The organism is Blastopirellula marina DSM 3645 (assembly GCF_000153105.1).
GTDB classification, from domain to species: domain Bacteria; phylum Planctomycetota; class Planctomycetia; order Pirellulales; family Pirellulaceae; genus Blastopirellula; species Blastopirellula marina.
Map to the genome: position 1 here is coordinate 1,330,076 of NZ_CH672377.1, position 57,671 is coordinate 1,387,746.

A 57,671-nucleotide genomic window follows, 5' to 3' on the forward strand; every position below is an offset into this window, starting at 1 on the left:
GAACGCGCTAGATAGGCGGCGCCGACCAGCACGACCAACAAGTGGACCGAAACAATTTCAAACGGAAGCAAATAGCCTGAATAGCCGAGCGAATCGAGTTCTGGCTTGTCGACGCGAACCCCGACCAATCCTAAACCAACTTGCGAGGTCAACTCGGGCTGGCCATATTTCACTTTCGCCAGCAGCGGTCGCAGCTTCGCCGCCTCCGCCGCGGTCAACTCGGTTCGGTTGTCGGCCGCCATCGCGGCGATGATCTCTTCTTCCGCCGCGGTCACTTCGGCTTGCAGGCGGGCCTGATAATCGCTGGAACGCCAGGCCGGGACGCTAAATGCAATCTGCGTCAGCAGGGCCAACAGCGAACCGCCGACAATCAACGCCAAGATCCAATCGCCCGCTTTGGTCTTCATGCTGATAAAAGCTTGTTGCGCCGTCAGCATCACGCCAAAGATCAGCAGCACCACCGTGCCGCCAACGTAAATCATTAACTGCATCGCGCCGACAAAATGAGCGCCGGTCAAAAAGATCAACCCGCTGGTCGCCGCTAGGCTGAGAACCAAAAAGAAGGCCATCCGCACAACGTTGCTCGAGACCACCATCGCTAGCGCAAATCCGCAGGCAATGAATGACGTGAGATAAAAGAAGACGGTGTGCCAATTAATTTCGGCCGCGAGCAATAAGGGGAAGTTGGTCATCGAGCGCCCTCCGGTTGCGGCGTCGGAATCAGGGCGACTCGATCGGCGGCGTCTTCCTCAAGCGAAGTTTGCGCCTCTTGCTGAGGGCCCCCTTCGACCGCCGAATTGAGCTCGTAAGCTTCGGTCGCCAATCGTTTCTCTAACTGCTGCATCTCGTTGTCGATGTCTTGCACCCAGCCTTCGCGAACATCGCCGCGTGCCTGCATCGGCATGACGTCATTCAAAAAGGGAAGATGGAGCGCCGTCCACAAGACCGAACCGAGAAAGCAAAACGCGGCGATCGGCACGCAATACTTCAAACACATCGAAATCACTTGGTCGATCCGCAAGCGGGGCAGCGTCCAGCGAACCCACATCATCACCACGACCCCCAGGACCGCCTTCAAGAGAAAGTTGCCCAGTCCGACCAGATTGGCGAGTGTTTCTAGCGTAAAATTTCCTTCCGGGACCCAGAAGAAAATCGGGATCGGCCCGTTCCAGCCGCCAAAGAACAAAATCGCCGCCAAACCGCTGACCAAAAACATGGAGCCATATTCGGCCATGAAAAAGAGGCTCCAGCGAATGCCGGAATATTCGGTCAAAAATCCCGAAACCAATTCGCTTTCGGCTTCGGCCAGGTCAAATGGGGCGCGATTCACGCTGGCGATTCCGCAGGTGAAATAAACCCAAAACAGCAGCATGCAAAAGGGATCGTGAAAGAAGAGCCAATTACTGAAGAGTCCTGATTGCTGATCGGCGATCGTCACCAGGTCCATCGTGCCGCTGATCAAGACCGGCACGACCACGCAAATGCCGAGCGGGACTTCGTAGCTGACAACCTGAGCCGCTTGCCGCATGCCGCCGAACAGCGACCATTTCGAGCCAGATCCATATCCGGCCAAGATCACGCCAAACACTTCTAAACCCAACACGGCGATCACAAAGAACAACGCGATGTTCAGTCGTACTCCCACCCAGCCGCTGGCGAACGGCAAGGCCAGAAACGCCGTGAAACTAGCGGCCAACGAGATATAGGGAGCCAGCTTGAAGAGCAGGGGATCGGCGTCCCTGGGCATCAAGTCTTCTTTGCTTAGCAACTTGATGCCGTCGGCCAGCGTTTGCAGCCAACCAAATTTGCCGCCGGTGCGCGTCGGTCCAAGCCGGTCTTGGATGCGACCGGCGATCTTGCGCTCCATCCAGATAAAGACGACGGCGCCCACGGCGATCACATGCAGCAACAAAACGGCCTGGATGATCGCCGCCAACAACCAGCCGAGCCAATCCCAACCTTCTGGAAACCAGGTTGAAAAATAGTCGGCCATTCGTTCGCGATCCTTACGCTATGCCGTGGTGATTGGAGTAAATCTCGGCGATGTTTGATGCGGATATCATAACGCTCGAGGCCGGTGATCGAAACTACTTAGAGCCTGAAAATAATCATCTATAGGCTAGCCAGCGGCTAGCGATCAATCTCTCCCATCACAATATCGAGCGAGCCGATGATCGCCGGAACGTCGGCAATCAAACAATCGCGACAAAGTTCTGGCGCTACCGACAAATTGCAGAAGCAGCTGCTGCGTGCTCGCGCTCGCAGCGGAATGGATCCGCTGCCGTCGCTCACGATATAGAAACCCATTTGCCCGCGTGGGCACTCGGTCTCTAAATAAGCCTCTCCCTTGGGCAACTTGGTCGCCAACTTGATCGGCGTCCCCCAGTCTCCCGTTGCTTGGCTATATTTTTCGATCCCTTGTCGCAGCAGGTCGATCGCCTGGATCACTTCAAGCATTCGCACATAAAAACGGTGCCAGCAATCGCCCAACACCGCATCCGACGGAACCGGCGGATACTCGTGATCGCGGGGATAGCTGCCGTTCTTCTCAACGATCACTTCAAACGCATACCCGGCGTACAGCGACGTATATCGCTCTTCACCGTCACGACGCAGATCATAATCGACGCCCGATCCGCGTAAAACGGGGCCTGAACACCCATAGTCGATCGCCATCTCGGCAGACATCACGCCGATATTCGCGGTTCGCTTGATGAAAATCGCATTGTTGGTCAGCAGCGCGTGATAGTCCAAAATCACCGGCTCAAACTGATCGAGAAACCCCGTCAGCTTTTGCAGCCAGCCCGGCGGTAAATCGGCGGTCGCACCTCCCGGCGTGAGATAGCTGTAGGTCAATCGAGCGCCGCACGCATCTTCTAGCAGATCGAGAATGCGCTCTCGCTCGCGAAACGCATACAGAAAAGGACTGAACGAACCAAGATCGAGACCGTACGTGCCCATCCCGACCAAATGACTCGCGATCCGATTCAGTTCGGCAATGATGACGCGCAGATGCCGCGCCTTCTCTGGCAGGTCGTAATCGATCAGTTTTTCGACCGCCAAGGCCCAACCGAGATTCATATTCATACCGGCCAGATAGTCCATCCGGTCGGTATACGGAATCCATTGCCGCGGCGTCAGATTTTCGCCGATTTTTTCGGCGCAGCGATGCAAATAGCCAATATGCGGCGTCGCTTCTGAAACAACTTCGCCATCGGTTCGCAGCACCAACCGCAGTACGCCGTGCGTGCTGGGATGCTGCGGGCCCATGTTGACCAGCATTTCATCGGTTCGGACGTCGATCTCCACGATGCCGGAAGTAGGCGCCATCTCCATAACCGCTTCGTTTCGCTGATGCCAACAAGGGTGTTTAAAACTGACCGTCAAACTCTTCGCCGCGACTAACGTCCGCGAATGCCGTGATATTCCAACGGCATTTCATAATCTTTCCGCAAGGGATAGCCGACCCAATCCTCGGGACACAAGATCCGCTGCAGATTGGGATGCCCGGTGAACCAGACGCCTGACAGGTCGTACGCTTCTCGTTCGTGCCAGTCGGCGGTGCTCCAGATGCCGGAGACACTGGGAACTTCGGGCAATTGCCCCGGTACGCCGTCCTTCCAACGAGGCAGCATCACCTTGACGACCAACGTCGTTTTGTACTGAATGCTGGAAAGGTGATAGACCACTTCCAGATGCGGGCTCCAAGCAGTCTTGGCCGCTTTCTTTGCGTCGGGTTCAAAATAGTCGACGACGCAAATCGAATTGCAGTAGTTGAACCGCAAGTCTTCGGCGTCGCGCAGATAGCGGCACAACTCGACCACTCCGCCGGGCTCGACTTCGATCCAAGGATCGATCGCTTCCAGCTCGACGCGCGCCACCAAATCGCCGAATCGCTTTTCGAGTCGCTCGATGAATTGCTTTCCGCTCATGTCGTTCGCCGCTCGCGTTGTGGTCTCAAAGTTGAATCAATCCGTCTAGCGCGTCTCGGCCATCTGCTGGGGTCGAGCAGGCGTCGTATGCACCGACATGCTGGGTCCAGCCCGCGCTTCGCGTGTGATCGCGCGCACCCAATCCAGATCGCCGCGTTTCCAAACATAAGCGAAGCCGACAAGCAGCACCGCAAAGAAAACGCCGATGTCGGCAATGCAAGTCCAAAGCAGCGAACCTGCGCCGCTACGAACTTGATCGGGAGTCACCGCGCCTGACAGGATCTCTTCGTTTAACGTTTCCGGCAAACCGAATTCGCGATGCAGTCCCGCGACCGCCGGCGACAGCGTGACGGTTCCTTCGACGCTCTCATAAACGACCGGCGCCCCCGGGTCGGACAATTGCGCCGACTTGCCAAACACGACCGCCCACGGAAAGAAGAACGCAACTTCGACGTCAAAGATGATAAACAGCAGCGCGACGACGTAAAAGCGAAGATCGAACTGCACAAAGCTAGAGCCGATCGTTGGTTCGCCGCATTCGTAGATCTCCAGCTTTTCTTCGCTGGGATTGTTCGGCCGCAGGAACATGCCCAACAAAATATTGAAGAACACGAACGCCATACCGACTCCGCCGAACAGCAATAGATAGCCGACGATCGTCGTAGAAAGTGTCATAGCGATCCCTGCGATGGCGATGGGAAAACCTTGCCTTGCCCGCGGATCGATCGCTGATAAAAATCACCGACTAGATCCTTGGAGCGATAGAAGCAATTAACCCCGGATTGTAGAACTACGGGGAATCAATGCAACTAGCTGCCGGTCAAGGAGAAGAAATTTCCCGCAACTGTTGAATTAATTCTGAAAGATGGTGTCCGACGTGATCGGCTGACGACCGGCGAAACCGGCGTCCATTTCATGCCAATGCGTCACGACCGGCTCTCCCAATTTCCAACAGAGATAGACCGTCTTGCCGTTGATGATGGCCGGAAAATCAACCAGCCCTTCGGGACCGCTTTTCGGCTCGACGCCCAGTTCACGCAGTTCTTCGACATAGTTTTGCAGACGCTGCGAATCGTTCTGCAATTCATCTTTCACCAATCGCAGTTCTTCAGCATAGACGCGCGGCGCGCTGTCGTAGTTGGCGCGGCGTTCGAGATCGACAAGACGTTCGCGGCGAGAAATCACATCACGCGAAAGCTCCACGATGTCAGCCACGATTGCCGAGACGAGCGGCAACATCGCGTTGGCTTGGGCGACCGTAAATATGCGAACCGACTGTGCGGAAGATGAAGTCATCGATTAACCTGCATCGCTTTTCAAGACAAGACTTACTCAATCAAGTCTAAGCCTGACTAACCTAATTGAAAAGCGACCCGCCGCGGTTTCTTGCGATGAGAGCCCAACCTGGCGGTTTTACTGATTGGGGCCGCCGTGAACCGGCTCGGCAATCACCTTCGATTCGGCGACGGCAGTTGGATTCAGCGAGCTCCGCCCCCACGCGATATCGACCGGCAAGCGAGAGAAGTCGACAATCGCTCCATCGCGACTATAGCTGCTCAGATCGAGCGTCCCCCCCATGAAAATACAGTCGACCGGGCACGGCTCGACACAGAGCGCACAGAACATGCACTTCGTGTAATCGATGGTGAATCCGGTGACGGCGAAACCTTTCGCCCCTTCGACCCGCTCTTTGCCGATATAGATGCAATCCACGGGGCACGCTTTAGCGCACTGATCACATGCAATGCAGGTAGTCAGATCGTAGCGATGAAATCCACGATAGCGCGGCGAGACCTGCACCGGCAGCTCGGGGTACTCGTAGTGCTCGGCAAAAGCCTTACGATCTTTATCGTAAGTGCTGAACCAGTAACGAATTGTGATCGAGAGCCCTTCGGCTACCGTTACAACCGCCGAGTAGACGTTTCGTATCCAAGTCAACATTGCGGATGCACCTTCCTTCCCTAACTGGCTGCGTGCGTGCGCCCAAGATATCCCGATTTTGGCCGACTGTCACGCGTGGAACGGAGAAAAGCAGCAGAATAACCAAGCTCCACTTATTCGCATGCAAATTGCATTTGAATACGGCGAATCGATTCGCAAGGTCGTTTACAGCAATGACTTAGTACTTTGCGGCCTAGGAAAACCCGAGAGGCTAGCGAAACACGGCAACTTGTGCCAAATGTGCTTTTTCCCTGAAAAAGAATCCAGGTTTTCCTCAAGTTGGGTGAGAGTCGTCGCTTGACGACGCACTTTTAGCACGTAGAGTGAAGGGGAAGCGTGTATGCGCACAGGCCGTGCGACGCCTGAGATGATCCGCTAGGGCCCTTTGAATTTGCTGCTCGCCTGAGCGAATTCCTCAAAGGGACTCAGAACGATCCAGGTAATTTAACGCAGTTGGGATTGCCCATCAAGCGCCCGACGAAACCCAGTCGCCAAAAAGTTCGCTCCCCGGTGTATCAAGCGGCGACAGTGGAGAAGTAGGAAATGCTGGTTCTCTCAAGGAAAAAGAACGAGAGTATTGTCATCAACAATGACATTACGATCGTGGTCGTGGAAATTCGCGGCGACAAGGTACGCTTGGGCGTGGAAGCTCCCAAAGAAGTCCCTGTGCATCGCCGCGAGGTTTATGATGCGATTTTGCGCAACGAGTCTCAGGAAAAAGCGGGCGCCGACACGCCCAGCGCCGAAGGCTAGTTGGATGATGTTCGCGTTGTATATTTCCGCCGCGAAACTGCACATCGTGCCGTGTTTTTCCTGTTTCTTGCCCGAACCCATCTCTTTTTTTCCTCTCCAATGCGGATGAGGCCGTGTCCCGCCTTCACATAGTCGGGTCACGACGTTATTTTAGTGTTTTCGACCTAGGGCCCCATCGTCTAGTGGCCTAGGACTCCGGCCTTTCACGCCGGCAACACGGGTTCGAACCCCGTTGGGGTCACTTCGATATAGCCCTTCTCCATGAGAGGGGCTATTTTTTTGCGCCGAGCGGCTACAACTCTATTTTTCGAGGCCAGTTTTTTCGTAGCCCCCTGAAACACCCATGAAATACGACGCACTTCTCGTTCAGTCGTTTGGCGGCCCGGAAGGACCCGATGACGTCATTCCGTTTCTGGAAAATGTCCTCCGCGGAAAAAATGTTCCCCGCGAGCGGCTACTGGAAGTCGCTGAGCATTACCAGCACTTCGGCGGCGTCAGCCCAATCAATCAGCAAAACCGCGATCTCATCGCCGCGCTGCGAGTCGAACTCGCCGCCCACGGCATTGATCTCCCTATTTACTGGGGCAATCGCAACTGGGCGCCCTACCTGGTCGACGCGATGACTCAGATGAAAAACGACGGCGTCGAATCGGCGCTCGTCTTCGTCACCTCCGTCTTCAGTTCCTACTCTGGTTGTCGCCAATATCGGGAAGATCTGACCAAAGCCCAGGTCGAAGTCGGCGATCAGGCTCCTCGCTGCGATAAAATCCGCACCTACTACAATCATCCCGGCTTTATCGAGACGATGTCGTCCTGTGTGCGCGAATCGCTCGATCAGATTCCGTCAGAGCGGCGTCAGCGTGCGGAGTTGATCTTTACAGCACACAGCATTCCGCTCGGGATGTCCGACAACTGCAATTACGTGAAGCAGCTTCAAGAAAGCTGCCGCCTGGTGAGCGAAGCGACGCAGCACGCCAATTGGCGGCTTGTTTATCAAAGCCGCAGCGGCCCGCCGACGCAGCCCTGGCTAGAGCCTGACGTTTGCGACGTGATCCGCGACCTGGGCGCCTCCGGCGCAACGGATGTGATCGTCTCGCCGATCGGATTCGTCTCGGATCATATGGAAGTCCTTTTCGATCTCGACACCGAAGCCAAAGAGGCCGCCGCCGAGGTCGGACTGAACTTCATTCGCAGCGGCACGGCCGGCGTCCGTCCACGATTCATCGAGATGATCCGCCAGCTGATCGAAGAGCGCCTGGATCCCGACATGCCCAAACAAGCGCTCGGGCCGCTGGGACCATCCCACGATTTTTGTCCTGTCGACTGTTGCCTTTACACGCCGCAGCGACCCCGACCTGGTTAAGCGCTGATGGAACGCCGACAAATCGCCAACACGGCGCTGCACGTTTCGCCGGTCGCACTCGGCTGCTGGCCGCTGTCCGGAATGACCAGCCCCGGCGTCACCGAAGCCGACAGTCGCGCAACGGTCGCCGCCGCACTCGACCTGGGGATCAACTTTTTTGACACGGCGTTCGCCTATGGCGCCGCCGGCGAGAGCGAACGTTACATCGCCGAAGTCCTTGCCGAACATCGGGACGAATACGTCGTCGCCACCAAGGCCGGTCTGCATTGGGAAAATGGGACGCAACATCGCGACGCGCGCCCCGATACGATCCGCCGCGAAGTCGCCGAAAGTTTGCGCCGCTTAAATACCGATCGCGTTGACGTTCTCTATCTGCATGCTCCCGATCGCCGCACGCCGATCGCCGAAACGGCCGCCGCGTTTCGCCAATTGCAGCAATCAGGCGCCGCGATCGCGATCGGCGTTTCAAACCTGACGCTGAGCGAAACGATCGAGTTTCACCAGGTCTGCCCAATCCAAATCATTCAGCCCCCGTACAACATGCTTTTTCGGGGAGCCGAAGTCGATCTCGTCCCCTGGTGCCGCGAGCAGAACATCGCCGTCGCTTGCTACTGGCCGCTGATGAAGGGGCTGCTAGCAGGCAAGATGTCGCTCGACCAAAAGTTTGAGCCGCACGACAGCCGCCCGAAGTATCCCTGTTTTCGCGGCGAAGAGTACGCCAAAAATCTTGAGCTCGTCGAAAAATTACGCGCCATGGCCACGCGAATGGGATGCACCGTCTCGCAACTGGTCATTCGCTGGACGATCGATCAGCCTGGCGTTACCGCGGCGCTTTGCGGAGCCAAGCGAGTCGATCAGCTGACCGACAACGCCGGCGCCCTTGGCTGGGAATTGACGCTAGGCGAGCAAGCCGAGATCGCCTTGTTGCTGCGCGATCGCGGCGTTCCTTATGTCGTCGCCACCGAATAACTGGCCAAGCTGATGAAACGCATCCTGGTTACCGGCTTTGAGCCGTTTGGCGAACTCCCGGACAACTGCACCGAACTTGCACTGCGTGAGTTGCCGCTGGCCAACTTGGCGCCGGACTTTCTGGTCGAACAGCTCATCTTGCCGGTCGACTACACCGCAGCTCAGGCACAGCTGGGCGATCTCTATCGTGACAAATCGTACGCCGCGACGCTCCACTTCGGCCAATCGGGCGCCGCGCGGGCTGCCGCCTTCGAGATGTTCGCGATCAACTGGAAACAGACCGGCGCCGCGGATCCTGGTCCGCTTGCCGCCGCTGGCCCGCAAGCGTATCGCACCAACTTGGATCACCAAAGTTGGCTCACCGCGATGCAGTCAGTCGACATCGACAGCGAAGTCAGTTTTCACGCCGGCGCCTATCTCTGCAACGCCGTCTACTTTTGGAGTCTGCAGCACAGTGCAGAAACCGGTAGCGGCGGCCCCGACCAGGCTCTCTTCGTGCACGTCCCGCTCGCCAACGAGCAAGGCTCCAGCGCCAGCGGAAACTGGCCGATCACGCGCATCCAAACCATGATGGCCTCCACGTTTCTGTGGCTGGCCGATCAAGTTGCAAATCCAGACACTCGCCCGCTGCGCGAGCGAGGGGAAACGCCAGGCGATGCGAGCACGGATTGAAGTGGCGAGCCCTATTCCCTCACTCGCGCAGCGGGCGAGTGCTTGCGTTTTACGATGCCGCCGCTGCAATCGTGCTGGCGCAATCCAAGAAAGCAAAAACGCCGCTCGATGGAGCGGCGTTTTCTGAATTGCGCTTTCGCGAATCAGGATCGCTTACACCTGGAACTGCCCGACCAGCGACTGCAGCTTGAGCGAGATTCCGCTGAGCTGTTCGCTCGACGTCTTGGTGCGTCCGGCATCTTCCGAAACCCGAAAAGCGCCCCGGTCCACCGAGATCACATTGCGTGAAATCTCTTCGCCGGCGGCGGCCGATTCGGTCACCGCTTGCGAAACCTGGCGAGCGGCGGTGCTCGACTGGGCGACATTGTTGGCGATCTCGTGCGTGGCGGTCGATTGCTGCTCCACAGCGGCGGCGATCCCCCGGGAGATCTGACTGAGACTGCTGACGACTTTGCGAATCGCTTCGATCGATTCGATCGACTCATACGAAGCTTCCTGCATGCCGCCCACTCGCTTTCGAATATCTTCGGTCGCGGTCGCGGTCTGCCGGGCCAGTTGCTTCACTTCTTCGGCGACCACGGCGAACCCCTTGCCGGCGTCGCCGGCTCGAGCCGCTTCGATCGTCGCATTCAAAGCGAGCAGGTTCGTTTGCTCGGCAATGTCTTGAATCAACTCAACCACCTTGCCGATTTCACTGGCCGCTTCGCCCAGTTGCCCCAAACGCTGGCGACTTCCCTCGGCCAGATGATTCGCTTCGTCAGCGACCTGGTTGGCCTGTTCGGTGTTGCGAGCAATCTCGTTGACGCTGATCGACATCTCTTCGACCGCACTGGCGACCGAATCCATGTTGGTCGACATTTGCGTCGCCGAAGCGGAGATCGTCCGCATATTGGCCGACATCTCTTCCGCCGCGGCGGCGGCGGAAGTCGATTGCGACTTGGTGTCGGTCGAGACCGACGACATGCTCGCGGCGGTGTCGTTCATATCGCCGGCCGAACGAGCGATCTCATCGGCATTGGAGGCCAAAGCGACCATCGCCGTCTGCAATTGATTGACCACCGTGTTCAGCGAGTTCGACATGACGCCGATTTCATCTTCGCTTTCGACCGTCAATCGTTGACGCAGATCTCCCTGGGCGACCGAATTCAAGATCAACATCACCTTGCGAATCGGCAGGATGATCGAACGGCTAAGCAACACGGCGATCAAAATACCGAGCACCAGCGCTACGGCGCTGACGATGGCGACACTCCACAACGTCGCCTGATTCGACGCTTGCAGTTGCGGGCCCAGCAAGTCTTGTTCGCCGGTGATCGAAGCTTTCAGTTCTACGGATTTCGTCGCGACCGCCGGGCCAATGACATCCAATCGTCCTGTCATTAGCTCCCGCTCCGATTTCAACGCATCGGCCATCGTTTCGTAGGCGGCGACATATGACTGTTTGGCTGCCTTCGTTTGCGTCAACAGTTCCCGGCGCTCCGGGTTTTGCAGTTCGGCGTCCAGCTTATCGAGATCTTGTCCCATCGCGCTCAAATATTCGGTGGTCGCCTGACGATGCGCCGGCAGCGCCGAGTCAAGATATTTGTAGATGCTCAGGCGAATCCCCATCAGCTTGTTCAATGCGATTCCAGCGGTGGTCGCCGCTTCGGCGTCTCCATCCGCTTGAGCCGAGTTCATAATGGCCACCAGCTTTTCTGACATCAGCGGTCCCTGAACATCAAGCACGTCGCGCTGTTTTGAATCGCGTAGTTTTCGACTCGAGATGACTTGAGCGAACGCCGCATCGTACTCGACGATCATCTTTTCAATCTCGCCCACCAAGGCGCGACGCTCAGGATTGTTGATTCGCGTTCTCGCTTCTTCAAGCAATGCGAGCATTTCATCGCGACGCTCATCGAACTTCTTTACATCACTTTCGCGACCATAGATATCGAAGTTTTTCGCACTAAAGCGAGCCAGCATCATGCTGTCTTGCAAGTCAGAGCAAAAATTGGAATCGCGGGCCAACTTCCGATAACGCGCGAATCCGGTCGCGGCGCTGCTGAGCCCGCTCCACGCGACGCCTGCGGCGATGACCATAAGTAGAAGTACGGCGGCAAACCCAAAAATCGTTTTCTTCGTTAAGCTCAATCGATTCAACATGACCCGTCCCCAGCACAAAATCATTGTTTTGAAAACTCGACATCGGCGATTGCCATGCCTTTGTTTGTTAGAACGGCGCAAGCGGCGCCGCTGGGGAAAAATAGGCCGCGGTTAGCGACTCACAAATGCGCATTGATGCGAAGGAGATTAAAAAGGAGGGGCTTCTCCGAACCCGATGGGTGGGAGGGAGAGGTACAACCCATTCGCACGCAAATAGAAGGGGCAAGACGCCGCAGACGACCAACCTGCGGGTTTCCGCACGCGATTTGCGTATTGGCCAAACGATTGCGCGTTTTGTACCTAATTGCGCAATGATCGCCGAATCTGACATCGGCTACCGTATTGGCAAGTCAGCGAAACCGAAGAGTTTGCAGAACTGTCTAGGGAGACTTCGGCTCGTGTAGTCGTTTTTCAAACTCACTGATTTTTTCGATACGACGAGCATGACGCCCACCCTCGAATTCGGTCGTTAGCCAAATTTCGACCATCCGGTCGATCAGTCGTTCGCCGAGCATGTCGGCCGACAAACATAATACGTTCACATTGTTGTGTCGGCGGCTCATTTCGGCGGTTAGGTCATCGTGACAGGTCGCGGCGCGAACGCCGGGCACTTTATTGGCGACGATCGCCATGCCGATGCCGCTGCCGCAGATCAAGATGCCGCGATCGACCTCTTCGGCGGCGACGCTTTGGCTGACCGTCGCCGCAATATCGGGATAATCGACACTACCGCAATCGAAAGCGCCGACGTCTTGCACTTCGTGCCCGAGTCGTTTTAACAACTCAATAATACTGTGCCGAACGCCTACGCCGCGATGGTCGCTGCCAATGGCGATGCGCATGATATTAGTTCCCTCCCCTCTCGCAAAATTTCAGGAGGTCGCCGGCAACTGATCAAGATCAATCGCTCTTACGCGAGCGATGACTTCCGCCTCGATCTGGTCGGCGCACTGTTGGTAGACGACTTCGGGATGACCAATCGGATCGGCCACGTCGAATCCATCCAAGCATAAATTATGAGTGTATTCCGCTGCATCGGGCCACTGCGCTAGTATGGCGTCTCGGTGGCTGCCGGTCATCGTCAGAATTAAATCGGCGTGCTCCACCAAGCGATCGCTTAACGGCTGACTCGCGTGTGCTGACAAGTCGAGTCCGCGATCTCCCATCACTTTGATCGCTTCCGCCGCGGCGCGGCCCCCCGGAAACGCGGCCAGCCCAGCTGATGCGACGATAAATCCGCGCGCGTCGAGCTCTTCGAGCTTGCACCCAAATCGCTCGGCCGCATGCTTTTGCATTAGGACTTCGGCCATGGGACTACGGCAGGTATTGCCAGTACAGACAAATACGACGCAGTAACTACTGAGACGCTTCAAGATCTTCTCCGAGACGACGCCAGAACGCAAAATCTCCACGTGATTGCCGACGACCCGCACCACCGTCGATGGTTGTGAGTAGCGGCATTTCCCGCAGTCTAACACCAAACCGAGCGCATCGCCCAGCGCTTCGGTAACTTCCGATCCCCGCACGGCGTCCGGCTGACCAGATCGATTGGCGCTGGTCAGCGCCAGCGGACCCGGCAGCAGTCGCATCGCTTCTTGAATCAAGTCATGAGACGGTATCCGTAATCCCACAAATCCGCTGGGAGCAATCGCCGGAATCACGCTGGCCGGTAAGCTTTGCACGACGCTACGAGGATCGTCGCACGGCAACACCAGCGTCACCGGACCCGGCCAACAACGCGTCGCCAACCGCTTCATCAGCGGCGTGGCCTGAGGAACATAGTCGGCCAATTCATCTTTGCTGCGAATCGCCAACGCAAACGGTTGATTCTTTGGGCGACCTTTCGCCTCCATCAATCGATCGATCGCGCCACTGTTAAGCGCCGAGACGGCGACACCGTAGACGGTTTCGGTCGGAAAGGCGACGACTTGCCCTTCGGCGAGCGCCTGAACCGCACGGTGAATGACGTCTCGACGGTCTTCCGCCGCCTTTACGTCGATAACCCGAACTGTCATGCTCGCCGCTTGCGCTCCGCTAGGGGCTGATCGCCCGAAGTTATTGTCTTGTCAAAAGTTAACTATACGGAATCCGGGCCACGCTAGACAAGTGGAAGCCCCAAATGGGCCTAATTATGGCCGAACCGTTTCCCTTACAGGCGTTTTGACGAAATAATGGGTCTCATGACTCGTGTACGCCCCCTCATTTCGACGCTTCTCGTGCTGCTTTGCGGCTGCGTCCCCGGCTTGGAGTCGCCAGGCGGATTGGAAGCTGTCTGGGGTGAACGAGGGATCTCTGACGGCAAATTTGAAAAACCGCGAGCCGTCGCGATCGACGCCGACGACCAGTTGTACATCGTCGATATGACGGCCCGGATTCAGGTTTTTGATCGCAATGGGAGTTTCTTACGTGCGTGGCAAATTCCGGAATACTATCGCGGTCGACCATCCGGCCTATCGTTCAACAACGCGGGAGACCTGCTCATCGCCGACACCCACTACAACCGGATGCTGGTCTACTCGGCCGATGGACGCAAGCTGGATGACCAAACGATCGGCGGGGTCGAAGGACATGGCCCCGGTGAATTTGGCTTTGTCACCGACGCCGTGCAAGACTCGCACGGCAACTACTACATTGCCGAATATGGCCAGTTTGATCGGATTCAAAAATTCACCGCCAGCGGCGAATATCTCTTCGAATGGGGAGGGCACGGCGATCAGCCCGGGCAATTTGTCCGCCCCCAAAACTTGGCGATCGACGCCGAGGATCACATCTGGGTCGCCGACGCGTGCAACCACCGAATCCAGGTCTTCGACGCGACCGGCGATCATGCGGTCCTCGTAAAAATGTGGGGCGTCCACGGCGAACAGCCCGGCGAGTTGAGTTATCCGTACGATTTAGTCCTCGACGGCCAAGGGCACGTCTACGTGATCGAATTTGGCAACCATCGGCTGCAAAAATTCACGCTCGACGGCCAAAGCGTCGGCATCTGGGGGGGCAACGGCCGTGAACCGGGCCAACTGTTTTGCCCCTGGGCGCTGGCGCTCGACAGCCGCGGCCGCGTGCATGTGATTGACTCGAACAATCATCGCGTGCAGCGTGTGGGATTGTAAATCGGTCGAATTGTCAAACGGTAACCCGCGGCGCGAGCCAAGGAAATGCGGCCTCCCAAAAGGCGAAAAGGGGACCGGGGCGGCGGTTATTCGATCCTGCCGATTAATCGGCGAGACACGCGTCGGCGGCCAGCGTACCGATCGCTCCAGCCAAATCGTTAATGGATCCTTGGCCGTTCGGATGGACGCGGTTCGATAGGAACAGCACTACCAAGTCTTGCTCGGGGTCAATCCAGAGTGATGTCCCGGTGAATCCGCCGTGACCGTAGGCGGCGTTACTCATCGTTTTTCCACGATTTCGGGAATAGGCGCTGCGCTTATCCCAGCCCAACCCGCGCACATCGCCGGCCGCATCGTAAGACCTGGTCATCTGCGACAGCGTATGTGGCAGCAAAATAGAGCCGGCCTCGGACCGAGCGTCCAGCATCGCCTGGGCGTAGACCAGAAGATCTTCGGCCGTACTAAACAGCCCGGCATGACCGGCCACTCCGCCACAGCGGTTAGCACGCGGATCGTGGACGACGCCCTGGAGCCACACGCCGTCGACCTGGGTGGTGGTTACGGCCCGCTCCTGCAGTCCTGCAGGAGGATTGAAGCCGGTTTCTTCCATCCCCAGCGGCTGGAAAATATGTTGCTTCGCATACTCGTCCAACGGCTGTGTGGAGACTCGCTTCACGATTTCTCCCAGCAGCAAAAAACCGACATCCGAATAGCGAAACTGCTTGCCGGGCTCTGAAAGTAACGTCAGATCGCAGATCTTCGCGTAGGCCGCTGACCAGCCGTTGTCGTAGTCGCGCAGCGCATTATCCGGCGTCAGTCCGCTGACGTGGATCAGCAGTTGCCGTACGGTGATCGCCTCTTTTCCATGCCCACGAAATTCTGACAGATACTGCAAGACCGGAGCATCCAGGTCGATCTTTCCCGCTTCCACCAATTGCATGATGCAGGTGGCCGTGACGATCGGTTTGGTGAGCGACGCCATGTCGAACACCGAATCGACCTTCATCGGTTCCACGGAAGGCTCTATCTGTCGATTGCCAAACGCTTGCAGATAGACGACCTTCCCCTGCCGGGCAATCGCCACGACACAGCCGGGCATCTTTTTCGCTTCAAGGGCCTCTTGAACCTTCGACGCGATCTTTGAGCCTAGCTCGCTCTCCATTTGCACTTCCTCGAAGCTTGCTTCGGGAAGTCCTGCCCAAACAGAGATTGGCAGAAGTTGCACGAGGAACAGGGAAAGCCACATGAACAATTTCATAGCGATTACTCGATGGACGCGATCTTCGTGGACTCATTTCGCAGCGGCTAAGCGAATCCCAATATCGGCCTGCCGGTTCGACGCCCAGGAGTGAGGATGACAAATACTTGTTTTTGGGCGCCCGCGAGACCTTTTCAACCGATGGCTCGATTCGTTGACTCCGCCGCACGGCTGACTTATTCTCCCGATTATGAACGATCGTCCATCCCCTCGTAAGTGAGTCCAGCACTTTCCTCCGCCGGCGCGTTTTCTAGTAACCGTTGTTACGGCCCCTCTCGACAAGCGATCAACGGGAACTTTTTAATAGCGCGGGAGTCCAATTGAAAGTCACTCGCTATCAAGGGACGGTCCCGCCGTAAATCGGTCGAATCTTGAAACTCCCTATCAGCTATCGCTTTGCGCTTTTCCAAGCGGTACCATAGGGGAACCACCGACCACCTTTTCTGAAATCTCCTCGGACACGCTTCCGGCGTTTCGCGGCGCGGCGATTTCATCACCTTATTCAGCCAAGCGGGCGGATCATGTTCGGGATCGACATCGCGTTCAGCAAGCCGGCTTGGCTCTGGCTGCTGGCGACCTTGCCGCTGCTCTGGTTTTTCAGCTATCGCAGCCTGGCCGGTCTCGGTCCGGTGCGCCGCTTGATGGCGCTTGGGCTTCGCTCGGCGGTGTTGGTGATGTTGATCCTAGCGTTAGCCGAGGCGCAGTTTCTGCGCGTCAGCCAGCGGATGACGGTGATCTATGTGTTGGATCAGTCGCTCAGCATTCCCGAAGACCAGCGCGCCGCGATGGCGCAGTACGTCTCGAAAGAAGTCAAAAAGCATCGCCAACCGTCGCGCGGCGATCGCGCAGGCGTGATCGTTTTTGGCCGCGAAGGAGCGATCGAAGTTCCGCCGTACGAAGATGACGTGCCGATCGGTCGCCGCCGTCTGATCGGCCTGGATCATATCAAGCAAGACGCAACCAACCTGGAAGCGGCGTTAAAGTTGGCCCAAGCTTCGTTCTCGGAAGATGAGGCGAAACGCATCGTCGTGGTGACCGACGGCAATCAAACGTTGGGCGACGCCCAGCCGATCGCCCGGGCGCTGTCGGCCAGCGGAATCGGTGTCGACGTCGCGCCGATCGAACTGTCGAGCCGCTCGGAAGTCGCCGTCGAAAAAGTGACGCTGCCCGATGACATCCGCAAAGGCGAGCCGATTCGGACCTCGGTCGTGATTAACAACATGACCGAGCCGACGGACGATAATGATGGCGTCGTACGCGGCAAGCTGGTCGTCTTGCGAAAAGCGGGCAAGTTGGAAGAGCAGTTAGCGGAACAACCGATCGAAGTCGCGCCAGGCAAGAAGGTGCTGACCTTTGAGCACGTGATCGATCGCCCTGACTTCTATACGTACGAAGCTCGTTTTTTGCCGGATGAACGCACCGACGACTCGATGTCGCAAAACAACATTGCCACGGCGTTCACCCATGTTCGCGGCAAGGGGAGCGTGCTGCTGATTGAAGACTGGACGACGCCGGGCGAATACAGCGTGTTGGTCGATCGCCTGAAAGCGAACGATATCGAAGTCGATGTGATGCCGACCAACGAACTGTTCACGTCACTGGCCGAACTGCAGCGTTATGACTGCGTGATCCTAGCCGGCACGCCGCGATCCAGCGGCGCCGACGCCGGCGACTTGGCCAGTTTCAGCGATCAGCAAATCGACGTCCTGGTCCGCAACACGCAGCAGATGGGCTGCGGCCTGGTGATGCTCGGCGGACCGCAAGCGTTTGGCGCCGGCGGTTGGGCCAATTCTGAGCTGGAAAAGGCGATGCCGGTCGACTTTACGATCAAAGACGCCAAAGTGGTTCCGGTCGGCGCGTTGGCGATGTTGATGCACGCCTCCGAGTTGCCGCAAGGCAACTATTGGCAAAAGGTAATCGGCCGCGAAGCGCTGCAGGCCCTGGGCAACTCGGACTATTGCGGCCTGATCCATTACGCCGCGACCGACCAATGGCTTTGGACCAGCAACGGCAACGGCCTGATTCGCGTTGGACCGAATCGCCCTGGGATGTTGGCGAAGATGTCGCGGATGACGCCTGGCGATATGCCGCAGTTTGATCCTTCGCTGCAAATGGCGCTGCGAGCGTTCAACCAGCTTCCGCCCAACGAAGTCGCCGTCAAACACATGATCATCATCAGCGACGGCGACCCTTCGCCCGCCAATCCGTTTACGTTAAGTGCGATCGCCAAAGCCGGCATCAAAGTGACCACCGTCGCGATCGGTACGCATGGTCCGGCGAACAGTTTAGAGCTGAAAAAGATCGCGTCCGCGACCGGCGGCAAATATTACGAAGTGACCAATCCCAAGGCGCTGCCGCGGATCTATCAACGTGAGGCCCGGCGAATCGCGCAGCCGCTGGTGAAAGATCATCCCGGCATGGTTCCTCTCGAGCGTTACCCTCACGAAATCACGACCGGCATCAACGGCTTTCCATCTTTCGACGGCTACGTGATGACGTCACTCAAAGACAATCCGCTAGTCGACGTCGCGCTGATCGCGCCCGATCCGGCGCAGCATCCAGAGAACGCGACGCTGCTCGCGAGCTGGACGTTCGGGCTCGGTCGCTCGGTCGTCTTCACCAGCGACGCTGGCCATCGCTGGTCCAATCAATGGACCGGCTGGGATGGATATGACAAGTTCTATACGCAGATGATTCGCTGGGCGATGCGCCCCAGCGGTAACGAAGGGAAGTATGCGATCGCCAGCGAGGCCAAAGATGGCAAAGTCCGCGTCGTCGTCACTGCGATCGATCAAGAGGATAAGTATCTCAACTTTTTGAATATCGCCGGTAACGCCGTCGACCCGCGGATGGAAACGCACGATTTCCGGCTCGAACAGGTCGCGCCAGGGCGCTATGTCGGCGAGTTCGACGCGGACGAGTCGGGCAGCTACTTTTTGTCGCTGGTCCCGGGTCCCGGCGAAGCTCCGCTGCGAACCGGGGTCAATGTTCCCTATTCAGCCGAGTTTCGCCAGCAATTTACGAATTATAATTTGCTCGAGACGCTGGCTGATTTAGAGCCAGCAGGGGGAGAAAAAGGGGAGCTGATCCATGGGAGAATGGCGCTGGGCCGTGTCGACGATTTGCTAGAGGTCGATACTTTCCGGCATAATCTGGCCAAAGCGGTCAGCAGTCAGCCGATCTGGCCCCTGTTGGTGGTAATCTGTGCGGTCGCATTTTTTCACGACGTTTTCATCCGTCGGGTTACGATAGGATTACAGTGGCTGTCGCCGGCAGTAGGTTACCTGGGGCGAGCCTTTGGATTTGGCAAAGCAGAAAAGCAAGACGATCGGCTCGAGCGGTTGCGGATGAGCAAAGAAAAGGTCGCGTCCGACATCGACCAGCGCCGCGCCAGCACTCGCTTTGAGACTGACGCCGACGCTCCGGAAGCAGGCGACGCCGTCTCCGACGAACTCTCTGCGGCGACTCCACGTATCGATCGTCGTGTTCAACCCCAATCCCAACCAGATCCAAGCGAAGAAGATAACTATACGTCCCGGTTGTTAAAAGCGAAGCAAAAGGCTCGCCGGCAACAGACGCGACCTGGAGATTCGCCCGAGCCTCCGAAAAATTAGAACCACCGGCTCAGGCCGCGAATCAGAAGATCACTCGTCATCCAATCTACTTTGAGGAAAGCGACATGAGCGTCGGCGAGACGATGCAGCAACAAGCGGAAGAGTTCCGCAATCGATATAACGCAGTGCGTGAGCAAATCGGTCGCGTGATCGTCGGTCACGACGAGATCGTCCACGGCGTGCTGACCTGCATGTTTGTCGGCGGGCACTGCCTGCTGGAAGGAGTGCCGGGTCTGGGCAAGACTCTGCTAGTGCGCACCCTGGCCGAGACGCTCGATCTGCCGTTCAATCGTATCCAGTACACGCCTGACTTGATGCCGGCCGATATTCTGGGGACCAACATGGTGATGGAAACGCCCGACGGCCGCCGGATTTTTGAATTTCAAAAAGGGCCGATCTTCACCCAGATCTGCCTGGCGGACGAAATCAACCGCGCCACGCCCAAGACCCAATCGGCGATGCTGGAGACGATGCAAGAGTTTTGCGTCACTGTCGGCGGCGTTCGTCACGAGCTGAAAAAGCCGTTCTTTGTGCTCGCGACGCAAAATCCGATCGAGCAAGAGGGAACCTATCCGCTGCCCGAAGCCCAGCTCGACCGCTTCTTCTTCAAGCTGGTCGTCGGTTATTCGACCGCCGAAGATCTTGCCACGATCATCGATCGCACCACCAAAGGGACCTTCGCCAAGCCCGAAAAGGTAATGGACGGCGAAGAGATCATGAAGTGGCAAAAACTAATCCGCGAAGTAATCCTGGCCAAGCATGTGCAAGATTACATCGTGCGATTAACTTTGGCGACGCATCCCGACGGGCCGATGGCCTTGCCGGTCACTAATCAATACCTGCGTTGGGGCAGCAGCCCGCGCGGCGCCCAAACGCTGGCCTTGGCCGCCAAGGTTCGTGCATTGCTCGACGGACGGTACAACGTCAGCTTCGAGGATATCCGCCGCGTTTATCTGCCGACGATGCGCCATCGCGTGATCCTGAACTTCGAAGCTCAAGCCGAGGGACTCGATACCGACCATGTGCTGCTCGAGATCTTGGAGAAACTGCCCGAGAAAAGTGACGACGAGCCGATCGTGGCCCGTGTCGCGAATCGCTAACTTTCGCCTGTCTCGTTTCGCCGACCCTGCCAGAGGACGCACCCGCGCGTATGCCTGTCACGACGACTTCTCCAATCGAACTGCTCTCGCCCAAAATGTTGGCCCAGCTCGAACGACTTGAGCTGGTCAGCCGGAAGATATTTCGTGGGCGGATGAAGGGCGAACGCCGCAGCAAGCGGAAAGGGCAGAGCGTCGAGTTCGCCGACTTTCGCAACTATGTCCACGGCGACGATCTCCGCTTTATCGACTGGAACACCTACGCGCGGCTCGACAAGCTCTTCCTTAAGCTGTTTCTCGAAGAAGAAGACCTCCACTTCTTTACGTTGATCGACGCGAGCACGTCGATGGATTTTGGCGAGCCGACCAAGCTTCACTTCGCCAAACAGATGGCGGCCGCCCTCTGCTACATCGGGCTCTGCCGCGCCGACCGCGTCAAATGCGAATCGTTTGGCACGCCGCTGCGAAAGCCGGGCCCCGTCTTACGCGGCAGGCATAGCCTGATGCGGATGCTCGATCACATCAATCAGATCGAGCCCGGCGAAAACGTGTCGCTGCTCGAAGCGGTCAAATCGTTCTGTCTCCGCAACCAAGGCAAAGGAGTCTTGGTGCTGATCACCGACCTGATGGACAAGTCCGGCTACGAAGCGGCCTTCCGTTTTCTCACCGCCCAGCAAATGGACGTTTACGTCATTCATACGCTGTCGCCGGTCGAACTGAATCCCGAAGAGCAAATCAAAGGGGACTTGCGTCTGGTCGACAGTGAAGACGCCGACGCCGCCGAAATCACCGTCAGTCGGCCGCTGCTCGAAAAATACAAAAAGACGCTCAACGCGTTCGTCGAAGGGGCCAAGTCGTACTGCACGAAACGCGGCATGACCTACATGTTGGCCAATACCGAAACGCCGGTCGATCAAATCGTCTCCTCGTATCTGCGACAGAGGGGGCTCGTCCGCTAATGTTTCTCCCGACGCTAGGTTGGTTGGGTTGGACGCTCTTGGCCATCGTGCCGTTCGCGATCATCGCCCTTTACTTTTTAAAGCTGCGCCGCCAGCCGCTCGAAGTGCCCAGCACCTATCTTTGGAGCCGCACGATCGAGGACCTGCACGTCAACAGCCTTTGGCAACGACTGCGACAAAGCATCCTGCTGCTGTTGCAACTGCTGTTCGTGCTGCTGCTGTTCCTCGCTTGTCTGCGTCCCGGCATGCAAGGCCAAAAGCTGATCGGCGATCGGTTTGTCTTTCTCGTCGACAATTCGGCAAGCATGAGCTCTGCCGATGTCGAAGGACAAACAGACCGCCTGGCCGAAGCCAAACGCCGCATCGCCGAGATGATTGATCAGATGCAATCAGGCGACGTCGCGATGCTTGTCAGCTTCGCCGATCGAGCCAAGATCGAGCAGGCCTTCACTGACGATCGTCGCATCTTGCAGCGCAAGCTGACCGCGATCGAACCGACCAATCGGGTCAGCGACATCAGCGAAGCGCTCCGCGTCGCGTCAGGGCTGGCCAATCCGGGGCAAACGGCCTTTAGTGAAGGAGACGCAGGCGTCGCCGAAGCAAAACCGGCGACGCTCTACATCTTCAGCGATGGGCGATTTCCGCCGATCGCCGACTTTACCTTTGGCAATTTGGCCCCGGTCTATGTGCCGATCGGCGACCCCTTGAGCGGCAACGTCGGCATCATCGCATTCAGCACGCAGCGCAATTCTGATCGCAATAACGAACTCCAGGCCTACGCTCGCATCGAACGCTTTGGCGCCGCGCCCGACGAGGTCGCCGCCCAACTTTACTACAACGATGAACTGCTCGACGCCCAAACGGTCAAGCTGCCTGAAGAAGGGGCCGCCGGCCTTCAGTTTGAACTGGGCGATCTCGACGCCGGCAAGTTGCGTCTGCAAATCGAAGTCGACGATGCGCTCGCCAACGACAACGTCGCCTATGCGGCGATCAATCCACCGCGCAAAGCGAACGTGTTGATGGTCACCCCAGGCAACGACTATTTTCGCTTGGCGATGGCGACCGAAGCGATCACCCGCCTGGCCCGCACCACCATGGTCGAGCCCAGCTATCTGCAAGGAGATCAATACAAACAGGAAGCGGCGACCGGCGTCTTTGACGTGATCATCTACGACAACTGCTCGCCAGAGACGATGCCCGAATCGAGCACGCTCTTCCTAGGCGCGATCCCGCCCGGCGATCAGTGGAAGCTGGGGGAAGAAGTGACCGTGCCGCAGGTGATTGACATCGCCCACTCGCATCCGCTGATGAACTTTATCGAGATGACCAACGTCATGATCGGTTACGCCAACCCGGTCGAAGTCTCAGGCGGCACAACGCTGATCGATTCGCAGTTTGGTCCGCTCTTGGCGATCGCTCCCCGCAAAGGTTTTGAAGACGCCGTGCTCGGCTTCAATTTTCTGATCGAGAAAGATGGCTCGACGCTTTACAACACCGAATGGCCCAAGCGGCAAAGCTTTCCGGTCTTTGTCAAAAACGTGATCGAGTACCTGGGCGACGTCCGCCAAGGAGGCGGCGACCTATCGATTCGCCCCGGCATGCCGATCGAACTGCGTACTTCGACGCCGGTCCCCGAAGTCAAAGTTTCGCCTCCCACGGGTCGAGAGCGCACGATCGGTCGTGAAGGAAAAAACATCTTCAGTTTCAGCGAAACCGACCAGCTCGGGACCTATAACGTCCGCGAAGGAAACGGCCCCGACGTCACCCAAAGCTTTTCGGTCAACATCTTCGACGCCCAAGAATCGAACATCCCGCCAGCCGACGCGATCGCCACCGACTGGGGCGAACCGATCGCAGGCCAAAGCAGCTGGGAACCGGTCCGCGTCGACTTCTGGAAATGGATCGTCGCCGCCGCGATCGTGGTGCTGCTGGTCGAGTGGTGGATTTATAACCGGCGGGTTTATCTGTAGGCCGCTCTCGGCGTTCGGCCCAAGTAAGGAGAAATCAGCCGCACGGCTGATGAAGCCTAGTAGGGTTGGGAGCAGCCAAACCGAATCACGGCAACCAACTTCAAAACGCCAGACCGGTTTGCGTAACCCACCAATCCGACTTCGGCAATCCTATTGCGCCATCCGCTGACAAACATCTCCGGCGCTCGGTCTCTCCTCCGGTTTCATCGCCAACATGTCGACCAGGTCCGCCCGATACGTGCTCGGGATCTTCTCGACCAGCGACTCGACGAAATCTTTTCTCCGCAACGAAGTGATAATCTCGATTACCGACAAGTCGCTCATCGGCGACTTCCCCGTTAACATCTGGGCGAAGATCAATCCCAGCGAAAAAATGTCGCTCGATTCGTTCAAACGTTCTCCGCTGGCTTGCTCCGGCGACATGTAGGCCGGAGTTCCAGAGATTCCCCCTGGTCGGGATGTCGTGGCGGTGGCCGCGGCGAATTCCAGCGTTTTGCTTGGATCGAGCGGCGATTCGCCGGCGTCTTTGCTCGGTGTCACCTCTGCTGCTGACTCGACCCCGTTTTGCCGTAGCGACTGGGCGAGTCCAAAATCGACAAGGACCGGTTCGTTATTTTCGCGGAGCAAAATGTTCGCTGGTTTTAGGTCGCCGTGCACGACTCCTTGGGCGTGTGCGGCGGACAGTCCTAACGCAATCTTGTGGGCCATCCGGCGGAACCGGCGCTGGTCGAATCCATGGCCAATCACCTCGACCAGCGGGCGCCCCTCTAGGTACTCCATCACAATGGTCGGCAGCGTGTCGATCGTATCAGCCGAGTAGACGGTGCAAACGTTCGGATGATTAATGCTTGCGGCGGAACGCGCCTCGCGCAGAAGCTTGGTCTCGGTTTGGCCATCCTGTTTCGAGATCACTTTGAGCGCGACCTTGCGCTCCAGTCGCAAGTCGTCGGCCTGCAAAACTTGGCCGAAAGCGCCGCGGCCCAACTCGCGTTCGATGCGGTAATGGCCCAAAACTCGGCCCGGCTGCAACAGCGACGCCACATCCAGGACCCCATCGGCCCGCTTCCAATTGGCTGGGCAGACGCCGCCGGCCTGGAGCGCATCCAACGAACGCAACACATCTTCGACATTGCGGCCGACGCTCAAGTCATAACTGGCCGCATAGCGCAGCTGCCCGCTCGGATCGATTAGGAACAAACCTCGATTGGGCAGACCATCCTGCTCGCGCCATACGCCAAACCGTTTGCACAGTTCGCCGTGCGGGTCGGAAGCGAGCGGAAACTGCAAGCCTTCGACTCCGCCGGCGCTTGAAGGCGTCTGCAGCCATTTTAAATGCGACTCGACCGAGTCAATGCTAATCCCCAGCAAGTCGCAGCCGCGCTCGTCGAATCGTGATTTCTCTGCACTGAAACCGGTCAGTTCAGTCGGACAAACGAACGAAAAGTCACGCGGATAGAACAGAATCGCGAGCCAACGTCCGCGGTAATCGGCCGATTGGAGGCGCTGCTGACCAAGATCAGGCAGCGCCGCAGGCAAAGTAAATTCCGGGGCGCTCGACCCAACAATGCAGGGGGGAACGGTGGTCATGACGTTTCCTGATGTATCGTCGCGAGTGGGGCTCAACACGCTGTTTCCGGCAGAAGATCGCAAAAGCCAATTTACCGGATTTCGAGCAGCAGGATGACGAACGTCAATCGCAGCTCGCTTTACTCATCAATGGGCCGCCAAGGTTGTCCGTTGACAGAGCGCACGGATTTCGCGTCGATTGAGGGGTGCGGCGGCTTGCGCCGTTGCCGGTTGTTGGTCGGCTCAAACCATGCGAGCGACCGGGCGCAGGTGTTACCTATGTGTACGATCTACACACCAGACGCACCCTCCCAGATTGACTCTCGGACAAAATGGCAAGCGGTCCGGTCCAACTGGTCAAACCGTAGATCAGGCCGTGCCAGCGGCAGCGCCAAGTTGCGCAGACTAACATGTGGGCAATTTGGGGCAGTTGATCGAAAAAAATGCAGCGGTCCGGTCCGGTCCAACGAGGCGATGAGCTCTCCTAAAGCACGCAGGTTAACATCTGGCGGAAATGGAGACATTTAAAAAAACTTCATCGGTCCAGTCCACTCAGGCCCACCGAAGGAAAAGATGACACGGTCCGGTGTTCCGTCGGAAAACTAAATGCGGTCCGGTCCAACCCTATCCGGAGTGTCCTGCCGCATTCCCTTCGGCTGGCGCACTCGGGCTAGTGTGGTGCTTAATTCGTCATTCCGGCGAGCGGTCCGATCCGGTCCGCTTTCCGCTAACCCTTCCGGCGGAGGATCAGACGCGTGATTTCGGGTTGGCAGCGGATGCGTAAGGGGAACGTGCCGCAGAGTCCGCGGGAGACGTGCATCAGGGAAGGCGCTTCGTAGAAGACGCCGCTGGCGTAGCGGACCCCGTAGCGGCTAGGGCTGATCAGTGGGCCGACGCCTGGCAGGCGAATTTGCCCGCCGTGGTTGTGTCCGGCCAGGATCAGATCAAAGTCGTGCGCGGCGCCCCAGTGCAAGCGATCCGGCGTATGCGCGACGAGCAGACGAAAGATTCGCTCCCCGTTTTCGTCGGTCGGGCAAGCGTCGATATCCTGCACCGTTGATAACCAGGGAGCTTCGTCGCCGGCCAGGATGATCGGCGTGTCGCGAACGTTGGTTTGCAGCCAACGTCCGCCGAGATCGATCAGACCTTGGCTCTTGAGTTCGACTCGTGCCGACGCAATATCAGAAAGTCGCGTATCGTGATTCCCCAGCACAAAATGAACGCCGCTCGGCGCCGACAACCGGCCCAGCGTCGACTCGGTCCACGCGATACAGCGATCCTTATCAAAGATATCGCCGCTGATCACCATCAGTTCGGACTGCAGATCATTGGCCGCTGCCAGCGCATGCTGATAGAACGGCGGGAGAAACTCGCCGGTCAGGTGCAAGTCAGAAAGATGCGTAATCGTCACCCCTTCGAGCGCCGCCGGCAACCGCGGCAGGAACATTTCTTTTTCAGTGACCACATACTGGAAGATTTGATTGCCGGGAAAGCGCTGCGCCAGGCGAACCACCGGGGTTGCGAGTTCCGCCAGATCGAACTCGCGGGTCAGATCGATGGAAGCGAGCGTCTTGCTGGTGAAATAGTTCGCCGCATGCCGTTCGTCATAACGATGCTGAACCCACAAACCGCACGCGACCAGCAGCGCCGTCCAACAGGCCCAAAAGTAGATCAGGGGAAACTCCAACCAGACCGCGCGGCTGCTCCAGTCGAGGGGCGGTCCCCACAGAAAGTAGGCGACAAAACCAATCGGCGTCACCGCCGTGATGATCATGATCGCGAGTTCCAACCAGTCGATCACGGTTTGCTTCCAGGGAAGCGAATGAAAGAAGCAGTGGATCCGCGACCAGAGCGCCAGATGTCCGGCCAGAGCGAGCAGGATCAGCAGCCAAACCAGGAGAGAGTGCATCGTGCAAGGTCGTTCGGTTCAACGGCGAGCGTTGCCGGACGATCGAAACCCTGCAGGGGGCGTTTGCGCCAGCAAAGTCGCCAGGCAGGTTTATTGCGAAGCGGCTTGGGGCTGATTGGCGTAAGCTTCGATGATACGCTCGACCGTCGCCAGCAAGTCATCCAAGCGAAACGGTTTGTACAAGACTGCGTTGGGCAACAGCCCGGTCTGGCGCGCCTTGACGATCGAGTGCCCTGGATCGTAACCAAACCCGGTCATCAAGATCATCGGCACCGGCGTGACGACATCTTTCAAGCGTTGATACAAGCGATTGCCCGACATGTCCGGCAAGTGCACGTCGCAAATGATCACGTCGTAGCCGGAGCCATGCAAGCCGGCGCGAACCATACACAAAGCTTCGGCCCCGTCATGAGCGGTTTCGATATCGCAGCCGTAACGGTCCAACAGAGCATGAGCGGCGCTGCGGACCGACTCGTCTTCGTCCACGACCAGCACGCGGGCTCCTCGCAAACGGGGGCGAACCTCGGGCTGTACCGACGCCGGGACCGCTTTGCTGGGGGTCATCCGCTCGCCGACTTTTTGGATCACGCGTTTAATGTCGCGACCATTTTGAATGATACGGCGGAGGCGATCGACGACTTCCTCGTCATGGCCGATGTAGCGCTCCATCACGTTGACGGCGTCGTTCAGGATCTCGTCAACCGGCAATGCGACGGCGCTATGGATCGCTTCGACGCTGGCCTGAGCGGTATTGGCCTGCTGCGCCGAGAGCAACTCCAGCGTGTTGAGCGCCAGGGCCAGGTCGCGGCAGAAGATCTCGAGGAACTGCAGGTCGCTTTCGGTAAAGGCCCGCGGCTCGGGACTTTCGACATTGAAGGAGCCGATCACCGCGTCGTGCAAGATCAGCGGCACGGTCAAGGAGCTTTTGGCCCCTTTAAAACCTTCCAGATAAAGCGGGTCGGACTGGGTATCTTCGCAAAGATAGCTTTTGCCGGTCGATGCGACAAAGCCGGTCACGCCGTTGTTGGTCGATTGCGCATAGAGCTCACGCTCGGCCGCGATTTTGTCGATGCCGACCGAAAGGAGCGGGACGAGCTCACCGGTCCGTTGATCGAGCAAGCGAATCTCGATCACGTCAAAATTGAGCAGGTCTTTGGTGTAATGCAGAATATTCGACTTGAGCAGTTCGATCCGCTCCGAGACCTCCATGTTGAAGATCTCTTCGGTCGTCAGATCGGCCAGTTCGATGCCGGCCTTGTGAATCGCTTCCAGCTTTTGCCGCTGGAGCACTTCTTCCGTAACGTCGCGGATCGTGACGATCAGGTTCTTCGGCGGTGCGTTGACCGTAATAACCGGCGCGGCGTGCACCTGGTAATACTGGTTTTCTTCGGTACGCAACGTCGACGTGCTTGGTCGGCCAGAGGTCAGCGCCGTATGGAACGGACAGAAGTCTGGCCCCAGAATTTCGGGGCTATTGAGGGCGCTGTAAAAATTGCGGCCGACTACGTCGTCGCAGCCGGCCCAACGCTGCAAACAGCTATTCGCCCAGAGCACCGTGTTGTCGCGATCGAGCATCGTGACGCCGTCCGGCATCCCCTCCAGGATCCGCTCGTTTTGCAGCAAGCTGCCGATGCGGGCGGAGTCGTCGAAATAGTCCGTACAGATATAGACGCCGTCGAACTCATGATTCTTCAAGAGCGCGAAGGTGCGCAGCGGAGTCTGCGCTTCCGTGATGTCGTAGTCAGTGCGCAGTTGCTCCAGTACCGAGTGTTGTCCACCTGGAGCGCACAAACAGAGGATCTTGGGTTTACCAGCCAACCCGCATTTCTCCTACCGAAACACCTTGACGTTGTAATTATAAGGTCGGTCAAATTTGAAACAACGTCATCGCCTTGGCGTTTCCCTATCATACTAAGGTCGGAAGCGACGCCCGCAAACCTGAGAATGCTTTGCCTGACGGTTAGAATCGGAAAAGTCATCCGTCCCTGCCGAAGCTAATGATCGGCGGTGGCTTCCATCGCCGCCGTATCAAACCGCAGCGAAAGCTCTTCGAGCACCAGTCCCGGCTGGAAATGCTGAAACAGCTTACCGCCCAGAAATCCGCCTCTATACTCTTGCTCCGGAGGCAAGACCGACACAGCAACGTCCTGCAACAGCACCGGCCCGACGCGCAGCGCCGCGATTCGACCGCGCCGAACCTTCACTTTCTGCTTGTCCAACACAACCTCAGCCCCTTCCTCTGGCGTGTAACGTACACCCACGCTCTGGGCCATATTGGCGGTCAAAACTATTTCTTGTCCTTGCGGATTCCAGGTAAAGATTTGCGGATTGTCTTGATCCAGGACCGCGGCAACCCGTGGCTGACCATTTTGGAGGAAGATGGGCAGTCGGTCTTGGCGCGCGAGTCGTTCGAAACGAGCGAGCCTGCCTAAGCGGCGCGCTAGCGGTTCTAGCGGGCCGATATTCCCCTGCTCGGCTTCCGGCAACTTCGACTTTATTAAAGCGTAACGTTGATCGAGCTCGACCATCTCTTCCCGCAGTTGGAAGGTCCGCGTTGTCAGCGTCGCCAACAACTGCGCCTGCTGCATCAGCAACTCGCGGATGTTCGGCTGCGCCGCCAGCGTCGCCGGCTCGACCGCATCGCCGGCGGTGGTCGCTATTTTGCGAAGTCGATCGATCTGCTGGGCCAGCTCTTTCTCTTGATCGCTGCCGACCGCATGCTCTTTCAGATGCTTCGCCAAGCGGTCAATTCCGGCCAGGGTGGCCTGCTTTTGCTTCCACTGCCGCGCGTTGTCGTCCTTGGCCAGACTGACTTGTCGCTGAAAGAAGCTGAGCTGTTGCTCCAACGAATCGAGTTGCCGCAGCTCAGGCGCTAGGTTCGTTTCGCTCGGCAAAATCCAGCGACGGCCGTATTTCACCAAACCCTGTTGTTCCAATAGCGACCGCGGTTCCTCTTGTGCAGACAAGGGAAGCACGGCAAACAGCAGCGTGACGAGCGCCAGGTGACCTGCAAATCGAGGCAACGAGCAGCCTTGCATGGGTGAGGAATCGACAAGAGATCTTCATCATGCCGTAGTCGCACAAAAAACGCAAATACTCAGTCATTGGTTTACATGATGATCTGACGCTACGTGGTTGCGCCGCGGCAACATGCGTCTCTGGGAAATGATGCCGAATAACAACATTTGCATCGCAGCGGGCAGATTGGATGCAAACTCAAACCACTTGTCAGAAAAGACTTACGCAGCAGGATCGCCAGATTCTTCGGTTTTGGCCCGGCGAATGCAAAAGGTACTCTCATCGCCTGAAGCGTCTCCCCCACCTTCCCCCAGGCCAGCTGCTTGTCGCGAGAGCCCTTGTCCCCTCGGGCTCTCGCGGCCCTTTTTTCCTTTGCCTCCTTGTCGCCTGAGCCGAAGAAATCACCGAATGCACGCACGAGACCAAGTCCAACTGGCCGCCCTGTTGGCGACGCACGCCCCGATTCAAATCCGCACGATGAATCAGATTTCACCCAAGGGGCTCGAACAATACTGGACGCACTCCAAATCACGTCTCGATCGTTGGGGCCGCTTGCTCAAGGATCATTCCGAAAGCGTCAAAGAAGCTCCCACCGCGCAACTGCCGGGACACTGGGAAACGATCCGTCCCATCCTGGAAGAGATCTTAATTAGCGATGTGCTGACTCGCGTCTGGACTTCTCTCTGCATCGCCTTTGACCGAATTCATCGCGGCGAAACGGCCGAAGCGACCGTTCGCAGCGTCTTTATTGGGCACCTCGAAGCTCGCAACCGGGCGCTCAACCTGATGGTCTATGGTCGTGGACTCGACGCCGACCTGGCGGTCAAACTCAACCGACTCCGCCGCCGGACCGAACGTTGGACCGATATGCTGCTGGGCTACGTTTCGGTCGCTACGGATGTAAAAAACATGGGATTCGACAACGAGCGGGTCCAAGAATTCTCGCGTGATATTCGCGAGCAAGCTCGCGACGGATCGCACAGCGCCGGCTGGCCGCTATTGCTCTCTTCGGCGCTCGACGCTTTCCGCAGCAGCACGATTGACACGCCGGCTCACCCGCACCTTAATCAGCGGATCACAGCGGCAATTATGTCCTGCTTCGGGCCGGAAATATTCGATTCAACCGGGGTGATTCGCCCCTTGTGGGAACTGCGGATCTCGAACTACGCCGACGACACGCAAACGATGGTCGAGCAACTATTGTCGCTCGAGTCTCCCGACGCGGCCGTTCCGATCGAGCTGGGAACGAGCCCCAACGAGCCGCATCCTCGCTTCTAGGGTTCTGCGAGTAAGAGAAGCACGAAAATCGGCAAGAGAAGTATCTTGGGACGACATGTCCGTGTAAAATCCGGATCTAGGCCCTATTTTCTTACGGCCTGAGCGCTGCGTCTAATCCCGCCTTCCTCCTGCCCTTTCATCTGGAGCATCCGTCGTGCGCCGACTGCTATCCGCTCTCTTATTGTTTGCATGTGTCGCCCCCGTGTTTGGCCAGTCGGTCTTGATCGAGGCCGAGAGCTTTGATCAGCGCGGCGGCTGGAAACTCGACACGCAGTTCATTCGCGAGATGGGCTCGCCCTATCTGCTGGCGCATGGCCTCGGCACGCCGGTCGCAGACGCGACGGCAAAGGTCGCCTTTCCCGAGACCGGTGAGTACAAAGTCTTCGTGCGGACGAAAGATTGGGTCGCACGCTGGAATGCTCCCGGCGCGCCTGGTCGTTTTCAACTGCTGGTCAATGACAAGCCGCTGGGCGAAACGTTCGGCGCCCAAGGCGCAAAGTGGGCTTGGCAAGCTGGCGGAACGGTCCAAATCGACGCGAAAGAAGTGGAGCTAAAGCTGCACGATCTGACCGGCTTCGATGGTCGCTGCGATGCGATCTTCTTTACGAAAGAGGATGCGACGCCTCCCAATGAGAGCGCGATCTTGCCGGCCTGGCGCAGTCGCTTGCTAGGCCTGAAAGAAAAGCCGACCGAAAAGAGCGGGTACGATCTGGTGGTGGTCGGCGGCGGGTACGCCGGCATGGGCGCCGCTTTGTCGGCGGCTCGCATGGGCTGCAAAGTCGCGTTGATTCAAGATCGCCCTGTTCTGGGGGGCAACGGCTCTAGTGAAGTTCGCGTCTGGGCGATGGGTAACATTCGCCGCGGCAAGTTCCCCCGCGTCGGCGAGATCATTGAGGAATTTTCGGACCACGCGAAGAAATCGCCGGGGACGTACGAAGAGTTTGGCGACGCCAAGAAGGAAGCGGTCGTTCGCGCCGAGCCGAATATCGACCTCTTCCTGAATCATCACGCCTATCAAGTCGACATGGACGGCGAAAAGAAGATCGCCGGCGTCTACGCGTTTGATACGCGAACCAGCGAACAAAAGCGGTTTACCGGCAAGCTGTATGTCGACTGCACCGGACACGGCACGATCGGCTTTTTGGCGGGCGCTGATTTTGACATGGCCGAAAAGGGCCGCATGGGCATGAGCAACATGTGGGCCTGGGACGAAGCGGACAAGCCGCGCGAGTTTCCGGCGACGCCTTGGGCGCTCGACCTGACGATGAAAGACTTTCCCTATCCGCGTGACCATCACGGGCAGTGGTTCTGGGAAAGCGGCTTCGACAAAGATGCGATCGGCGACGCCGAAGGAATCCGCGACTGGAATTTGCGCGCCGTCTATGGCGCGTTCAACGCGATGAAAAACAAAGATGGCGCCGACAAGCACGCACCTGCTTATCTGACTTGGGTCGCCTATGTGGGTGGGCCGCGTGAATCGCGTCTGCTGCAAGGCGACATCGTGCTGAACCAAGACGACATCATCAGCAAGCGTGACTTCTCGGACGGCTGCGTGCCGAGCACCTGGTCGATCGATCTTCACTACCCGAAAAAGCAATTTGCCGAAAAGTTCCCCGACAACCCGTTCATCTCGATCGCGGTCCATGATCAACGGGTCGATCGCAACTTTGGCTATCCGGTTCCTTACCGCTGCTTCTACTCACGCAATATCGACAATCTCTTCATGGCCGGCCGCTGTATCAGCGTCGATCACGAAGCCCTCGGCACCGTCCGCGTGATGAAGACCTGCGGCATGATGGGTGAAGTCGTCGGTAAAGCGGCCAGCATCTGCGCCACGTACGATTGCACGCCGCGTGAAGTGTACGAACGTTACTGGCCCGAGATGGACACGCTGCTCAAACTGCCGGGCAAAGCCCATCGCGCCGACTTGAACGACGAAATCGAAATCCCCGACGACATTCCAGCGCTCGCCGGTCCTCTTGGTCCGCCGACGGGACTTGATCCCAACAAATTGGACGGCACGGTCGTCGACGACGCCGAAGCGGAACGGATCGGCAACTGGAACGGCGGCACCGGCCTGAAAGGCTATGTTGGCTACGGCTATCTTTACGCCGGCGGCGACAGCGGCGGAGCAGTTCGCTTCGCGATCGAAGCCCCGGAATCTGGCGTCTATGACGTTCGGTTCGCTTACCAGCCGCACGAGAACCGCGGCAAGACGGTTCCCGTGATGGTCGAAACGAAAAACGATCGCTTGGAAGTGAAGATCAACCAGCAAAAAGATCCGCCGATCGAAGGTGGATTTATTTCGCTGGGCGAGTTGCAGCTCGACAAGGGTGAAGTGGTCACCATCGTCGTCGCGACGGCCGGCGCCGGCGGGACCGTCCATGCCGACGCAGTTCAGCTTGTGCCTACCAAGAAGTAAATGTCTGAGCCGCAAAAGCGACGCCCGGCTTGGCGACCTTTCGTCCACGCCGGGCGCGTGCTGATCTTGGTTGCGATCGCGCTAATCATTCACTTGGCGGCGACCCTTCATGCGCCGGCTCACGACGGGCCGGCGCCGGTATTAGACATCGCGATCGTCCAAAAGCTCTTTCCTACCGCAGACCACGTCGCGGACGATGGCACGGTAAAAGACGCCGCCAACGCGACGCTCGGTCGCGTTCTACAAACATCCCCCGCCGGCGACAAAGCGATCGGCTTCTCAGGCCCCACCAACGTGCTGATCGGCTTTTCAACCGCAGAAAAAATCAGCGGGCTGGCGATCCTTTCGAGTCGCGACACGCGTGAACATGCGCGCGAAGTCGAGCGCCACGCTCCCTTTCTGCACAGTTTGGACGGCCTGACCCGCGACGAGGCGATCCGCCAGACCGACATCGACGCCGTCTCCGGCGCGACGCTGACTAGCTTGGCGATGATCGAAGCGGTCCAGCGCCGACTCGGCGGCGGCCAAAAGTCGCTGAAGTTTCCGGACTTGCCGAAGTTGGGCATCGTTCGCAAGCTGTTTCCCGCCGCCCAGTCGCTCGAGCCGGACGAAATCTATCCGTCACTGCTGATCGTCAAAAACGGAGACGCGACGTCGCTGGGCAAGATTCTGCGGACCTCGCCGGCGGCCGACAACCTGGTCGGCTATCAAGGTCCGACCGAGATGCTAGTCGGTTTGGATAACCAGGACATCATCATCGGCATGGCGCTGGTCCGCAGCTATGACAATGAGCCGTACATCGACTACGTTCGCGAGGACGAGTATTTTCTGAATTTACTCAACGGACAGTCGATCTACGCTTTGCCCGAAACCGATCTGCGCGAACTGCAAATCGAAGGCGTCTCCGGCGCGACCATGACCAGCCAAACGGCGGCGACTGGCGTTTATTACGCGGCGGATGACATGCTGCAGTCGTACTTGGCGCGGAACAAAGCGGATGAGAAAGACCAGATTCGCCTACGCGAGCGCGACTACAAAACGATCGCCGTCGTGATCGTCGGCGTGCTGCTGGCGTTTAGTCCTTGGCGCGGAAAACCGTGGGCGCGGATCCCGTTTCAGATCGTCGTCTTCGTCTATCTAGGTTTCGCCAACGGCGACTTTGTATCGCAAGCGTTATTGGTCGGATGGGCGCAAAACGGCGTCCCCTGGAAGTTGGCAATTGGGTTGGTGCTGCTGGTCGGCGCGGCCCTCGCGCTGCCGATCTTCACCCGCACCAACGTCTATTGCAGTCATCTTTGTCCGCACGGCGTCGTGCAGCAATGGACCAAACGACGGATCAAGTGGCAATGGAAACCATCGAAAAAACTTCTCCCCTGGCTCAAAGCGATCCCCAGCGTGTTGCTAGCGTGGGTCGTGTTGGTCGCGGCGGCTCGGTGGTCGTTTAGTCTGGTCGATATCGAGCCGTTTGACGCCTATGTTTGGCACATCGCCGGCTGGGGAACCATCGGCGTCGCGGTCGTCGGACTGGTCGCGTCGCTCTTCACGCCGATGGCCTATTGTCGCTTTGGTTGCCCAACCGGCGCGCTGCTCGACTACGTTCGCTACAATGGCAAGAGCGAATTCTGGACGCGGCGCGATTGGGTCGCCGTTGGTCTGCTGGCGCTGGGCGCGGTTGCGCTGTTGTTCTAAACCAGGCGAACTCAGGAGGGTTACGTGGCGCGCAAAGGAGGCGATTGGCCGCTGCATGCGATCTATCTTGGCGCGATCTTGCTGCTAGCCGGCGTCACGCTGAAATCGGTCGAGTCGTTCACACTGACCCCCACGGCGACGCGACTCTTATCGCGACACGCAGGCCCGTCAACCGATACGACCGAAGGGGCGCTGCAAAGCATGATCGTCGAGAACACCGACCAGCGCCACATGATTCGCCCCCGCAGTTGGATCGGCTGGGGCTTGTTGTCGGCCGGCGCGGTGCTGGTTGTGCATGGGATCATTTTGAAAGTGAAATAATCCCCTCACGCGTTTTCGATCTCAGGTCTTGCGCAATTTACGGATTGAGCGGGTTGCTCGCCGCTCGATCGCCTGGTTTTTGCGTTTCATGGGATCTCTCTCGACAATTTCACCGCGAAAGTCACGAATACTCTGAAAGAACAACCAGAGAAAAACATCAGGGAGAATCTATGAATCCGCTTTCTATTCTGCTGATTATTGTCGGCGGCCTCATTCAGGTACTCGGCGTTATCTATTGCATCACGAGCGCCGGCGACGCCGGGATCAACATGCCGCTGATGATCGGCGTACTGGTTGTCGGCTCGATGATCGAAAGCAGCGCCGTCTTCTGGCACATCCTGCAGAAGCGCATTTGATCGCCGTAGAGACGCAAAATCTACTGGTCGGTCCCGGGGCTCGTCTGATAGACTAGGCGAAGTTAATACAGCGCTTCCCTACCCTGCATGCCCTAGAAAGATTGCCGATGTCTCAGGCCATCGCCGGAGTCGCACCTAGCGCCGGATCGGAAACCAGCGTCATGACGGTCTGGCCGTCGAACGGAGCATCAGGACTAGGGCGATTGCTCGGCCGTTTGTACGAAATCGACCAAGGAATTCGCTTTGTCACCGTCGGCAATTTGCTGGCGCTCGCGACCAGCCCAATCGGCGCCGCGATCTATTTGTGGCACGCAGCGCCCGGCGTCGGTACGCACTATCGGCTGACCAATCGCCGCGTGATCATCGAGAAAGGGCTTAACGGCAAGCCGGATCGCTGGGTTGATCTCGATCGCTTCAATCGGATCGAGATCGAAGTCCGGCCGGGACAAGCGTGGTACAATGCCGGCGACATGATCTTCTTTCTCGACAATATCGAGACTTTCCGCCTGAAAGGGGTCAGCCGCCCTGAAACGTTTCGCTCGGCCTGCCTAAAGGGACACCAAACCTATGTCGGCGTGCGAGCAGCGCTGCAGCGCGAAGCGGATCGTGCGCTAGTGCGGGCGAAGTCCTAAAAACCCGATCCCAGTCTCGTGGCGCGATTAACCCAGCCTACACGGGCACGATGTTCACTTCTAACTCGGGCAAGTCGACAATCGCGATCGTGTGACGGCTAGCACGAAACAAGGCGCCGGGATTCAGCACGCGCGTCTTTCCGACCAGGTAATTGGCGGCCTGATGCGTATGGCCATGACAGACCAAATCAAACGCGTCAGAATGGATGGTTGATTTCAGTCGATTTTCGTCGTGACCGTGGAGAAACGCGATTTTCCGGTCGGCGATCGTCAGTTGGCCAAACATTCCGCAAAAAGTTTGCCCTGCCGATTCAATTTTTTCCTGGATATACTCGGGGTCGCGGTCTACGTTCCCCAAGACGTAATGCGTCGGCCATTGGCTGAAAAGTTCGACGATCGCGGCTCCGCCGATATCGCCACAATGGATCACCTGGGCGACCTCAAACGACTCCAGCATGCGAATTGCTGCACGAGTGAACTCGACCTGACCGTGCGTATCGCTCACAATTCCTATCTGCATCTTTGTTCCTATCCCTGTTCGAATCGGAAACGCCGCGTTGATACGCGACATCATCTCAGCGATTTTTTTGATCTCGATCCTGGCGATACCAGTCATCTGGTGGCTGACCGGCTGGTCGCGGCGCGTTTATACGTTTCCGCGATACGTCCTCGCCTGCATCAACATTGTCTTCTCCCGATGTTGGTGGCGGACGTCGATTCCTCCGAATCTGCCCGTTCCGATCGACAAGGGCGCCGTCCTGATCGCTAACCATCGTAGCAGCGCCGATCCCTTTTTCATTCAAGTTGCTGCGCATCGCGTCGTCCACTGGATGGTCGCTCGAGAGTACGTCGAACACCCTGCTCTAGCATGGTTCCTACGACAATCGGGCGCCATCGGGGCCAATCGAGGAGGTCGCGACACCAAAGCGATCCGCCACGCGATCGATCTGTTGAAAGCGGGAGAGCTGGTCGGCGTATTGCCAGAAGGGCGAATCAACATGACCGATCAGCTGCTGCTGCCGGTTCGTCCCGGCGCCGCGATGATCGCTCAACATGCCGGCGTGCCGATCGTGCCGATCTATATCATCGGCGCGCCCTACGACCGAACGCCGCAAAGCGCCTTCATGATGCGGGCCAAAGTGATCGTCAAGATTGGCGAGCCGATTGATACGTCGACCGGCACGCCGCAAGAGTTGATGGAACAAGCGACGCGCGAAATCGCTCGGCTGGCCGAAGTCGACGACTTTCAACCGCAGCACGCCGGTCGCAACTGGAAACCGACCAGCGCCGATCTAAAAGAAGCGCTGGCCACGGCCGAGCAGCGTAAGCGAAAAAACTAGCGCCGGATTATTTGTCCGCTATCAGCCGCTGCAGCACCCGCTTCGCTCCGTTTCGTAGTCTGCTCGACACGATGCCCAGTTCGGCCGCAGAGCCAAGCAGCGTCAACAAAGGCGCGGACCGGGTAATTTTGACGCCAGCCATCGGGATATCGGCGATTTCGAGCGATATCTCCGCCGCCGTTTGCTGCAAGGTCCTACCGAGCGATTCCGTCCACGCAACATCGCACGGCGCGAACAGATACAGTTTGCCGCCTATTGCGGGGGCCGTTGGTTTCCGCACTGGATGCTCGCTCCTCCATTCGGGCAGCCACGCTGACAGATGCAACCGCATGACATCGACCGGCGACAGTTCCATCGCGGCTGTAAATCGCGGGTTGATCTCTAACGGCCATAGCTCGTCGCCGCGAACAATAAAATCAACGCCGAACATGCCTTGCAGTTGAGTTGAAGCGACCAGGAAATCGGCCAACGACTGAAGTTGTTGTTGCTGCGACTGCGGCAGTTGGATCGGCCCGATCGAACCCGCGTATTGAAAAGGCTGCGGCGCCTTCCATTTTCGCCCGCTCAATTGCCGCGTAACGCCGAGCGATTGAGCTTTTCCTGCGATCGCGACAAATGCGGCGCCAAAACAACGGCCAGGGACAAATCGTTGATAGACGACATCCGCGTTTGGCGTTGGCTGCGAGAACTCGCGGATCTGCAATCCGCCAGCCGAACGACGCGGCTTCAAGATCCAGCGACCTGCGGAGGGAGGTTCGACCTGCGTCTCGGGAAACCGAAAGCCGGCGTCCCGTAGTCGCGACTGCAACAACAGAGGATCGCGAATCGCCGGCAGAGCAGGGGAGTCAACGCCCAACAGAGGTCGGACCGCAGCGGCGGCGGCGATGATGTCGGGATGATTTTCGAGCCCCCCGACATAGATCCAGTGGGTCGCATCGGTCGTCGCTAGCCACGCCGGAATATCGCCGGGATAGTTGTCCAGTTGGCATGCCTGCGCCATTTGCCGCAGGTCGGCGTCGGCGAACTGATCCGCAGCGACGGCGGCGACGTCGCTGCGCCGCAAACAAGCGACGGCGGCGCGACAACTAGATCCCACAACGGCGATGCGCAAGGGAGTGGGAGAGTGAGTCATGGAAGGTTCACGACGATTTTTGCGATTTTTTCTCCCTGCGGCGACCTGCCGAAAGATTTCGAGCTATGGTTTCCATTGGGCAAGGACACTGTATTCATTTCGACTGGCTTTTCTGTTTCCCATTGCTGCGGAAGGCGTTCGCCTGCCGTTCCTATAGCGCGACGAACCCGCACGAAGCGGCTCGAAGCCAAAACTCTCCCCGCTAATTTTGTCCATGATACCCGCGTCAGCGCCGTCCTGTCGGCTGCTGCGCCCATTCGCCCAACACTTGTAGGAGAGTCGAAATGTCGTCGCGTCGTAGAGATCGAGAAAAACCGTACTCCGTACGTCCTGCGCCTCGTCGCGGGGTGATCGTCGTGCTGGCCGCCGTATTGATGATCGTGATGATGGGCTTCATGGCGCTCAGCGTGGATGTCGGCTACATGTTCACGATGCAGTCGCAATTGCAGCGATCGGTCGATTCAGCGGCGCTAGCCGGCGCCGGAACGTTGATCGAAGGGGAAGATGTCGCTACCGGCACGGTGCACGAATACCTGACGCACAATCCTGTCGGGCTGCAATGGAAAGAATTTACCGAGGGAAACACCGCTGACAACGTCGATAAGTTTTTGACCAAGTACGGAGACGGCCTGCAGCTAACGATCGGCGAGTGGAACGACACGTCGGGTCAAGTTGTGGCCGCTGAGAAGAACCCCACGACGGTCAGCGTCCGCATGACCTACGAAAATATGCCTTTCTTTTTCGGGCATTTGCTCGGACGCGACTCGTTTGATATCACCGCCGAATCGATCGCGACTTATCAGTCTCGCGACATCATGTTGGTGCTGGACCTTTCCGGCTCGATGAATGATGACAGCGAATTCAATTCGATCGGCAAACTGGGTTTCGATCATATCTATAGCAACTCTCAGCAGATGTACGCTGATCTTGGATCGCCCATCTTTGGAAATCTGCAGTTTGATCCGCAGTACGCTGTGGTCAACGGCCCGACGCCGCAGTCAAGCGGTCAGGCGAAATCGTCCGTCACCTATCGTGGCAACTCGGTCGTGGTGAAGTCGGATAAGACGATCAAGCAAATCAGCGTGAAAACCAGCAACGGATCAACCTACAACTACTACCCCGGTTCGTCACTCAACTATACGGCCAACCCCAACAAAGAAATCCGCTACGTCTGGGTGACCAGCGGCAAGAACTCTAATAATTCGGACCAAGTGCAGTCGTTTGATTTTGACGGTCAACGAATCAATACAATCAAGACGGCGCTCGGTTTGGATAACCTCGCCTATCCCTATCCCGGAGGAAGCTGGAACGACTACGTCAACTATTGTCTCGGGACAGGACAAAATAATAACGCCGGCTATCGGTATCGCTTCGGCTATTTCAACTGGATCAACTATTTGCTGGAGCGTCAGTATTCCTCGAATTCGACGCCCGACTTGTGGAAAGCCAGCGCCCAGCCGATCACCGCAGTGAAAAACTCGGTGGATCTGTTTATTCACTTCATGCAAGAAGGGGACGGAAGAGACAGGATCGGTCTGGCTGTTTACAACGCGCCCAACGGAGACGGCCTGCTCGAATCGACGTTGACCGAAAATCTGCCGTTCATCATGACCCAGTCACGGCAGCGCCAAGCTGGTCACTATCATAACTACACCAATATCGGTGGGGGGATGACCGTGGGCCGCGAGGAGTTGCAAACGCGCGGCCGCAAAGGCGCCGTGAAAATGATGGTGCTGTTGACCGACGGTCAGGCGAACTGGGTCAATGGAGGAGTCAACAATAACGCCGCTAAAAATTACGTGCTGAACGAAGCCTATCTCTGTGCTGATCAAGGCTTTACGATCATCACCATCAGTCTTGGCGCCGGCGCCGATAAAGCGTTGATGGATCAGGTCGCCGAAATCACCGGCGGAGTCCACTTTAACGTTCCCGGTGGTCAAACCGTCGATGAGTATTCGGAGGATTTGACCGAGATCTTCCGCCAGGTTGCTGGCCACCGTCCCCTGAAACTGGTGAAGTAGCGTTCGCCAGCCCACCTTTGTTTTTTCTCGCCTATCGCTCGACCGCCGCGTGGCCTTCGTCACGCGGCGGTCTTTTCGTTGCGCCCCGCTCCCCGCTTGGCTTCCATGGTTGCAATCGCGTGTGGGTTTGATAAGTTTTGCACTACGGCAATCGCCCTGAACCGATGCGTTTCGCGCTCTTTTTATCGCGACTGTGCGCTGCAAGGGATGCCGCCCCGATAGCCTTTCCCCAAGCGGTCGCCCCCCTTCGGGACGCTCCATCCAATTTTCACTTCCGGGAGAAACTACGCATGTCGATGTTCATTGGCGAAGCGCTCGCCGGCGATGGTAACGAAATCGCCCACATTGATCTCATGATCGGCTCCAAAACCGGTCCCGTCGGCGCCGCGTTCGCCAGCGCCCTATCGACCCAAACCGCTGGCCACTCGAACTTGCTGGCCGTGCTCGAACCGAACCTGCTGGTCAAACCGGCGACGGTCACGATCACCAAGGTCACCATCAAAGGCGCCAAGCAAGCGACCCAGATGTTTGGCCCGGCCCAAGCGGCTGTCGCCAAAGCGGTCGCCGATTCGGTCGAAGCCGGCGTTATCCCGAAGGATCAGTGCGAAGATCTCGTGATCGTGTGCGGCGTCTTCATTCACTGGGAAGCGGACGACGACAAGAAAATCTTCGAGTACAACTACGAAGCGACCAAAGCGGCGATCGCCGGCGCCATGGGCGGCAAACCGACCATCGACGAAGTTTTGGCCGGCAAAGATAAAGCGGCCCATCCGTTCCGCGGCTTCTAAGTCGCCTGACGGCGCTCTTGCTCTTTCGACAACTTCAGAAAACCGTCCTTCCCGGGCGGTTTTCTTTTTTGCCCACCGGTGAGTTGTTCGCATGTCGATCTCCAAAGTCTTGTTGCAGCTTGATTCTGACCCGCAAATCAGCACCTTCGATAGCGTTGTCGCTGTCGACTCAGGCGTCGATCAACTCTTTCGGCACGGCGGGGTCAGCGCCGCGCAGGTCCGTGATTTGGTCTACGGCTTGATCTTCACACGCTCGCCGGCCGAGTTGAAGAGTTCGGCGATCTTCATCGGCGGCAGCGACGTAGCACAGGCCGAAACGTTGCTGTCGGCCGCCGTCGGCAGCTTCTTCGGCCCCTTGCGCGTTTCGATCTTGTTTGACCCCAACGGCGCCAACACCACCGCCGCCGCGGCCGTCTTGGCCGCAGGCAGACATCTCCAACTCGCCGGGTCCGAGACGCTTGTGCTCGCGGGAACCGGTCCGGTGGGGCAGCGTGCGGCGCGACTCTTGGCCCAACAAGGCGCTCATGTGCGTGTCGCATCGCGGCGACTGGAAAAAGCGACCAAGGTCTGCGAGAGCCTGCAAGCCGAGGTCGCTGACGGCGCCTTCCGGCCGTTCGCCGTCAGCGACGACGACAGTCTGAAAGCGGCCCTGAACGGCGTCGCCGTCGTGATTGCCGCCGGGGCCGCCAACGTGCGACTCGCCGGTCAAGAAAACTTGCGACAAGCGGCCGACTTGCAAGTGTTGATTGATCTGAACGCGGCGCCGCCGGTTGGCTTGGAAGGGGTCGACCCGATGGACAAAGCCCAGGATCGGGATGGGCGAATCTGCTACGGCGCCATCGGCGTCGGCGGAACGAAAATGAAGATTCACAAGCGGGCCCTAGCGCGTCTGTTTGAGCAGAACGATCTGGTTCTGAACGCCGAAGAAGTCTACGCAATCGGGCGGACGCTCGAATAACCACGCCCCGGCATAATCGGCAAGATCGCTACTAGCCGAACTGACTGACGAAAAACGGTCCGACGCAGCGAGCATCGATCAGCCGATAACGTCACGATTGCCGATGCAAAGAGAGATTGCACCAGCGCCCCATTTTCTATTGCAGCAAGGCCGCTTCCGATGATTCGCACTCTCTTGGCATCTCTGACGCTTAGCCTCGCCATGGTTGCGATCGGCCAGGCGGCTCCGCCGTCTTATTTGATTCTGACTCCGCAGAAGTCAAACGCCGCTCCGTACTACGGCCACTATTACCAGGGGTACGGCTATTCGGTCAGCACGCCGGCGTACAGCTACGGCTATTTCGGCACATGCAAAGCGCGCGACAAATGGTCAGGCCACACCGGCTATCACAAAGAGTACTTTGAATGGCGGACGTACTAGCGCCAATTCCCTCTTCGCAGCCCGAAGCGCGAAGAAACGCAAACGCCTGAAAATCACCGAATGGGCGACTCTTAGCGAGCGTAGCCGATGAAGAAGCTGAAGACCTGCGTGCGGTCGGTATCGGCTTTGTTAACCGGGAACGCGAAGTCGAGCGCGATCGGCGCCTGACCCAAAGCCGGAACGGAAACGCGAAGACCGAAACCAGGCGCAACTTCAAACTCGTCGGCGACAAATTTCGTCGACTCTTGCACCGTACCAAAGTCGGTGAAGATCACCCCTTTCAGCATGTCGTCGGCGGTGATCGGAAACGTATACTCGACCGAGCCCAAAACACGGAACGGACCGCCGGTATAGACGCCTCCTTGCACGGGACCGATGCCGCGGAAATCAAAACCACGCAGCGTCGAGTAACCGCCCGCAAAGTAGTTCTCGAAGATCGGCGTATCGGAACCAGAGAACCCAGCGCGTCCGGAAATGCCGAGCGTATGTCGTCCCGAGCCGTCCGGACGTTCTCGCAACAAAAAGTAGCGACGCATATCGACTTCGGCACGCGGAAAACTGTAGCTGCCGAAAGCTTGTTCAAAGCTAAACTCAAGCAGGTGACCTTCGGTCGGTGCGAACGCTTGATCGCGCGTGTCGTGCGTAACCGTCAACTGGCCGCTAAATAAATCATGGGTGCCGAGAGCGTCATTCAATTCGGACGAGCCATTCAAGCGGGGATCCGAGATGTCGACGTTTTCCATGCGAATGTTGGCGCCGACCGACAAGTCGGGGGTCAAACGATAGCCAAGTCCCACACGACCGCCAACGCGGTTTTCGTTCCAATCGCGATAGATGCGATCAAAGTAGTAGGCGCTCAGATTCATGCTGACGTTGCTGCGAAACAAGTAGGGCTCGGTAAACGTCGCCATGTATCGCTGCACCTGGGTACCCGGCAAAGCTTCCAAGCGAAACCCCTGCCCTGCCCCGCGAAACGCACGTCCATTCCAGACGTCATCCCAACTGGTCGGTACCGCTGAATAATCAAAGTTTCGTTCGTCAACGACGATCGATCCCGTCACGCCGGCATCCGAGTTGACGCCGACGCCAAACTGAAAGCGTCCGGTCTGCGCTTCTTGAGCATTGACCAAAATATCCGCGGTGCGTCCGGGAATGTATTGCTGCCGGCCTGGATCATACATCGGATTTGGACCGACGATCGCATCCGGACCAAGCGGCGGGCTAAACATCGGAGCACCGCCGAGAGGACGTCCCAGCGGTTGGATCGAAGCAGGCGGCGGCAATTGTTGCTGTTGAGCATAGCCATTGTCGACCGATTGCTGATAAGCGTTCGGATTGTACGGCGCGGCGCCGACGACGCTTGACTGCGGGTACGGGTTCGCTTGCGGCGCCGCGGTGTAGTTGCCCGGCGGAACGTTTTGTCCATTAACCGGCGCTTGCGGCAGCGGGGGCGTTTCGTATTGGACCTGTTGAACTGGCTGACCCGACGCGGGCATTCCGCTGCGATACTGACTGTCATTGCCGGGCGAAGCTTGTCGCGGCGCACCGCTTTCGGCCGTCAACGGCGCATCTTGAGCGCGCACAATCGGCGGCTTGGCCGCGGCGACAAGCGTGCGATCCGCAGATCCGGCTGAGTACGTCGATGGGAGGGCCGCGACGTGAGCGCCAGGCGCTGTGCAGCCTACCATCACGAGGATGGCGGATAGCAGCATCAGGCTTTTTAGTTTACAGCTGTCTCGCACGAACGAATCCTTCTCGACCGGGGGGAGGTCGCCTCAATCAATGTCGCAGGCTTCAAGGTTACCAGGGCGCAGCGGCAGGATTTGCCGAGTACCGAGACGGACGCAAGTCGGGCGGAGCCGTCTGCCGCCCCAACTGCACCGCCGGCATTTGCGGCGGATAGTATCGGGAGGGCTGCACAGTCGGTTCGGGACTTTGTCCTCGATAAGTCGGACCGGAATTGCTCGAGCGTTGATCGGCAATATCGCTTACTTCCGGCGGTTTGACTTGAATCGTCGGCTTGATTCCGCGATGCGGTTCGTTGACGAACAACTGCGAAGAAATCAAGCGTCGTTCACTGTCGCGAATCTTACGAATGTCGATGATGTCGCCAGGCACCAAGTCCAAGCGATTCAAGACGACGTCGCGTTGCGTATGCGGATAGTCGCCGTCAATCTTCACGTCGATCTTGCCGACGCGATATTGATCTCCTTCGCGAATGTCATAGACCAGGTCAAGTTGCCCCGGCTCTTCCAAAAATCGGGGCTCCGCTTGCACGTCGGCGTGAATGTAGCCTTGGGCGCCGTACAGGTCGGTAAGGGCCGCCAAGTCAGAGTTCATCTTCTTTTGATCGAAGTACTGACCTTCCATCAATTTGACCTGCGTCGCCAACTGCTCATCGGTAAACTTGGTCTGTCCTACAAACGCGACGCTGCGCACTTCGTAGCGAGGGCCTTCGTCCACCACAAACGTGATGTTCACCCATAGTCCAGAGTCGTTGTATTCCATAATCCGGTTGATCTGGGCTTTGAAGTAACCGAGCCCGCGGTAGTACGACGTCAACGCTTCTACGTCGGCTTCAATTTGGTCATATTCGACTTTGCCGCGGATGTACCACAAAATGCCCGGCTTCGATTTCACCTGCGTTTTCAGCCGGCCGCCGGAAGCGATCGTGTTGCCGACAAATTCGGTCGACCACACGCGAGCCAAGGGGCCTTCGTGAACCATGAACGCGACCCCTTCGTCGTCTTTCTCGTTTCCTTCGGCGATCGATACGGTCGCCATCCCGTGTCCGCGCGTGCGATAGTATTCTTCAACGCGTCGTCGCGCATCTTCGACCACAAAGCGATTGAGAGCGCCGCCGACGGTCAGACCTGATTTTTTCAACAAAGTTTTCTCGGTCGCCGATTCATTGCCGAGAAACTTGACGTACTTGATCGCCGGACGTTCAAAGACCTGGAACGTGACCACGACCCCTTCGGCCGATTGCTGCGTCAAAATCTTGACGTCTTTAAACAGGCCTGACTCGGCCAATTTGCGCACGTCCGACTGAATCATCTCAGGATCGAACTCGCGATCGGCGCGCGAGCGAATCATCGAGCGAATTTTCGCTTCCTGCGTTTGGTTGTTGCCGGTGATCCGCAAATCGACGATCAACGGTCGAGTGGGGGTCATGCCTGGCCCCGCCGGCGAAGTCGCCAGCAGCGCCGGATCAATCGTTGCGGGATCAAATTCTTGGCTGTAGCCGGTGTTGCAGTTTGCTAGCAAGAGCAACAGTCCACACCCCAGAGCGAGCGTGAAAGCAGTTCGTTGGCGGCAATTTCGCACAGTTTCATCCTTGAATTTTGGCCCACCGCGCAATCCGTGCGCGGCGTTAGGCATCTAGCCTAAGTAAGCGGTTGGGTAGAGATACTGAAAGAGCGAGACTACGGCAAGACGGATTCAGTCTTGTTTGCGCAACTATCACCAATGCGATACGTTACGGGGCGCAGTAACGTTCGGTTCGGCGACGACGGAGCTGGCGTTTGCTAGCTCTCGGGGAAGTCCATCCATTCGCCGGCGATGCGCCGTTGATGCGGCAAGAACGAAGCTTTGTAGTTCATATGGGGAGATTCGGCGATATAGAAGCCAAGATAGAGATAGCGTCTGTCGGTCGCGCGACAAAATTCCCACTGCTTGAGAACGGAATAAGTCCCCAATGACAAGTCGCTCTCGGCTGGGTCATAACTGCAGTAAACCGCCGACAACGAGTTCTCCCCCACATCGGCGATCGCTGAAGCGACCAAGCGATCATTCCGAAAATATCCAAACTCGACCGTCTCGCAGCATGTCTCAACCAGAAATTCGCGATACTGATCGGCGCTGATCGGCGAATGCTCTTCGTCGGATAAACCGCGTCCTTCTTTGTGGAGGTTGTAGATCGCCGCTCGCTCCTCATCCGCGACGGCCGTACCGATGACGGTCGTCAGCTGCGCATCGCCTTTCGCTAGCACGCGGCGATGGCGACGCCGCGGTTCAAACTGACGGACGTCAAGGCGAATCGGTTCGCAAGCGCGACAGGCGCGACAGCTAACACGGTAGAGATAGACGCCGGCGCGCCGTGCGCCTTGCGACAACGCGAGATCAAGGTCGGCGCCAGACATCACGGTTAAGGGATAATAGAGCGGTAGCCGTGCGCGGCGTCCCGCCAAATAAGGACACTTTTCTTCGTGGTCCCAAACCTTGAAGCCGAGGATTTGATCCATGCAGGCGCTCGTTGCTCGCAAGAGTCCGTGGAATCGGCTTTAAAACTCGCCCCCCCCATTGAAGGCCGAAAAGTCGTCTGGTTCCCGCTCGAAAGCGTTTTCAAAGCGAGTAAAGTCCCGGAGCCAAGTCAGGTGAACGTCGCCGATCGGGCCGTTACGCTGTTTCGAGATAATGATCTCGGCCTTGCCGGAGAACTGATCCCGCTCCTCTCCATGATGATAATACTCTTCACGGTGAACGAACATCACGACGTCCGCGTCTTGTTCGATCGCCCCCGATTCACGCAGATGGCTCAGCTTCGGCCGATTGTCTTTGGAGGCTTCCGCCTGGCGATTCAACTGGGCCAGACACAAAATCGGCACATCCATTTCACGAGCCAACCCCTTCAAGCGTCGAGCGATCTTCGCGACCTGCTCCTGCCGGGGGTCATTGGAATTGTCGGGTTCGATCAGCTGCAAATAGTCGATCACGATCATCCCCAACCGCCCGTGACGCCGTTTAATGCGACGAGCACCGGCCGCGATCTGCGAAACGGTGCGCGTGGGCGCGTCGTCCACAAACAGCGGAGATTCGGCGACAAGCGCCGACTTTTCGACCAACCGCCGGCGATCATCCGCCGAGATCGTACCGTTGCGCAGCCGATGGCCATTTACGCGAGCGACCGAGCAAAGCAAGCGATCGCAAAGTTCGGTCGAACCCATTTCGAGGCTAATGAACAGCACCGGCGTTTTGTCATGCACCGCGACGTTTTCGGCGATGTTCATCGCAAACGCCGTTTTGCCCATTGAGGGACGAGCCGCCAGAATCAGAAGTTCCTGGCCATGAAAGCCGCCGGTCAGGCCATCCAAGTCGGTATAGCCGGTCGCTACGCCGTCATCCAGATGCTCGCCGCGAAGTCGCGCATCGATCCGCTCCATCGACGCGGTGACGATCTCGCTCATGCTGGCCATCGAGCTCGAACTGCGGCTATCGTTGATCGCGAAGATTTTCTCTTCCGCGCTGCTGACCAACCGATCGGCCTTGTCGTTTTCGTCGTAGGCGTCCCGCAGGATCTCAGTCGCGGCGGAAATCAGATTGCGGTTGATCGATTTCGCTGCGACGATCTGAGCGTAATGCTCGGCATGAGCGGCGTTCGGCACGCTATTGAGCACGCGGGCTAGGTACGCGGCGCCCCCGATAAACTCGAAGTCTCCATCTGACTTCAGTTGTTCGGCCAACAGCGTCAGGTCGACTTTGCGACCGCTGTCGTGCAACCGAACCATATGCTCATACAGCTTCTTGTTCGCCTCGTCGTAGAAGTCGTCCGGGCGAACGATCATCACCACTTCGTCGGCGCAGTCCGGCAACAAAAAGATGCTCCCTAGAACACCCATCTCGGCTTCCAGGTTGCACGGCGGTTGCCGATCGAGGATCTCCGCTGTCGGCCGCTCGGGCTGATCGACGCGTTTGAATTTGGACTTCATGAGAACCTTCCTTGCTGAACCATCGATGAGGGCGATCGCTTGCCGCGGGCTTCATCATAACGACGCGAGCTAGCGTCGCAATCGAACGATGCCGCTCGCTAACAAAGTCGCGCCGCAAGTCTTGCTAGCGTAAATCTTCCAAGCAAAATAGCGGGCGTGTATAAACTGTCAAAAAAAGAGCCGTCCTTTGCAGGACGGCTCTTTTTACAGATTGGATCGATCGCGGAAAATCGCCTCGTAAGAGAAGATTATTCGTCGCCGGAAACGGTCGGCACGACCCACACCTTGAGTTCCGATTCGATTTCGGCGTGCAGGTGAATCTTGACCGTGTAGAGACCGAGTTCCTTCAGCGGACCTTCCAGGCGAACCTGATCGGCGGTGATCGTGAAGTTCTGCTCTTTCAAGGCCGAAACGATATCAGCCGGGCCGACGCTACCATACAGGTGACCTTCGTCGTTGGCGTTCGCTTCGATCGTAACGCTCTGACGGTTGAGCAGATCGGCGATGGCGCGAAGACCGGCCAAGCGCGACTTCTCGATCTCCAGCAACTTGGCGCGATGCTTGTCGACCATGCGTTTGTGATGCGGGGTCGCGATCGTCGCTAGACCTTGCGGGATCAAATAGTTGTTGGCGTAGCCGGGACGGACTTCGACAACATCCCCCTGCTTGCCCAAGTGATCAACCGATTGGATCAGCAGCAATTCGATACCGCCGTTTTGCCCTTTGGGCAGACGCTTCCAAACACGTTCGCTATGCTTTTCAGCTTTCGTGGTCGCCATAATCGCTGTTCCTCTCGCTTCTCACTCGGCCCAGCGAAACGACGAATCACCACTTTCGGGCGAACGCTGCTCGGGGCTTTTGATCAGTACTGTAGTGTGTATGTCAGTATTAAAACGGGATGTCGTCTGACGACGAACCACCGAACGAATCGTAATCGTCACCGCCGCCATAGTTGCCTGCGTCACCGCCACCTTGGCCGCCGCCGCGATTGGGCGTCGATTGCGGTTGGCGTCGCTGTCCGCCGCCCGAAGGACCGGCTTGGCCTCCGCCGCCGCCAGCGCCGCGAGGGCTAAGCATCTGCATCTTTTCGCCGACGACGCGAAGCTTCGAGCGCTTTTGTCCGTCGGTTTCCCAGGTATCGAGTTTCAAACGACCTTCAATCAACACCGGCGAGCCTTTGCTCAGGTATTCGCCTGCGATCTCCGCCGTCCGGCCCCAGAGCGTCACGTCGACGAAAGTCGTTTCGTCCACCCATTCGCCCGAAGCGGTCTTGCGGCGATCGTTGACGGCCAGCCCGATTTCCGCGACAGCCGATCCGCTTTGGATATAGCGGACCTCGATGTCTCGCGTCACGTTGCCGACCAGGATCACCCGGTTAAAACTCGCCATGTGTCGATCTCCTCTGTAGCTAAAACCGCGGGAGCGATCGCCGCGATGGTGAACGCCTGTTAACTACAAGCGTACCAAAACGACTGGCGTCACGCGACTTGCCAGACGCAAAAAAATGCGTGTCCTATTCGGCGGATTCCGCAGCTGCTTCGACGGCTGCCGGTTCGGTCGTCGCCGAATCGGTGGTCTCGGCCGGCGCTTCTTCTTCGGGGGTCTCTTCCGCCGAACCATCGGCATGCGCGACCAACATGTCGATAATCCGCGGATCGTGTTTCACGAACATGAACCGCAGGAAGTTATCGTTGATGTTGCACTGGTAGGTCAGATCGGTCAGCTTGGTGCTTTCCAAACGGAAGTAGGCTAACCAGTAGGTCCCTTTGCGGTGACCGTTGATCGGATAAGCCAGACGTTGCTCAATCCACATCCGGCTTACCAAAATTTCGCCGCCGAGTTTCTCGACGTGTTCCTGAATCTGGCCCGCCACGCCGCCTGGGTCGCGACCGTACCGATTGGAATCCAGGATAAACAGCCCTTCATAAACGTTGGCCGCCAATGTCGATCTCCTAAAACTGTGTTGTTGCTAACCGAAGTCGGCGTTAGTTGTATTGGTTCATGCAGTACTTGAGGTCGTGAGCGATCCAGTCCGCTACGCCGCGTATTGCGCGATCCAGCGTAAAGTCGATCTCGGCCCGCTCTTGGGGAGCAAACTTCCCCAGGACGAAACTGGTGACGTCTCTCGATTGCGGCAATGGACCAATGCCGATCCGCAATCGGGGCACATCATTCGTCCCCACTTTGCGAAGGATATCCGCCAGCCCTTTTTGGCCGCCGGCAGAACCTCCGCTGCGAAACCTCAATGTGCCGACTGGCAAGTTGAAGTCGTCGCAAACGACCAGCACCGACTCGCTGGGCAGCTTGAAAAAATCCAAAGCGGCCCGGACGCTTGTCCCGCTGTTATTCATAAAGGTGTGAGGGTAAAGAAGAATCGTCTTCTCTTCTCCCACGCCAAGTTCGAGGATATTTCCGTTGAATTTGGCTCTCGGCGTAACGCCTGATCCGGCGGCGAAGCGATCCAGCGCCTCGAAACCGACGTTGTGCCGTGTTTTGTCGTATTTAGGTCCGGGATTTCCGAGACCCACTACCAATTTCATGCCGCATTCAAGCTTGACTGCTAGGACTAGCGGTAAAAATCGATGTGTTGGACGTCGACGCCAAACGTGTCCCACTGAATGTCCCGCATCACCACGTTGCCCGTGACGTCGCCAGCCAATTCAATGTTCTTCACTTTGTGGCGAACGATCGCCGCAAACTCGTCGGCACAAACTTCCAACGACACAGACTCTTGCCCGTTGCCGTATAGCACAGCCGGGATTTTGCCAGCGTTACGCAGGCGACGGTTGTTAAGCTTGCCCGTCAGCTCACGCTTTTTAACGTTCAGCACTTCGGCCATCGGAACCCTCAAAACTCAATTGTCTTATATGGTTATTCCGCCGCATTTCACAGCTTCGGCGGAGTCAAAAGCTTCTCTTGCGACTCTTGAGAGAATCGGAAACACGTTATTTTGCCAGATGTTTTGGGGTTTACAAGCCCAAACAACGGTCTGCGGTGGGAAAACGCAGCCGATCCGCCGCAATTGTCCCTAATTGCTAAGTTGTTGTCGCGCCATACGATAGCAACGATTAACCAATTTCACCGCTGGTTTTCTCAAACTTTGGGGCCCGCCGGTTCGTCATTTGCCTCAGGCGATGTTCCTGAATAGGCTAAAATACATGATGCCGGGACACTACACCATTTAGAGGGGAGACCGTGATCGCTCGCGGCCGTGCTGGTTTTACGCTCGTCGAGCTTTTGGTCGTGATCGCGATCATTGCGATCTTGATTGCGCTGCTTCTTCCCGCGGTACAGATGGCTCGCGAAGCGGCTCGCCGGATCCAGTGCACCAATCACCTGAAGCAAATCGGCCTCGGTTGGCACAATCACCACGATACCTTCCGATTTTTCCCGACTGGTGGTTATTCGCAAAGCGTTCACCCCTCCTTCACCGGCGGTCGTCCCGAAGCGGGCGAACGCCAAGCAGCCGGCTGGGCTTTTCAGATCTTGCCGTTCCTCGAACAGCAAGCGATCCATGAAGGTGCCGGCGGCGCCACCGACCTGGAGCGTTCGTCCAATGCGATCGGCGGCGTGATCCCGGGCTACTATTGTCCGTCGCGACGCCAACCTTACGCCAAGGCGCTGACGAATGACTTCTTTTGCATGGGGCCAGATCACGCTTCGTTGCCGGCTAGCGCTAGTCGAAAGCTGACGCATGGCCAGACCGACTACGCCGCATCCAATGCGGATGGAACAGGCATCTTGTCGCATACCTGGCCGGGAGCCTCCTCCGCCAGTTGTCCCACCGACACCGGCAGCATGAAGAAGAACCTACTGCGATTCGCCGATGCAACCGACGGTACTTCCCAAACGCTGCTCGTCGCCGAGAAGAAAGTGAATCGCTCGAAGATTGGCAGCGAATCGGAACGTGAGTCGGAAGGAGACAACGCCGGTTATGTATCGGGTTGGGTTCCCGGCACTTCGCACAATTTCGACACGGTTCGCTCCACAACGCTTGACCCTCGACCAGATGCGTTGAACACGGACGGACAACAACGCTTCGGCTCTTCTCACCCCGGCGGATTTACCGCATTGCTTCTCGACGGCAGCGTGCGATTCATTCCATTCACGGTCGACATGACCGCTTTCGCCAATCTGGGCGCTCGCAGCGACGGCAATCCGGTCAGCCTCGACTAGAGAATCTGCTTCTCGACTGCCGGCAAGTAACCCACTGGTGCGGTCTCTTCGCCGCCTGGAAGTCGATGCAGAGATCGCATCCGCATCTTTCGTAATTCGTAAATAGCGATGCGTTGATACGTCCCGAATCAGTTGCGGCTGCGCCAACCAGATTCTCGTACGATCGACTTTAATTGTCTGCAAATCTTGACCGGTTCTTTGCCGACTCTGGCGACCAGCGTTAGCTTGAAAATTAGTCCAAGCCGCGACACCTCCAAATTTTGAGAACTGCTATGATCGCCCGGGGCCGTACTGGTTTTACGCTGGTCGAGCTTCTAGTCGTGATTGCGATCATCGCCATTTTGATTGGGCTTCTACTGCCCGCTGTCCAGATGGCCCGCGAGGCCGCTCGTCGCATCGAATGCGCGAACCATCTGAAGCAAATCGGTCTCGCTTGGCACTACCACCATGACACCTATCAGTTTTTCCCGGCAGGCGGGTACGCGTATGACCTGCACCCGACGTTTACGGATGGAAAACCAGAAATCGCCGAGCGTCAGGCAGCCGGCTGGCCCTTTCAAATCTTGCCCTTCGTGGAGCAACAAGCCGTGCATGAAGGGGGCTCTGGAACGAGCGATCATGATCGCGCAATTTTCGCCACCGCCGCGACCATTCCGATCTATTTTTGTCCAACTCGGCGTCGACCGCTGGCAAAAGGACCGTCCAACGACTTTTACTGCCGCCTGAAAAATAACGGCGACTATGCTGAGAGTCTTGACGAAACTCCGATCGTGCGCGGCCTAATTGATTATGCCGCCGCAAATCAAGAGGGAACCGGCATGATTACGCGGACCTGGGGAGTTGATGTCACTTGCCCTCCTCCACCACCAGATGTCCCCTACCCCATCGACGTCCAAAAAAATTTGCTCCGTTTTGTCAACGCGAGCGATGGGACGACCAACACGTTGCTGATTGCCGAAAAGAAAGTGGCGCTGGATGACGCCGACAATGAATCGGTATCGACCACCTATCCCGACAAACTTGGTTATGCCGCCGGTTGGGAAGGACCCAGCGATCCGTCCACGTTCGCCAACGTACGAGCCACAACGCTGGTTCCCACGCGTGACGCTCAAGGCGAAGCGGGCCAGAAGCGATTCGGCTCGGCGCATCCCAGCACTTTCAACGCGCTATTGCTTGATGGCAGCGTTCGTGCTCTTCCGTATACGATTGATCTAGAGGTGTTCTCGAACCTCGGCAATCGCAACGACGGCAACCAGGTTAGCTTCCACTAAGCAACACCGGCGTTACCCATGCGTCCAATCGGGCGCCGCCGATTTCTGCATTTTCAGTACGACTCGCCGCGATGTATTCCACTTTACGTCGCGCTCGCAAAGCGGATTCTTCCTCGGTTTTATCCGTAAGTAGGCGGTACTCGTCACAGCGCCATGCAATCGCGTCAAAACTTGCGCTGCTGGCTACCAATTGAACTGTTTCCACGTTTCGGTCGGCGCATAAAAAAGAGCGCCGCCCAAGTGGGCGACGCTCCGAATCGCATTTACATTTTACCAGTTGCGAAGCGAACTACTCTCGCCCACGCCCGCGACCGCGCCGGCCGCCTTCCTCCATCCCTTCGCCATAACCGTAGGGATCGTCGGAACCGCCGGACGTCTTCTTCACCTCGGGCGGAGTGAAGTCAAACAGCGAGAAGTCTTGGCGGTCATTCAGTTCTTTATGAATCGTGATGTTCCCCCTGGCGTCCATGACCAGAATCTCGCCGGGGCTCATCAGCGCTTCGTTTTCAGCAGGGTCACGATATCGTCCCGGCAGCGAGTCGCCGCCGCGCATATCAAGCACGACCGCATTGGTCTTCATCTCGTAGTCTTCTTTCTTATCGAACATCAGCGTGCCGGGATTCAAGGTCCACAAATCGTCGATCACATTGACCGAATCGCCTCGTTCGACTGACATTTTCTGGGTCGACAAAATCCCTTCCGCCTCATCCCAGGCGACGCCCAATACGGTCGCTTGAGGCTCACGCAGATTCAAAAGCCGACTGTTTCCGTCATTGGATCGTTGCTCACGACCTGTCTTCACGCTGCCGGCGATGACGGTCGATTCGATCGTCGTCTTCACCGCGGAACTCGGTGTCGAGTAGTCAGTTTCCAATCGCGACGCTTTGCTCAGTTTCACCGGATCTTGACCAGCTTCCTGCTTCTTCTGAGCGATGCGAGCCAGCGTTTCACGGCTGAGCGTCACCGAAGAAGGAGCCATGTTCGAGCCTCGCCCCTGCTGGGCGTTCCCCTGCGGCATCGCCGGATTGTTCGGGTCCTCGAGCCAGAGATTGACTTGGTACTGGTACTGCGTGTTTCCCTTGACGGTGGTGTCATAGAAGCGGAACATCTTCTCTTTCGAATAGCCCGATGCGTTCCCTCCCATGCCGCCCTCACCGCCATACATTCCGCCGCGTCCCCCCATACCGCCGCGTCCCCCCATACCGCCGCGACCTCCCTTGCCGCGTCGACCTGCGCCGCGACCTTCCATCATTTCGCCGCCGCCATAGCCTGGCATGCCGCCGTAGCCGCCCATGCCGCCGGGAAATCCGCCTTCACCCATTCCGCCGCGTCCCCCTTGATTGGCGAACCCAGGGAAGAAAGCGGAGTCAGCGTTGAAGTCAGGCACTTGCGGAGAAGGCATCATCCCTTCCGCGGTCTCCATGCCGCCGTATTCTCCCATGCCTCCGCCATAGCCGCCTTCGCCCAGCATTCCGCCCTGCATCGCAGGCAACCATTTTGGCACCTCCGAATGCCGTGCGTACTCGGCCGGATCGACCAACAGCATCGGCGCGATCGGGAAAGTGAGCAGCGGATGCGCGTATTCGGGGGGGATCACTTCCTCAGGACGGAAGGCCCATTTGATCGCATCGGCGAAGGCCAATTGCGGCACCAGATCTTTGTATTCGCCCCACTTGCCGTCAGGCGACAGCTCACGACGACGCACGCCGAAACCGATGTATTTCGGCACGTCACGTTGCGGATCGTAGCCGGCGGCGTCGAGCAGTGCGGCGTCAAATTCATCCCATTGTTTTTCAAACGGAATTAATCCGGTAATCACGACAAAGTGTTTCCCTTCGATACGCGTGCCGGCCGTCGCTCGAGCGGGTCCAAATCGCTTTTGCTGCTCCGGAGTCATGACCGGGGGCATATCTTTCGACTGGCGTCCGCTGGGGCCATACTCCATTCCGCCGCCGAAACCGCCTGCGTCCATCATTTCGCCTCCCCGGCCAGCGGCGAGTCCCGCCATGCGTTTGTCGTCATAGACAAACGGGGCGAAGCCGGCCTTCGCTTCCAGCTTTTCAACCGTCAGCACTTTGGGATCGACACGTTTTTGAATTGATTGATACATCGGCGGGCCGAACTCGCTCATCGCCGCATAGTTGCTGATGTTGATCGGGTTCTGGGCCAACTCGGCGCGTTGCTCGTAGACCGGATCGGTCCAGCGCTTCTTCTCGACCGACGCCCATTCCGAGCTGTTGATATTTGCGGAAGCTTGATCAGCGACTCGTTTCACCTCATCCGGCGTCACGCTGATCCCTTCGCGCTGCGCGCCGAAGTAGATGAACGTCACGACCAGCAACACTGCTACGCCGAAGACGATCTTTTCAATGTGTAAGATCAGCTTCGATTTCATGCCGCCGCTTTGCAAATCTAATTTTTGCATGTCGTAGTTCCCTCACCTTTTGGGAAGTCGCTTCCCCGCATGTTCCGTAACTTCAATTATCCGCCGCGCTCAACTCACGCAAACTAGCGAACCGCGGAGGACCGCATCGCGGTCTCGCCGTCGGTGCTTTCGCCATCTGCCGATTCGCTTTCGTCAGTAATTCCCAACAGCTCTTTGTTCACAGGATTGTAAATGTAAACAATGCCGTAAATCTCGATCGGCACGTCGTACCGATTGTCGGCTTTTTGCTGCCCGCCGCCCGGCATGCCGGAGTAGGATTCGGATTCATAACCGCCACCTCCTTCAAAGCCGCTATAACCGCCGCCGTAGGCGCCGCCGCTGCGGCTTCCGGCGGTCGGATTCAAACGCAACTGGCGCACTTCCAACATCAAATCGGCGTTGCCGCACTCGACCAACAGCTTGTCAATTTTGCGTTGATCGATCGTGATCCGCATGCGTAC

General features: G+C 57.7%; 50 protein-coding genes and 1 tRNA gene (2 of these 51 running past the window's edge). 23 read left to right on the forward strand and 28 right to left on the reverse strand.

The genetic code is table 11. The features are described 5' to 3' along the window. From DSM3645_RS28965 to DSM3645_RS24455, 7 genes are all read right to left on the reverse strand, one after another. Positions 1 to 692 carry the 5' portion of an NADH-quinone oxidoreductase subunit J family protein gene (locus DSM3645_RS28965; RefSeq protein ID WP_002655304.1) on the reverse strand. 46 nt of this gene lie to the left of the window's left edge, so 692 of the gene's 738 nt are visible here — the first part of the coding sequence; it begins with the start codon at positions 690 to 692; its stop codon lies beyond the left edge, outside the window. After that, positions 689 to 1,993 (reverse strand): NADH-quinone oxidoreductase subunit NuoH, encoded by a 1,305-nt coding sequence (gene nuoH / locus DSM3645_RS24430; protein ID WP_002655305.1) that lies wholly within the window; start codon positions 1,991 to 1,993, stop codon positions 689 to 691. Before nuoH ends, DSM3645_RS28965 begins: the two co-directional genes overlap by 4 nt. A 137-nt stretch (positions 1,994 to 2,130) precedes the next feature. After that, complete coding sequence (locus DSM3645_RS24435) at positions 2,131 to 3,336, reverse strand: NADH-quinone oxidoreductase subunit D (RefSeq protein ID WP_085970177.1); 1,206 nt, start codon at positions 3,334 to 3,336, stop codon at positions 2,131 to 2,133. Between the two features lie 65 nt (positions 3,337 to 3,401). Beyond that, positions 3,402 to 3,932: an NADH-quinone oxidoreductase subunit C gene (locus DSM3645_RS24440; RefSeq protein ID WP_002655307.1), complete on the reverse strand. Its 531-nt coding sequence runs from the start codon at positions 3,930 to 3,932 to the stop codon at positions 3,402 to 3,404. Between the two features lie 45 nt (positions 3,933 to 3,977). Continuing rightward, entirely contained in the window at positions 3,978 to 4,607 is a 630-nt protein-coding gene (locus DSM3645_RS31885) for an NADH-quinone oxidoreductase subunit A (protein ID WP_002655308.1), read from the reverse strand. Positions 4,608 to 4,784: 177 nt separating this feature from the next. After that, positions 4,785 to 5,228 carry a DUF2203 domain-containing protein gene (locus tag DSM3645_RS24450; RefSeq protein WP_040352987.1) on the reverse strand — a complete coding sequence of 148 codons (444 nt, stop codon included), beginning with the start codon at positions 5,226 to 5,228 and terminating at the stop codon, positions 4,785 to 4,787. 117 nt (positions 5,229 to 5,345) lie between these two features. Continuing rightward, positions 5,346 to 5,873, reverse strand: coding sequence for a 4Fe-4S binding protein (locus DSM3645_RS24455; RefSeq protein WP_002655310.1), 528 nt, complete (start codon positions 5,871 to 5,873; stop codon positions 5,346 to 5,348). Positions 5,874 to 6,416: 543 nt separating this feature from the next. Between DSM3645_RS24455 and csrA the strand changes: the two genes are divergently transcribed. The 5 genes from csrA (at position 6,417) to DSM3645_RS24480 (ending at position 9,630) form a co-directional block, all read left to right on the forward strand. Further along, positions 6,417 to 6,626 carry a carbon storage regulator CsrA gene (gene csrA, locus DSM3645_RS24460; RefSeq protein WP_002655311.1) on the forward strand — a complete coding sequence of 70 codons (210 nt, stop codon included), beginning with the start codon at positions 6,417 to 6,419 and terminating at the stop codon, positions 6,624 to 6,626. 168 nt (positions 6,627 to 6,794) lie between these two features. Beyond that, positions 6,795 to 6,867, forward strand: a tRNA-Glu gene (locus tag DSM3645_RS24465). A gap of 102 nt (positions 6,868 to 6,969) precedes the next feature. Next, positions 6,970 to 7,989 (forward strand): ferrochelatase, encoded by a 1,020-nt coding sequence (locus DSM3645_RS24470; RefSeq protein ID WP_002655312.1) that lies wholly within the window; start codon positions 6,970 to 6,972, stop codon positions 7,987 to 7,989. A gap of 6 nt (positions 7,990 to 7,995) precedes the next feature. Beyond that, positions 7,996 to 8,958, forward strand: coding sequence for an aldo/keto reductase (locus DSM3645_RS24475; RefSeq protein WP_002655313.1), 963 nt, complete (start codon positions 7,996 to 7,998; stop codon positions 8,956 to 8,958). Positions 8,959 to 8,970: 12 nt separating this feature from the next. Next, positions 8,971 to 9,630 (forward strand): pyroglutamyl-peptidase I family protein, encoded by a 660-nt coding sequence (locus DSM3645_RS24480; protein WP_002655314.1) that lies wholly within the window; start codon positions 8,971 to 8,973, stop codon positions 9,628 to 9,630. Between the two features lie 153 nt (positions 9,631 to 9,783). Here DSM3645_RS24480 and DSM3645_RS24485 read toward each other — a convergent pair whose 3' ends face one another. The 3 genes from DSM3645_RS24485 to DSM3645_RS24495 form a co-directional block, all read right to left on the reverse strand. Continuing rightward, positions 9,784 to 11,772, reverse strand: coding sequence for a methyl-accepting chemotaxis protein (locus DSM3645_RS24485; RefSeq protein ID WP_002655315.1), 1,989 nt, complete (start codon positions 11,770 to 11,772; stop codon positions 9,784 to 9,786). 380 nt (positions 11,773 to 12,152) lie between these two features. Then, positions 12,153 to 12,614, reverse strand: coding sequence for a ribose 5-phosphate isomerase B (rpiB, locus tag DSM3645_RS24490; protein WP_002655316.1), 462 nt, complete (start codon positions 12,612 to 12,614; stop codon positions 12,153 to 12,155). Between the two features lie 30 nt (positions 12,615 to 12,644). Beyond that, a complete protein-coding gene (locus tag DSM3645_RS24495) occupies positions 12,645 to 13,787 on the reverse strand; it encodes an L-threonylcarbamoyladenylate synthase (RefSeq protein WP_002655317.1) in 1,143 nt (380 codons plus the stop codon). A 165-nt stretch (positions 13,788 to 13,952) separates the two neighbouring features. Here DSM3645_RS24495 and DSM3645_RS24500 point away from each other — a divergent pair, with 165 nt between their 5' ends. Then, positions 13,953 to 14,882 carry an NHL repeat-containing protein gene (locus DSM3645_RS24500; protein WP_237564927.1) on the forward strand — a complete coding sequence of 310 codons (930 nt, stop codon included), beginning with the start codon at positions 13,953 to 13,955 and terminating at the stop codon, positions 14,880 to 14,882. Between the two features lie 103 nt (positions 14,883 to 14,985). On the opposite strand, the gene DSM3645_RS24505 is transcribed toward DSM3645_RS24500, so the two are convergent. Continuing rightward, a complete protein-coding gene (locus tag DSM3645_RS24505) occupies positions 14,986 to 16,140 on the reverse strand; it encodes a serine hydrolase domain-containing protein (RefSeq protein ID WP_002655319.1) in 1,155 nt (384 codons plus the stop codon). Positions 16,141 to 16,661: 521 nt separating this feature from the next. Between DSM3645_RS24505 and DSM3645_RS24510 the strand changes: the two genes are divergently transcribed. The 4 genes from DSM3645_RS24510 (at position 16,662) to DSM3645_RS24525 (ending at position 23,780) form a co-directional block, all read left to right on the forward strand. Beyond that, a complete protein-coding gene (locus DSM3645_RS24510) occupies positions 16,662 to 19,754 on the forward strand; it encodes a VWA domain-containing protein (protein WP_002655320.1) in 3,093 nt (1,030 codons plus the stop codon). A 65-nt stretch (positions 19,755 to 19,819) separates the two neighbouring features. Beyond that, on the forward strand, positions 19,820 to 20,854 hold the full coding sequence (locus tag DSM3645_RS24515) for an AAA family ATPase (protein ID WP_002655321.1): 1,035 nt from the start codon (positions 19,820 to 19,822) through the stop codon (positions 20,852 to 20,854). A gap of 50 nt (positions 20,855 to 20,904) precedes the next feature. Beyond that, on the forward strand, positions 20,905 to 21,810 hold the full coding sequence (locus DSM3645_RS24520) for a DUF58 domain-containing protein (protein ID WP_002655322.1): 906 nt from the start codon (positions 20,905 to 20,907) through the stop codon (positions 21,808 to 21,810). After that, entirely contained in the window at positions 21,810 to 23,780 is a 1,971-nt protein-coding gene (locus DSM3645_RS24525; protein WP_002655323.1) for a vWA domain-containing protein, read from the forward strand. The genes DSM3645_RS24520 and DSM3645_RS24525 overlap by 1 nt, the downstream gene beginning before the upstream one ends. A gap of 150 nt (positions 23,781 to 23,930) precedes the next feature. Here DSM3645_RS24525 and DSM3645_RS24530 read toward each other — a convergent pair whose 3' ends face one another. The 4 genes from DSM3645_RS24530 to DSM3645_RS24545 all read right to left on the reverse strand — a co-directional run bounded on the left by DSM3645_RS24530 (position 23,931) and on the right by DSM3645_RS24545 (position 30,278). Then, a complete protein-coding gene (locus DSM3645_RS24530) occupies positions 23,931 to 25,367 on the reverse strand; it encodes a protein kinase domain-containing protein (RefSeq protein WP_040352988.1) in 1,437 nt (478 codons plus the stop codon). Between the two features lie 706 nt (positions 25,368 to 26,073). Next, complete coding sequence (locus DSM3645_RS24535; RefSeq protein ID WP_002655325.1) at positions 26,074 to 27,255, reverse strand: metallophosphoesterase; 1,182 nt, start codon at positions 27,253 to 27,255, stop codon at positions 26,074 to 26,076. A 90-nt stretch (positions 27,256 to 27,345) separates the two neighbouring features. Next, positions 27,346 to 29,073, reverse strand: coding sequence for a hybrid sensor histidine kinase/response regulator (locus DSM3645_RS24540; protein WP_237564928.1), 1,728 nt, complete (start codon positions 29,071 to 29,073; stop codon positions 27,346 to 27,348). Positions 29,074 to 29,249: 176 nt separating this feature from the next. Next, positions 29,250 to 30,278: a hypothetical protein gene (locus DSM3645_RS24545; RefSeq protein ID WP_131282821.1), complete on the reverse strand. Its 1,029-nt coding sequence runs from the start codon at positions 30,276 to 30,278 to the stop codon at positions 29,250 to 29,252. A gap of 403 nt (positions 30,279 to 30,681) precedes the next feature. Here DSM3645_RS24545 and DSM3645_RS24550 point away from each other — a divergent pair, with 403 nt between their 5' ends. From DSM3645_RS24550 to DSM3645_RS24575, 6 genes are all read left to right on the forward strand, one after another. Continuing rightward, positions 30,682 to 31,551, forward strand: coding sequence for a hypothetical protein (locus DSM3645_RS24550; RefSeq protein ID WP_002655328.1), 870 nt, complete (start codon positions 30,682 to 30,684; stop codon positions 31,549 to 31,551). A gap of 163 nt (positions 31,552 to 31,714) precedes the next feature. Then, a complete protein-coding gene (locus tag DSM3645_RS24555; protein WP_237564955.1) occupies positions 31,715 to 33,973 on the forward strand; it encodes an FAD-dependent oxidoreductase in 2,259 nt (752 codons plus the stop codon). Beyond that, complete coding sequence (locus DSM3645_RS24560; RefSeq protein WP_002655330.1) at positions 33,974 to 35,662, forward strand: FMN-binding protein; 1,689 nt, start codon at positions 33,974 to 33,976, stop codon at positions 35,660 to 35,662. A 24-nt stretch (positions 35,663 to 35,686) separates the two neighbouring features. Further along, a complete protein-coding gene (locus DSM3645_RS24565; RefSeq protein WP_002655331.1) occupies positions 35,687 to 35,983 on the forward strand; it encodes a hypothetical protein in 297 nt (98 codons plus the stop codon). A gap of 170 nt (positions 35,984 to 36,153) precedes the next feature. Then, positions 36,154 to 36,339 (forward strand): hypothetical protein, encoded by a 186-nt coding sequence (locus tag DSM3645_RS24570; protein ID WP_002655332.1) that lies wholly within the window; start codon positions 36,154 to 36,156, stop codon positions 36,337 to 36,339. Positions 36,340 to 36,446: 107 nt separating this feature from the next. Then, a complete protein-coding gene (locus tag DSM3645_RS24575; protein ID WP_002655333.1) occupies positions 36,447 to 36,971 on the forward strand; it encodes a PH domain-containing protein in 525 nt (174 codons plus the stop codon). Between the two features lie 37 nt (positions 36,972 to 37,008). Here DSM3645_RS24575 and DSM3645_RS24580 read toward each other — a convergent pair whose 3' ends face one another. Beyond that, positions 37,009 to 37,491, reverse strand: coding sequence for a metallophosphoesterase family protein (locus tag DSM3645_RS24580; RefSeq protein ID WP_002655334.1), 483 nt, complete (start codon positions 37,489 to 37,491; stop codon positions 37,009 to 37,011). Positions 37,492 to 37,528: 37 nt separating this feature from the next. Here DSM3645_RS24580 and DSM3645_RS28970 point away from each other — a divergent pair, with 37 nt between their 5' ends. Next, positions 37,529 to 38,311 (forward strand): lysophospholipid acyltransferase family protein, encoded by a 783-nt coding sequence (locus DSM3645_RS28970; RefSeq protein ID WP_002655335.1) that lies wholly within the window; start codon positions 37,529 to 37,531, stop codon positions 38,309 to 38,311. Between the two features lie 7 nt (positions 38,312 to 38,318). On the opposite strand, the gene DSM3645_RS24590 is transcribed toward DSM3645_RS28970, so the two are convergent. Beyond that, a complete protein-coding gene (locus DSM3645_RS24590) occupies positions 38,319 to 39,443 on the reverse strand; it encodes an ATP-grasp domain-containing protein (protein ID WP_040352989.1) in 1,125 nt (374 codons plus the stop codon). A 284-nt stretch (positions 39,444 to 39,727) separates the two neighbouring features. Between DSM3645_RS24590 and DSM3645_RS24595 the strand changes: the two genes are divergently transcribed. The 4 genes from DSM3645_RS24595 to DSM3645_RS24610 all read left to right on the forward strand — a co-directional run bounded on the left by DSM3645_RS24595 (position 39,728) and on the right by DSM3645_RS24610 (position 43,630). After that, complete coding sequence (locus DSM3645_RS24595) at positions 39,728 to 41,464, forward strand: pilus assembly protein TadG-related protein (protein WP_002655337.1); 1,737 nt, start codon at positions 39,728 to 39,730, stop codon at positions 41,462 to 41,464. Positions 41,465 to 41,754: 290 nt separating this feature from the next. Beyond that, positions 41,755 to 42,252 carry a formaldehyde-activating enzyme gene (gene fae, locus DSM3645_RS24600; RefSeq protein ID WP_002655338.1) on the forward strand — a complete coding sequence of 166 codons (498 nt, stop codon included), beginning with the start codon at positions 41,755 to 41,757 and terminating at the stop codon, positions 42,250 to 42,252. Positions 42,253 to 42,343: 91 nt separating this feature from the next. Beyond that, entirely contained in the window at positions 42,344 to 43,210 is an 867-nt protein-coding gene (locus DSM3645_RS24605) for an NADP-dependent methylenetetrahydromethanopterin/methylenetetrahydrofolate dehydrogenase (protein ID WP_002655339.1), read from the forward strand. A 159-nt stretch (positions 43,211 to 43,369) separates the two neighbouring features. Further along, positions 43,370 to 43,630, forward strand: a complete 261-nt coding sequence (locus DSM3645_RS24610; RefSeq protein ID WP_002655340.1) for a hypothetical protein — start codon at positions 43,370 to 43,372, stop codon at positions 43,628 to 43,630. Between the two features lie 71 nt (positions 43,631 to 43,701). Here DSM3645_RS24610 and DSM3645_RS24615 read toward each other — a convergent pair whose 3' ends face one another. The 9 genes from DSM3645_RS24615 to DSM3645_RS24655 all read right to left on the reverse strand — a co-directional run bounded on the left by DSM3645_RS24615 (position 43,702) and on the right by DSM3645_RS24655 (position 52,177). Beyond that, on the reverse strand, positions 43,702 to 45,372 hold the full coding sequence (locus DSM3645_RS24615) for a BamA/OMP85 family outer membrane protein (protein ID WP_131282823.1): 1,671 nt from the start codon (positions 45,370 to 45,372) through the stop codon (positions 43,702 to 43,704). 58 nt (positions 45,373 to 45,430) lie between these two features. Beyond that, a complete protein-coding gene (locus tag DSM3645_RS24620; protein ID WP_161603415.1) occupies positions 45,431 to 46,957 on the reverse strand; it encodes a BamA/OMP85 family outer membrane protein in 1,527 nt (508 codons plus the stop codon). A gap of 200 nt (positions 46,958 to 47,157) precedes the next feature. Further along, positions 47,158 to 47,874, reverse strand: a complete 717-nt coding sequence (locus DSM3645_RS24625) for an arginyltransferase (protein WP_002655343.1) — start codon at positions 47,872 to 47,874, stop codon at positions 47,158 to 47,160. A 39-nt stretch (positions 47,875 to 47,913) separates the two neighbouring features. Next, positions 47,914 to 49,338: a replicative DNA helicase gene (gene dnaB, locus DSM3645_RS24630; RefSeq protein ID WP_002655344.1), complete on the reverse strand. Its 1,425-nt coding sequence runs from the start codon at positions 49,336 to 49,338 to the stop codon at positions 47,914 to 47,916. A 248-nt stretch (positions 49,339 to 49,586) separates the two neighbouring features. Continuing rightward, entirely contained in the window at positions 49,587 to 50,117 is a 531-nt protein-coding gene (rplI, locus tag DSM3645_RS24635; RefSeq protein ID WP_002655345.1) for a 50S ribosomal protein L9, read from the reverse strand. Positions 50,118 to 50,226: 109 nt separating this feature from the next. After that, a complete protein-coding gene (gene ssb / locus DSM3645_RS24640; RefSeq protein WP_002655346.1) occupies positions 50,227 to 50,727 on the reverse strand; it encodes a single-stranded DNA-binding protein in 501 nt (166 codons plus the stop codon). Between the two features lie 124 nt (positions 50,728 to 50,851). Then, the gene (gene rpsF / locus DSM3645_RS24645) at positions 50,852 to 51,280 is read right to left on the reverse strand and encodes a 30S ribosomal protein S6 (protein WP_002655347.1); all 429 of its coding nucleotides are present in this window, start codon (positions 51,278 to 51,280) and stop codon (positions 50,852 to 50,854) included. 43 nt (positions 51,281 to 51,323) lie between these two features. After that, complete coding sequence (gene pth / locus DSM3645_RS24650; RefSeq protein ID WP_002655348.1) at positions 51,324 to 51,878, reverse strand: aminoacyl-tRNA hydrolase; 555 nt, start codon at positions 51,876 to 51,878, stop codon at positions 51,324 to 51,326. Positions 51,879 to 51,904: 26 nt separating this feature from the next. Continuing rightward, positions 51,905 to 52,177, reverse strand: coding sequence for a hypothetical protein (locus DSM3645_RS24655; protein WP_002655349.1), 273 nt, complete (start codon positions 52,175 to 52,177; stop codon positions 51,905 to 51,907). Between the two features lie 356 nt (positions 52,178 to 52,533). On the opposite strand from DSM3645_RS24655, the gene DSM3645_RS24660 reads away from it, so the two are divergent. Beyond that, entirely contained in the window at positions 52,534 to 53,514 is a 981-nt protein-coding gene (locus DSM3645_RS24660) for a DUF1559 domain-containing protein (RefSeq protein ID WP_002655350.1), read from the forward strand. A 272-nt stretch (positions 53,515 to 53,786) separates the two neighbouring features. Next, positions 53,787 to 54,785 (forward strand): DUF1559 domain-containing protein, encoded by a 999-nt coding sequence (locus DSM3645_RS24665; protein WP_002655352.1) that lies wholly within the window; start codon positions 53,787 to 53,789, stop codon positions 54,783 to 54,785. A 289-nt stretch (positions 54,786 to 55,074) separates the two neighbouring features. On the opposite strand, the gene DSM3645_RS31665 is transcribed toward DSM3645_RS24665, so the two are convergent. Both DSM3645_RS31665 and DSM3645_RS31045 read right to left on the reverse strand, forming a co-directional pair. Beyond that, on the reverse strand, positions 55,075 to 57,210 hold the full coding sequence (locus DSM3645_RS31665; RefSeq protein ID WP_002655353.1) for a hypothetical protein: 2,136 nt from the start codon (positions 57,208 to 57,210) through the stop codon (positions 55,075 to 55,077). Between the two features lie 83 nt (positions 57,211 to 57,293). Continuing rightward, positions 57,294 to 57,671, reverse strand: the final stretch of a protein-coding gene (locus DSM3645_RS31045; protein ID WP_002655354.1) for a hypothetical protein. It continues 1,167 nt past the right edge of the window; only the last 378 of its 1,545 coding nucleotides appear in the window; the start codon falls outside the window, past its right edge — the gene reads right to left on this strand; its stop codon occupies positions 57,294 to 57,296.

Coding starts and splice junctions, on each gene's coding strand:
- nuoH (WP_002655305.1), bottom strand. CDS start 1,993: ATGGCCGACTATTTTTCAACCTGGTTTCCAGAAGGTTGGGATTGGCTC.
- DSM3645_RS24435 (WP_085970177.1), bottom strand. CDS start 3,336: ATGGAGATGGCGCCTACTTCCGGCATCGTGGAGATCGACGTCCGAACC.
- DSM3645_RS24440 (WP_002655307.1), bottom strand. CDS start 3,932: ATGAGCGGAAAGCAATTCATCGAGCGACTCGAAAAGCGATTCGGCGAT.
- DSM3645_RS31885 (WP_002655308.1), bottom strand. CDS start 4,607: ATGACACTTTCTACGACGATCGTCGGCTATCTATTGCTGTTCGGCGGA.
- DSM3645_RS24450 (WP_040352987.1), bottom strand. CDS start 5,228: ATGACTTCATCTTCCGCACAGTCGGTTCGCATATTTACGGTCGCCCAA.
- DSM3645_RS24455 (WP_002655310.1), bottom strand. CDS start 5,873: ATGTTGACTTGGATACGAAACGTCTACTCGGCGGTTGTAACGGTAGCC.
- csrA (WP_002655311.1), top strand. CDS start 6,417: ATGCTGGTTCTCTCAAGGAAAAAGAACGAGAGTATTGTCATCAACAAT.
- DSM3645_RS24470 (WP_002655312.1), top strand. CDS start 6,970: ATGAAATACGACGCACTTCTCGTTCAGTCGTTTGGCGGCCCGGAAGGA.
- DSM3645_RS24475 (WP_002655313.1), top strand. CDS start 7,996: ATGGAACGCCGACAAATCGCCAACACGGCGCTGCACGTTTCGCCGGTC.
- DSM3645_RS24480 (WP_002655314.1), top strand. CDS start 8,971: ATGAAACGCATCCTGGTTACCGGCTTTGAGCCGTTTGGCGAACTCCCG.
- DSM3645_RS24485 (WP_002655315.1), bottom strand. CDS start 11,772: ATGTTGAATCGATTGAGCTTAACGAAGAAAACGATTTTTGGGTTTGCC.
- rpiB (WP_002655316.1), bottom strand. CDS start 12,614: ATGCGCATCGCCATTGGCAGCGACCATCGCGGCGTAGGCGTTCGGCAC.
- DSM3645_RS24495 (WP_002655317.1), bottom strand. CDS start 13,787: ATGACAGTTCGGGTTATCGACGTAAAGGCGGCGGAAGACCGTCGAGAC.
- DSM3645_RS24500 (WP_237564927.1), top strand. CDS start 13,953: ATGACTCGTGTACGCCCCCTCATTTCGACGCTTCTCGTGCTGCTTTGC.
- DSM3645_RS24505 (WP_002655319.1), bottom strand. CDS start 16,140: ATGAAATTGTTCATGTGGCTTTCCCTGTTCCTCGTGCAACTTCTGCCA.
- DSM3645_RS24510 (WP_002655320.1), top strand. CDS start 16,662: ATGTTCGGGATCGACATCGCGTTCAGCAAGCCGGCTTGGCTCTGGCTG.
- DSM3645_RS24515 (WP_002655321.1), top strand. CDS start 19,820: ATGAGCGTCGGCGAGACGATGCAGCAACAAGCGGAAGAGTTCCGCAAT.
- DSM3645_RS24520 (WP_002655322.1), top strand. CDS start 20,905: ATGCCTGTCACGACGACTTCTCCAATCGAACTGCTCTCGCCCAAAATG.
- DSM3645_RS24525 (WP_002655323.1), top strand. CDS start 21,810: ATGTTTCTCCCGACGCTAGGTTGGTTGGGTTGGACGCTCTTGGCCATC.
- DSM3645_RS24530 (WP_040352988.1), bottom strand. CDS start 25,367: ATGACCACCGTTCCCCCCTGCATTGTTGGGTCGAGCGCCCCGGAATTT.
- DSM3645_RS24535 (WP_002655325.1), bottom strand. CDS start 27,255: ATGCACTCTCTCCTGGTTTGGCTGCTGATCCTGCTCGCTCTGGCCGGA.
- DSM3645_RS24550 (WP_002655328.1), top strand. CDS start 30,682: ATGCACGCACGAGACCAAGTCCAACTGGCCGCCCTGTTGGCGACGCAC.
- DSM3645_RS24560 (WP_002655330.1), top strand. CDS start 33,974: ATGTCTGAGCCGCAAAAGCGACGCCCGGCTTGGCGACCTTTCGTCCAC.
- DSM3645_RS24570 (WP_002655332.1), top strand. CDS start 36,154: ATGAATCCGCTTTCTATTCTGCTGATTATTGTCGGCGGCCTCATTCAG.
- DSM3645_RS24575 (WP_002655333.1), top strand. CDS start 36,447: ATGTCTCAGGCCATCGCCGGAGTCGCACCTAGCGCCGGATCGGAAACC.
- DSM3645_RS24580 (WP_002655334.1), bottom strand. CDS start 37,491: ATGCAGATAGGAATTGTGAGCGATACGCACGGTCAGGTCGAGTTCACT.
- DSM3645_RS24590 (WP_040352989.1), bottom strand. CDS start 39,443: ATGACTCACTCTCCCACTCCCTTGCGCATCGCCGTTGTGGGATCTAGT.
- DSM3645_RS24595 (WP_002655337.1), top strand. CDS start 39,728: ATGTCGTCGCGTCGTAGAGATCGAGAAAAACCGTACTCCGTACGTCCT.
- fae (WP_002655338.1), top strand. CDS start 41,755: ATGTCGATGTTCATTGGCGAAGCGCTCGCCGGCGATGGTAACGAAATC.
- DSM3645_RS24605 (WP_002655339.1), top strand. CDS start 42,344: ATGTCGATCTCCAAAGTCTTGTTGCAGCTTGATTCTGACCCGCAAATC.
- DSM3645_RS24610 (WP_002655340.1), top strand. CDS start 43,370: ATGATTCGCACTCTCTTGGCATCTCTGACGCTTAGCCTCGCCATGGTT.
- DSM3645_RS24625 (WP_002655343.1), bottom strand. CDS start 47,874: ATGGATCAAATCCTCGGCTTCAAGGTTTGGGACCACGAAGAAAAGTGT.
- dnaB (WP_002655344.1), bottom strand. CDS start 49,338: ATGAAGTCCAAATTCAAACGCGTCGATCAGCCCGAGCGGCCGACAGCG.
- rplI (WP_002655345.1), bottom strand. CDS start 50,117: ATGGCGACCACGAAAGCTGAAAAGCATAGCGAACGTGTTTGGAAGCGT.
- ssb (WP_002655346.1), bottom strand. CDS start 50,727: ATGGCGAGTTTTAACCGGGTGATCCTGGTCGGCAACGTGACGCGAGAC.
- pth (WP_002655348.1), bottom strand. CDS start 51,878: ATGAAATTGGTAGTGGGTCTCGGAAATCCCGGACCTAAATACGACAAA.
- DSM3645_RS24655 (WP_002655349.1), bottom strand. CDS start 52,177: ATGGCCGAAGTGCTGAACGTTAAAAAGCGTGAGCTGACGGGCAAGCTT.
- DSM3645_RS24665 (WP_002655352.1), top strand. CDS start 53,787: ATGATCGCCCGGGGCCGTACTGGTTTTACGCTGGTCGAGCTTCTAGTC.
- DSM3645_RS31665 (WP_002655353.1), bottom strand. CDS start 57,210: ATGCAAAAATTAGATTTGCAAAGCGGCGGCATGAAATCGAAGCTGATC.